This window comes from Pseudomonas sp. WS 5071 (genome assembly GCF_012985765.1).
In the GTDB taxonomy this organism is placed as follows: Bacteria; Pseudomonadota; Gammaproteobacteria; order Pseudomonadales; family Pseudomonadaceae; genus Aquipseudomonas; species Aquipseudomonas lundensis_A.
Window position 1 is genome coordinate 1 of sequence record NZ_JAAQWY010000003.1, and the last position, 57,671, is coordinate 57,671.

Sequence of the window (57,671 nt, forward strand, 5' to 3'; positions counted from 1 at the left end):
GCTCGCAGCGAGGCGCCTTGCATACGCATGATCATTAGCGTTACGCGCTCTTCGATGGTCAAGTGGGTGTAGTGAGTAGTCATGCAGCACCTTACCTCGGGTGTTGCACTTGGTCACTGAGACCGCCAACCCATCATGACAATCAAAAAACCTTGAAAGATCTTAGGCGAGGCGCGCAAAGCCATTTTGCCAATCAAACTAAAAAATATTAGCGAAATTAACACACCTATTAGTGACTGTTCAACAAGAGTAGTGATCCAGTAATTATGAGCAGAAAGCTTAAAATCATAAATTGAAGAGTAATAACCAATAGGCTCGAAGGGGTGACTCATAAAGTAATTAATTTTCTCTAATGCGGTCTCTACACGACCATTACCCGTTTGCATATTAGCCAAACTTAATCTAGTCGACAGAAAAGTCTCATAACCCTTGCTTTCGCCGTTGAAAAAATAAAGGTAGCCGCACAAAATTAGCGCCCCCACTACAACAAGACGACTAAAGTAACGAAATCCAATAATTATGTATATCATGCAAACGAGAAGGATAATGACCGAGCGGGAAAATGTTAAAATAATTGCCAACGCTATGATCGCAAGATAGCAGATATCCCACTTTGTCTGATTTTTAACTGCTAAAAAAGAAGCAACTGATAGCAGCAGAACTTGAGCTATCGTATTACTTGCCCCCCAAGGCAAGGACATAGCCCCACCGACATAGCGCTCAAGAATAACAACTTGAAATCCATGCAAATAGGATTTGTACATCAAATTTAAAATAAAATAACCAGCCAATACCACGCCTGATAAAAATAGAGTGCGTGCTGTCCACTCAACAGAAACCCGCCTTCTCATCGTCGCAGCAATTAAGCATAAAAATATAAAAAAACCTAGTAGATTGGTGATCGCACGTGACAGAGAAGCCATTGGCGCCGCAGCAATAAAGCTTGTTAAAAACATTACAACTACGAACAAAATAGGCCACAAAAAAAACCTAAAATCCATCGCAGATAAATTATTTAAAAAAACCGGAACAAATAAAAAACAAGAAAGCAGCAAAAAAGGAGCAGCATAACTGATAACCACCCCATCTCCGGGCGAGCTACTGAAACCAAGCAACAGCATACCCAGTACGAACAACACATAGTAATTCGGGACTTTATGAGAATTCACACGCCACCACATACGTTCACTTAGCATTGAGCAAGCACTTCATTGGTATTAGGTTTTAAGCCCGAACTTGTCATCACATCTAACATCCTGAAATACCCCGCCTCTACTGTCTAGCAGCAATTAAAGCAGCCTTTTAACAAGATGTTCATACTCATTTATATCGCCCTACGATCCACCGAGGCAGCCAGGCATATAAATAACTATAAGCAACCGCCGTTTCTTTAATTGATGGCAACGATCTTTTTAGCAGAGAGAGAGCAATTCGGCAAAAGGGTTCAATCAGCATGGTAGCCAAGAGCACGAGAATGGCACCTAACAAATTAAAATGTTTGAATGCATAAATAATACGACTTCTAAGTGAATAGAATAATCGAAGCGCTTTCACTTGATCGGAGGTACCGCCTCCTTTATGAAAGGCTTGAACATTAGCCACATATTTAATATCCCACCCTTCGGCTTTCACCCTGTTTGATAAATCTAAATCTTCCAGATATACAAAGAACCGCTGATCGAAGCCTCCTAGATGTTCAAATAGCGAACGACGAATTAGATAAAAAGCACCAATTACATGGTCGACGGAACGTGTTTGCTTATGGTCCCACTCGCTCATAAAATGACCCACTGAAGGAAATATCCGGTCTATGCCTAACGCATGGGCTATGAGTCCGTGTACTGTAGGAAGACGTGTACAACTCTTCGCCACATGGCCCTGCTCGTCTTTTAATTGAACACCGCAAACGCCTACCTGCTGATTACTTTTATCAGACATGAACTCCAAAGAGTCTTTTATAGTATCTTTGTACACTAGGGCATCAGGATTGAGGAGCAAGATAAATTCACTTTTACCGTTTTTAGCGCCTACGTTACAAGCGGCACCAAATCCTAGATTTACTCCTGCACGATGAACCTGAACACCAGGTAGATCATCCAAACCTGCATCAGACCCATCTGTTGATCCATTGTCCACAACCGTAATATAGCCAATCTCGTTACTGCTCAAGTCAAGTAGTGATTTCACACAATCCCGGGCTTGTTCTTTTGAATTCCAATTAACGATCACCACATCTACTTTCGGCATTACAGTGGAACTCCTTCAGCAGTACGAGTCGAATTATAGTTCAACATTGCGACAGGTATAAAAATAACCCACATGTAGTCAAACTTAGCCAAATAAGGGTTCGTGGCTGTGGCTAATAAAAAAGAAATAAACCCTGCCAGATAGTAAAATTCAAATGACCCACGGCCCTTCAAGCGGACCTGCTTCATCAAGAACATCACCAACATCGCGACCCCGATGACATACATCGAGAACCCAATGACGCCATATTGAAAAAGCATTGAAACGTAAAATAACTCATAAGCCCAAGGCATATCAGGAGTGCGTACATAGCTAGCCACTGCACCTGCACCTTGCCCTACAGCTGGGTATTGCCAAAAGCCTTCCATCAAAGAATTAAACTGCCAAACTCTTTCCAAATTACTTGAATTATCTTCAAAATTGGTAATTGATGCTATTTTATCCACCAAATAATCAGGATAAAGGGAATAAAACACAAACCCAAACATCATAAATACGCTAGCTATCACTGCAATTTTCCAATAGCTTGAACGATTTGACGCAATCGCCCCAACTGTCAACAGATAAGCAATAATTGGGCCGGCAAAAACGGTGACCAACAATGCACGCCTACCGGAAAGAAGTACCAGCATGCATAGCCCCATCAGTGCAATAAAAACACGAAACGAAAACTTTTCACTCATAAATCGGCACATCAAAAATGGAATCAAAAAAATCATGGACGTCACATTAGGTAATGTGAACTTTATATAACCCTGCACTGAATCTACGACCGCTGAACCATCATAAATCAAGGCAAATACTTGAGACAACAAATTCCCAGGTACAAGCACTTGACAAAAAACATAAGCAAGATCAAGAACCATCAAAACTAACGCCGCGAATATAAAAAAACGTTTTAAACCTTCAGTTTCACCTTGATAAATCATACCCAAAACAACAAACAATACTGGGTATACAACCATCACAGTGAGCACACGCAGAGCACCCGGATTACCTACTATATAGCCATATACCGACCAACCGAAACCCACAAGAGTAAACGCCAATGCCAAATTAAATATTTTTATATTAATGCCATTGAAAGATTTACCGAACAGCGCGAGCAACAACAACGGAATCAACAATAAAAAGAGTTTTAATACTGGAAATGCAGTCGGCAATACTAAAGACATAAACAATATAGAAAGCACTAAAATTTTTGCAAGCCTATCAACCGCTAACATCTGAATCTCGCTCGACTGACAAGTATTTGGTGGCATAATGCGAACCAACATAGAGACAAACAGCGTCAATAAATACGCGGAGGCTCCACGCAACAGCCGCACCTACAACCCCATAGGCAATAATAAAAACATACAGCAGCCCTACAAAAATTGGCAATTCAACCACATGAAATATAGCGGTTATTTTTGTCCTGCCATGGGCATGAAGATAAGAGTAATACATTGCCCCAATTGCATTGAAGAACACACCGAGACACAATATACGCCCTACCATCACCGACTCTGGTGCCACATAATCCTTGACCCAAAGATTCAAAATAAATGGCATAATAAATGCTAATACACACATTGCACAAAACATCACAATTACAACGCGCACAAGCCACTTATCAAATACAGACTTGGCTTTCTCCGGATCGGAGTTTATTAAATTCGATATCATCGGAAAGGCAACCGTTGTTATTGCCCCAACTAATATCATTGATTGCACGGTTATTTCATATGGAATAACGTAAGTGGTCACAGCAGCAGCGGTAATCAAAGCCCCTACAAAAAAACGGTCCGCTTGCACTAAAAATGGGCTTACGATGCTACTGACTGTTACCCACCCCCCAAATTCTAAGAGTTTCTTTGCTTGTTCCTTCTTGTACTGGCCAGGTTGAACCAGCAGCCGTTCAGGCAAACATTTATAAGCAAAGTGCCTGTATGCAATAAGTGCTATTGACCTTGAGAGCACGAGCGTCGCTACAACCCAATACAGCTTATCTGTATATAGCGCGACCAAAAAAGGCCCACCGAAATTGGCAGCTCCCAGGAACATACGCAGAATACTTATGCTTTTGAAATTAAGATAGGCTTCGTTTACCCCTCGGTAGGTAGCACTGATGGCTTGCATCGGAATCGCAACGGCTAAAAGAAGAATTGAGATAATAACTTCATTTTTACTGACAGTATTTCGAGGTATTAAGTCGTATCCCCCGAATACTCCACCCAAAGCGATAAGCACTAAACCAGCCAGCCCTATCGTCGCTGTAATCTTGACTGCTGTGGCAATAACGTCCGGGATGTCACTTTCTTGTGCATAGCCACGTATGGCGGAAACTCGTTGGGTAACTGCTCGACCAACCCCTAGGTCTAGAGCACCTGCATAGCCAATCAAACCCCAGGCCAGTGCAAGGAAGCCAAAACGCTCGGTTCCGATTCTGGCAATTAAATTCGGAACGGTTACAACGGCAATTAACAGTGGCAGTCCCAGTCCGAGCAGGTTCCAGAATATATTTCTAACGTGCACGACATCCTCACGACTTCATGAATCCGCTAATTCAGCTTCATCCCATACAGACAGTTCAGGCCATGGTATGCCATGGCCTGCATAGTTTCAGGCGTTCGCCTTTTTTAAAAAGTTCAAGTACCACGGTAGTGCCAACGCAATACCCGTTGAAAACTCATGTTCAGGTGCGTAGCCCAAAAGCGTTTTTGCTTTAGTTATATCGGCCTGTGAATGAAGCACATCTCCAGCTCTGAAGTCCCGGTAATTAGGCTCCATGCCGTACGTGACACCGTTTGCTCGCAAGCCAGATTTAATCGCAGCGAACAAATCGTTAAGGTCGGTTCGTCCGCCCAGCGCGATGTTATAGACTTGATTGCGCGCTGACTCATTGGAGGTAGTGGCAGCAAGAATATTGGCTTGAACAGTATTTTCGATAAAGCAAAAATCTCGACTGGTTGTACCATCCCCGTTTATATAAACAGGTTCGTTCTTGACCATGGTCGCAATCCAGCGTGGAATTACTGCCGCATATGCCCCGTCCGGGTCTTGACGCTTACCGAAAACATTAAAATATCGCAAACCTATTGTTTTAAATCCGTAGGAGCGCGCGAAAACGTCTGCATATAATTCATTTACATACTTTGTTACTGCATAGGGCGACAAGGGCTTCCCGATAACATCTTCTACTTTGGGCAAGCCCGGATGATCGCCATAGGTTGAGCTACTTGCAGCATAAGTAAAGCTCTGAACATTGGACTCTTTGGCGGCCACTAGCATGTTCAGAAATCCGTCTATGTTTGTTGCATTTGTCGTGACGGGGTCGATGAGAGAACGAGGCACGGAACCTAAGGCGGCTTGATGCAAGACGTAATGTACATCCGTGCAGGCGTCACGACAGTCTTCCAAGTTACGTATATCGCCCTTAATCATCTTGAAACGTGCCCACTGGACAGCCGACACTGAACTTCTGACCTCATCAAGGTTATGTGGATGACCGGTTGCAAAGTTATCAAGCCCAACAACGAACTGATCCAGCAACAACAGTTTTTCTAGCAGGTTAGAGCCGATGAATCCAGCCACCCCAGTGATCAACCATGTCTTGGGATCAACAGGAAGTTTCTTTAAAATATCTTCGTACGCAGTCATGGTATTTAACCTAAATCGTTTAATTAGCTAAGCATCCGTTCAGGACAGGCTTACAAACGTATATCTGACTCTTCGCGACTCAAAAGATATTTCAAGTCATACAGGATGTGATTTGGTTTTCCATAGCTGCGTATAGCCTGTGCCCCTAAAGAACGAAACTCATTGTGTGCCACGGCTACCACTATGGCATCGTAAGACTCTTTGTCGGGCTGATTGACTGGCACAATACCGTATTCATGACACGCTTCTTCACTACTGACCCAAGGGTCAAAGACATCAACAGTGATATTGTATTCCGCCAACTCCCGCACAATATCAACTACGCGCGTATTGCGCAGATCCGGGCAATTCTCTTTAAATGCCAAACCCATAACCAAAACACGTGCGCCATCCACGTGAATACGCTGTTTAAGCATTGCCTTAATTAGTTGAGAAACGACATAGGCGCCCATCCCGTCATTTAAGCGACGACCGGCCAGGATTATTTCAGGGTGATAACCAATAGATTGAGCTTTATGTGTCAAATAGTAAGGATCAACACCAATACAATGGCCACCTACTAGGCCCGGTCGAAAAGGCAGAAAATTCCATTTTGTGCCCGCTGCCTCCAATACTGATTCGGTATCGATACCTAACTTATTGAAAATAATGGACAGTTCATTGATTAAAGCGATATTGAGATCGCGCTGAGTATTCTCAATGACCTTGGCAGCTTCCGCTACTTTGATGCTGCTCGCTTTGTGCGTGCCAGCCACAATAATTTTATTATAGAGCGCGTCCACCAAGTCAGCCACATCGGGAGTCGATCCAGAAGTGACTTTCTTAATCGTTGTCACTCGGTGCTCTTTGTCCCCCGGATTGATACGCTCAGGGCTGTAACCTGCATAAAAATCGACATTGAATACCAAGCCAGAGTACTTCTCGAGTACAGGTACGCATTCTTCTTCCGTTGCGCCTGGGTACACGGTGGACTCATAAATAACAATATCACCTCTTTTAAGCACTTTCCCAATGCTCTCGGAAGCTTTGATCAAGGGTGTCAAATCAGGTTGATTGTATTGATCAATCGGCGTTGGAACCGTAACAATGTAGGTGTTGCAAGCGGCCAATGTTGACACATCAGCACTAAACTTTAAAAATGTAGCTTCTTTAAGCTCTTCGTCCGAGACTTCAAGTGTCGAGTCATGGCCAGAAGACAAGGCGTTAATCCGCTGCTGGTTTATGTCAAAACCTACAACTGATTGTTGCTTGCCAAACTCCACTGCCAACGGTAAGCCGACATAACCCAAGCCAATGACAGCAAGTTTCAAATTTTCTAGCAAATGCATAATTCAATCCAGTTAATAGCGGTCGGCAGACAAAAACTCACAGTCGCTCAATATGTTTTCAGCAAGGCGTCAATTACGCTTGGCGCTTCACGATCCTTAACGCTAATAATATACTCTTCACACTGAGGCCACTGAATATTTAACATTTCATCATTCCACGCCAAAGAGCGTTCAGAGTCTTTATTAAAATAGTCAGTCGTTTTATACAGAAAATGAGTATCGTCTACTAAAGAAACAAAGCCATGGGCAAAACCTGCAGGTATCCATAGCATTCTATGATTAGAACTACTCAGCTCAACACCGACCCATTTAAGATAGGTTGCAGAGTCCGGGCGGATGTCAACCGCGACATCAAAAGCTGCGCCTTGAACCACGCGAACCAATTTCCCTTGCTCAAAAGGCGACGCTTGATAGTGTAGGCCTCGTAGTACGCCTTTTTTTGAGCACGAGTGATTGTCCTGAACGAAGGCTTCTGGCGCCGGAAGATTCAAGCCCTTAAGCCCCTCCATGAAGCCTTTTTCATTGAAGCTTTCCATAAACCAACCACGGTCATCGCTGAAGACGGTGGGTTCAATAATCACGACTTCGGGAATATCTGTTGGAACCATTTTCATGAGGTTTTATTCTCATCGTGGATTTTCTTCAAGTACTGACCATACCCGGTTTTACTCAGTTTACTTGCCTGATCAGCCAGTTTTTCCAACGGTATCCAGCCACTGTTGAATGCAATTTCTTCCAGGCAAGCAACTTTCAAGCCTTGACGTTGCTCGATGGTGTGAACAAAGTGGCTCGCTTCAAGTAACGACTCATGTGTTCCGGTATCAAGCCATGCAAATCCACGGCCTAACATCTCGACGGTCAAGCTTTTTTGTTCAAGATACGCTTTATTGACATCAGTAATTTCGAGCTCGCCCCGCGGGGAAGGTTTGATATTTTTAGCTATCTCAACCACTTTATTGTCGTAAAAATACAACCCCGTCACTGCGTAATTTGATTTCGGCACTGACGGTTTCTCTTCGATGCTCAGCGCTCTACCCGTACTGTCAAACTCCACAACGCCAAAGCGCTCCGGGTCAGATACGTGATAACCAAACACTGTGGCCCCAGAGCCCTGGTTCATCGCTGAACACAAATTATCTGAGAAGTGCTGTCCATAAAAAATGTTGTCGCCAAGAATGAGGCAAACTGAAGCCTCGCCAATAAATTCTTCACCAATGAGAAATGCCTGAGCCAACCCGTCAGGGCTTGGCTGTTCCGCATAACTAAGTTCGATACCGTATTGACTTCCATCCCCCAGCAATTTCTTAAAGCACGGCAAGTCTTCAGGTGTGGAAATGATTAAAATTTCCCGCATGCCAGCCAGCATCAATACTGATAATGGATAGAAGATCATGGGCTTGTCGTAAATCGGCAACATCTGTTTGGACACGCCCAGAGTCAGTGGGTGCAAGCGCGTACCTGAACCTCCAGCGAGAATGATGCCTTTTCGGTTGAGGGTAGTCATCTCTAGAGCACTTCCTTATCTATTCTGTACAGCACCTGTATCGAGTTCAGGTGAATGGTTGAATTCTGTTTTTAAACAAACACGCTACCGCCCCAGGATTGATCGTCAATTTCCTGAGAACGTTTATGGGTTTCATCATTGCCCAGGCTCATCACCTGAGTGCTGCTTAACGGCTAACGACAGAGGCCAAGGGCATGCTGATCTGTTGCTGACGGTTCATTAAATTGATCAAGAGAATGACGCGCTCTTCACCATCCATTGCCATGAATATTGATTCCAGACCGGCATACCCTTCCTCTAAGAGAGACACTTTATCCCCGGGATTAAACGTGGAAATAATACAGGTCTGTGCGCGTGCCTGCAGTTGCTCCACCAACTTCTGGCTGACGGGCAATGGCTGACCACCAAATGCCACAACACGAGTAACGCCACGACTGGAGCGCAATGGTGCCCAGTTTGCACCGTCCGGCATATGAATAAAGAGGTAACCCGGGAACAATGACTCCTGAATAAATTGGCATTTACCGCGCACAAGACGTTCTCGCCGGCAGACCGGACGTGAACAGCTATAGCCTTGGCGCACGAGATTTTGTTCGGCGCGTTCGTCCTGTCTCGGCTTGCATTGCACCAGATACCAGTCACCTTGTTTTGAGCCCGGCTCGGGTACAGTGGTTATGTCCATTGACCAATCATTCAACATTTTCCGTAGTTAGCTATCGCGCTTGCCTGAACCATTACAAGCTACTGGTTTATTTTCTGTGCCCGCGAGATTAGCTCACAGGTATCTGCAGGTCGAGTGAATGGTTTCGAGTGCTGTACAGCGTCGACAGTTCCCGCGCAAGGGCCTGTTTGGCGCGTAATTCTCCATGAACCAATCTGATTTGCTCAGGCCACTGGGCCATCCCAGACACGAAGTTCAGCAGATCGACCTGATCGGCATGCGCAGAGTATCCACCAAGGGTCGTGATACCTGCTCGAATACTGCAGCGCTCACCATCAAGCTCAACATACCCCCCGCGGGGCCCGTATTTCTGTATTGCGGCGCCAGGTGTTCCCTGCGCCTGATAACCCGTGAACAGCACGTTATGCCTTGGGTCACCCAGCATGGCCTTTAGGTAATTTACAATCCGGCCATTTGAGCACATGCCATTTGCAGCAATTACAATCGCCGGACGGCCGGTGCGGCGTAAATAGTTGACGGTTTGCATATGTTGCTCATGAGTGTCGATGGTGATGAGCTGTTGGAAGTGCAAGGGTTTGCGAGCAGCACTAAGCCGCTGCTGCGCAGCGTCATTCCAGTCGGCCTGTAACTCACGGTATACAGCCGTCAAGCGCTTGGCCAAGGGCGAATCGATAATGACAGGGAGTTCGGGCCAATTCATAGGTAAAGCCGAATCTTCACCTACGTTTAGACTCTCGTGTACCGATAGAGATTTGCGATGGAGTATATCTTCTATTTCGTACAGCAATTCTTGGGTGCGGCCAATGCTGAACGCAGGGATCATAAGCGTTCCATGATCAGCTAAAGCCTTATCAATGGCCAATTCGAGTCGTGTTTGCCGCGTACTTCGGTCTTCGTGAGTCCGGTCCCCATAGGTGCTTTCAAGTACTAGAATATCGGCGCGTTCCGGGGACTTCGGCGGCGACAAAAAAGGTGTAAACGGCGCTCCAAAATCACCGGAAAATACGATGCGATGGGTGGACCCTTGATAAGTCACTTCACATTCGACATAGGCAGAACCCAAGATATGCCCTGCTCTTTGCAAACGTATTCTGGCATGCAGCGTATGCGTGCCAGACACCGTGTACCACTCTGCGAAGGGGACAGCAATTATCTGTGTATGGACGCACTGTAAGTAACGTTCGACATTGCGAGTATCGCGATTGAATGTGAGGCGGAAGGCATCTTCCAGGACCAGTGGTAAAAGCTTGGCGGAAGGCTCACTGCAGATAATCGGCCCTTTAAAGCCAGCTGCCAGCAACAAGGGAATACGCCCCACATGATCCGCGTGAACGTGGGTTACGATTAACGCTTGGATCTCGTCGACAGAAAAGCTTATATCCTGGTTTTTTTGCGCCTCCCCCGAATTGCCCAAAGACTCAGCGCCTTGAAACAACCCACAGTCAATCAGCAGACTACGCTGAGCAGTCATTTGCAATTGGTGGCATGAACCCGTGACGCCATGAATGGCGCCATGATGAATGATCTGCGGATACGACATAAGCTTGCTCTCGATACAGCTCCATGAAGAGGCAATTAGTCCACAAAAAGGTCAGGTATTTCACCCGACCTTGGTGCCTTTCAAGGGTGATCCTTTTGCAAAACTTTTCCGCTTTGATCAGCTGAGATCGTGTTGGTCAAGGTTGCAGACAAGGCCGGCGGCGTTGATGTTCGTAACTCCGTACCGCGGGCGAGCACAAAGTGCCTTACAAGCGCTATAAGCACACCTAAAAGCCCTCCCAGCACCAGGCCGAGCAGCAAGATGATTGCTTTCCTTGGCTTAATTGGCGAGATCGGCTCCAGCGCTTTGCGATCTACCGAAACCAGTTTCAACGTAGAGATGTCCAGGTTACTCAAATTACCCAGCCGGACAACTTCTGCTCGGAGTGGCTCTACGCCTTTGAGGAACACATCTTCGTTTTGACGCTGCTTAAGCACTTCAACTTGTCGGTTACTTTGCAGCAGTTGCAATTCCTTGGCTATCTGAGCAATACGACTTTCTGTGAAATCATCCGTTTTGCGCTGCTGCAACGCTGCACGCTCAGCCTCCAAAGCTTCCACGCCCATGAAATAGAGTGGGATTTGCTGATTATTGATTTCAGTTCGCATAACACTGGTGTCACCCGAACGCGCCGAGTCGGCCAATGACGAAGGTGTGGTTGGCTTTTGAATACCTAACGATTTGGCGATAGCGATGGCTTCGGTCAACTGAGCCATTCTGTCGGTGCGGCGCACTTTGAGCTGCTGGCGCAATGCTTTTAACTCATCTTGCAATTGCGCACGCTTGAGATTGTCTGACTCTTCAAGTGCAGCAATGCGGGCCTCTTTGTCATTTTCATAACTGGAGCGCGCCGCATTGATCTTGCCTTGGAGCTCCGTCAACCGATTATTGACGATAACTTTGAGGTCAGCAGCGATCTGCTCACGCTCTGCATTGATCGCATAATCAACGAAGCCGTTCAGAATTTGGACGCCATCCACACCTTTCGGGTAGTTGAGCTCAAGGCTGATAAAGGAAGTCAGCGAATCTGCTTTTTTTGGATCCGGTTGCATCAGGCGCAATGAGTCACGATTAAACTCTTCAAAACTTTGCTCAAGGGTACGCCCAGGTCGCTTGAATTGGCTGAAAAGCTCCTGATTGTCACGGAAGAACCCCAAACGCGAATCATACGACTCAAGACTCGCGCCGACTTTGACCAGGGCCTCATTAGGCGGGAGCGTGTATACGCCAGAACGATTTAAGGCATCAAGTTCGTTGATAGCTGCTGGACGCAATACGCTGGTGACTTGGTATTCAGGCGTTACCAGGTAAGCATAGCCCAGTGCAACGAGTCCACTGACGACAGTGGTCGCGATGATAATTGCCTTTTGCTTCCAGATCGCCTGGATCAAAGCAAACAGATCAATTTCATCAACCGAAGAACCACTGGAAATCCGAGAAATACTTGTCACAACAAAGGCCTGCCTTCAAAAAGAAACTGCGGGCTCGTCATGCAGAAATTTTTCTTGCGTGCTTGTAATGGATATTTATTTTCAATCAGACAGTGGCATCACTGCGCGCCTGATGAAGCACAAAAAATAGCTGGCAACCGAGAACAGAACGCATTCTGCCAGTATTACCAAACAATACAAGGGTTGACGGTGTGCAGGACTTTTCCTGAGACAGGACCTACGCAGCAAGGCCTGACCTCACGCATACTGCAAACTCACTCTCGTTGGGCGCGAACACTTAATTCTTGCATTCGCCCCTACATCCGCCGTCAGCCAATATGCATACGACGCTTCAAACCAGCCGATTTTCGCCAGTAGGCAAGCAACCCTAATAGCGGCCCAATTGCTAAACCCACCAGTAATGCCCCTACGAAAAACACAGAGGCTGGCAATGATGGTGTATGCCAGCCCAAAAACGTCAGCGATGTCGCCTCTTGGTTTTCAAGGATGAAAATAATCACGCCAAAGAAAATCAGCAGAGACACCACCACGACGGCTGTGCGCTTAATAGCACGCATGAGCAGCTCCTTTACTCTTCAGGGTTAAAGCCATCTTCCTCGTCCTCATTGACCCGATCACGCAATTCCTTGCCCGGCTTGAAGTGAGGTACGAATTTGCCGTCAAGGCTGACGGACTGCCCGGTTTTTGGGTTTCGGCCAACACGCGGTGCACGATAGTGCAGCGAAAAACTGCCAAAACCTCGGATCTCTATTCGATCTCCGGTCGCCAGGGACTGTGACATTTGTTCAAGCATGGTCTTGATGGCCAGCTCCACATCTTTGGATGAGAGTAGCCCTTGATGGGTGACAATTCGTTCGATCAACTCCGACTTCGTCATATTTTTCCCTTCTTTTTCAAGCAGCTAGATCAGCGCTTGAAAGGTTTTAGCATGATCAAGTGACTTTGAACAGCCCAGGGATTGACTTATCGAAAGAAATATTGAAGGGGAACTTTTAGGCACACGCAACTCATAAAGATAGACGCAAGTACGCTGCAAGTAACTCGATGATCAGCAGGCCCGCAGGGGTGGGATTTGCATGGGCACGCAGAACCCCACTCAGTCACGCTCGAGCGCATGAGTGACTACAAGAGCAAGGGATTGAGGCTGTAAAGCCAAGAGACTCCATCGCGCACAAAAAAGGGCGACCGAAGTCGCCCTTTTTAATGGTCAATCAGAACTTAGTTCTGCTTTTCCATTTGTGCACGCAGCAGGTCGCCCAGAGTGGTCGGACCAGCAGCAATGTCAGAGGTCGCTGGCTTGTCGCGCAGGCTCTGGATTGCTTCTTTCTCTTCAGCATCATCTTTCGACTTGATGGAGAGTTGGATTACGCGGCTCTTACGATCAACGCTGATGATCTTGGCTTCTACTTCTTCGCCTTCTTTCAGAACGTTGCGCGCGTCTTCAACGCGGTCACGGCTGATTTCAGAGGCTTTCAGAGTCGCTTCGATATCGTTGGCCAGAGTGATGATGGCGCCTTTAGCGTCAACTTCTTTCACGATGCCCTTAACGATTGCGCCTTTGTCGTTCTCTTGTACGTACTCGGAGAACGGATCGCTTTCCAGCTGCTTGATACCCAGGGAGATACGCTCACGCTCTGGATCAACAGACAGGATAACGGTGTCCAGCTCGTCGCCCTTCTTGAAACGACGTACGGCTTCTTCGCCAACTTCGTTCCAGGAGATGTCGGACAGGTGAACCAGACCGTCGATGCCGCCGTCCAGACCAATGAAGATACCGAAATCGGTGATCGACTTGATGGTGCCGGAGATTTTATCGCCCTTGTTGAACTGGCCAGAGAAATCTTCCCATGGGTTAGATTTGCACTGTTTGATGCCCAGGGAGATACGACGACGCTCTTCGTCGATGTCCAGAACCATAACTTCCACTTCGTCGCCGACTTGTACGACTTTCGAAGGGTGGATGTTTTTGTTGGTCCAGTCCATTTCGGAAACGTGTACCAGACCTTCAACGCCTTCTTCCAGCTCAGCGAAGCAGCCGTAGTCGGTCAGGTTGGTTACACGAGCGGTAACGCGAGTGCTTTCTGGGTAACGGGCTTTGATAGCAACCCATGGATCTTCGCCCAGTTGCTTGAGGCCCAGGGAAACACGATTGCGTTCGCGATCGTACTTCAGAACCTTGACATCGATCTCGTCGCCAACATTGACGATTTCGGAAGGATGCTTGATACGCTTCCACGCCATGTCGGTGATGTGCAGCAGGCCGTCAACGCCACCCAGATCCACGAATGCGCCGTAGTCGGTGAGGTTTTTAACGATACCTTTAACTTGCTGACCTTCTTGCAGGGATTCCAGCAGCGCTTCACGCTCTGCCGAGTTCTCTGCTTCCAGTACGCTGCGACGCGAAACAACAACGTTGTTGCGCTTCTGGTCAAGTTTGATGACCTTGAATTCCAGCTCTTTACCTTCCAGGTGCGTGGTGTCGCGCACTGGACGAACGTCAACCAGAGAACCTGGCAGGAACGCACGGATGCCGTTAACGTCGACAGTGAAGCCGCCTTTAACCTTACCGTTGATAACGCCCTTGACCACTTCTTCTGCTGCGAAGGCTGCTTCCAGAACGATCCAGCATTCAGCGCGCTTGGCTTTTTCACGGGACAGTTTGGTTTCGCCAAAGCCGTCTTCGACCGCGTCCAGCGCAACGTGAACTTCATCACCGATGTTGATGTTCAGTTCGCCAGCGTCGTTGTGGAACTGCTCCAGCGGGATGAGGCCTTCAGACTTCAAACCAGCGTGAACGGTAACCCAACCAGCTTGGTAATCGATATCAACGATGATCGCGGTGATGATCGAGCCAGCCTGAAGATTCAGGGTTTTTAGGCTTTCTTCAAAGAGTTCTGCAAAGCTTTCGCTCATTTTAATTCCTGTTGAATAAGGGCGAAGGAATACGCCCATCTGCCACATTCCAGACAATGTGGGTTACGTTCATATAAAAGAAGGCATGCAGGACTATTTCTGGTCTCCTGCATGCTTTCTTGGTCATCCAGCGATATCGCGCAGTGCGATTTCACTTTTGATGCGTTCAAGCACCTGCTCAACAGACAACTCCGTAGAGTCAAGCTGTATGGCATCAGCCGCCGGCTTAAGCGGGGCTATTGCACGCTGCGTATCGCGCTCATCGCGCTCACGTATCTCGTCCAGCAGACGCGGGAGACTAACATCATCGCCCTTTGCCTTCAACTGCAAGTAGCGCCGCCGGGCTCTCTCTTCTGCGCTGGCGGTGAGGAAAATCTTCAGCGGAGCGCCCGGAAAAACGACCGTTCCCATGTCACGACCGTCCGCAACCAGCCCCGGAAATTCCTGAAAATCTCGCTGGCGTTGCAGCAAAGCCTCACGAACAGCGGGCAACGCCGCAACAGCTGACGCATCTGCCGCTACGTCTTCATTGCGAATATCCACAGTGGCATCAGTGCCTTCCAGAATAATCCTGGCCTGGCTACCTTCTGTCGCTCCGACGAACTGCACATCTAAATGTGCCGCCAACTGCTGCAGCAACTTTTCGTCATCCGTCTTGACACCATGATTCCGGGCTGTAAGAGCCAACAGACGATACAAGGCACCGGAATCCAGCAATTTCCAGCCCAACTCTCTGGCCAGACGCCCTGCTACCGTGCCTTTACCCGAACCGCTCGGGCCGTCAATGGTAATAACCGGTGGCGGCAAGTTCACGATTTTGCCTCTTCTGCGACATTCATTCCGACTTGCTTGCACAGAGCAAGGAAGTTGGGGAAAGACGTCGCAACGTTTGCACAGTCATGGATGCGAATCGGCGCAGAGGCACGCAAGGAAGCCACGCTGAACGCCATCGAAATACGATGATCTCCATGACCATGGACTTCGCCACCGCCTATCGAGCCACCGTCGATAATGATGCCGTCCGGGGTTGTCTCGCATTTCACGCCCAGTGCCAGCAAGCCATCTGCCATTACCTGAATGCGGTCTGACTCCTTGACGCGCAACTCTTCCGCGCCACGCAACACCGTACGGCCTTCAGCTACCGCAGCCGCCACAAACAACACCGGGAACTCGTCAATTGCCAGCGGCACCAGCGCTTGCGGAATGTCGATACCTTTAAGCTTCGCGGCACGCACATGCAGATCTGCAACGGGCTCGCCTCCGACTTCACGCTGGTTTTCAAGGGTAATATCGGCCCCCATCAAACGCAGAATGTCGATGACACCGGTACGGGTCGGGTTGATTCCCACATGTTCCAGCACCAGGTCGGAACCTTCAGCAATCGAAGCAGCAACCAGAAAAAACGCAGAGGACGAGATATCACCCGGCACTTCAATGTGTGTCGCAGTCAGCTTATGGCCCGACTCAACAGAAGCAGTGGCACCGTTGACAGTCACCGGATAGCCGAAGCCACGCAGCATGCGCTCGGTATGGTCGCGGGTTGGCGCAGGCTCAGTCACCGAGGTCTTGCCTTCAGCGTACAAACCAGCCAGCAGCAGGCAGGATTTAACCTGTGCACTTGCCATCGGCAGGGTGTAATTCATGCCTTTTAGCGCATGGCCGCCTCGAATGGTCATCGGAGGACGTCCTTCGGCGGCGGTTTCAATGACGGCACCCATTTCACGCAATGGATTGGCCACACGATTCATTGGGCGCTTGGTCAGCGAGGCATCACCGGTCAGGGTGGTATCAAACGGTTGCGCTGCCAACAAACCCGACAACAAGCGCATGGATGTCCCGGAATTGCCCAGATAAATCGGCCCCGGAGGCGCTTTCAGGCCGTGCAGGCCAACACCGTGAATCGTCACGCGCCCCTGATGCGGCCCCTCAATGACCACACCCATGTCACGAAAAGCCTGCAACGTTGCCAGCGCATCTTCGCCTTCAAGGAATCCCTCTACCTCGGTCGTGCCTTCAGCCAACGAGCCGAGCATGATCGAGCGGTGAGAAATGGACTTGTCGCCCGGCACACGGATGCGGCCAGTTGCGTGTCCACCAGGTTTTGCCAGGAAAATCAGATCATTCGTATTCATAGGGTCCACATATGCCCGGCGGGCCAGGATTTTACCGAAATGCTCGCGAGCAACACGGGCGCGCGTGAACACGCCCAATAACTGATGCCCGTCCCCTGCATCGACCGCGTCGCGCAAGGCGTCGAGGTCTGTGCGAAATGTATCCAATGTGCGCAGAACCGCCTCGCGATTGGCGAGGAAAATGTCATGCCACATCACCGGGTCGCTGCCCGCGATCCTTGTGAAATCGCGAAAGCCACCCGCAGCGTAGCGAAAAATATCCAGATTCTCGTTGCGTTTGGCCAGTGAATCCACCAAACCAAATGCCAGCAAGTGTGGCAAATGACTCGTCGCCGCGAGGACTTCATCGTGACGCTCAACCTGCATGTGCTCGACGTCAGCCCCGAGGGCACGCCACATCGCATCCACCACCCTGAGCGCGTCGGGGTCCGTGTCGGTTAACGGCGTCAAAATGACTTTGTGCCGCTCGAACAGATGGGCATTTGATGCCTCTACCCCGCTTTGTTCGGAGCCCGCAATCGGATGCCCGGGCACAAAGCGTGGCGGCACGCCACCAAACGCTTGAGCTGCTGCGCGCACTACGTTGCCTTTGGCGCTGCCGACGTCCGTCAGGATGGCCTGCCCCAGTTCCATGCCCGCCAACTGAACGAGCATTTTCTCCATGGCCAGGATCGGCACCGCCAACTGAATCACATCAGCCCCGCGGCATGCTACTGCCAGATCCGCCTCGCAGCGGTCCACCACGCCCAGATCGACAGCCAGGGCACGGGATGCAGCATCAAGATCGACGCCCACCACTTCCGCGCACAACCCGCTTTCACGCAGCCCCTTGGCAAATGAACCACCGATGAGCCCCAACCCGACGACCACCAATCGGCCCACTAACGGCTTGACAGAATGCCTGGACATGACATCAACCACGAGCAAGAACCCTGCACAATGCTTCAAGCAAGCGGGCGTTTTCAGTGGGCAGCCCCACGGTGATGCGCAGGTGGTTCGGCATGCCGTAATTGGCGACGGGACGCACAATCACCCCCTCCTGCAGCAGGCCTTGATACACAGGGGCAGCTTCCTGCCCTACATCCAGCGCAATGAAATTGCCTTTGGACGGGATCCAGCTCAGGCCGAGCGCACTAAAACCCTCTTGCAACTGCTGCATTCCGGCCTCGTTCAGACGCCGGCTTTGTGCCAGATACTCGATATCTTTGAGCGCAGCACAAGCAGCCGCCAACGCCAGGCTGTTGACATTGAATGGCTGCCGCACGCGGTTCAGCACATCCGCCACGACTGCCGCCGACAGGCTGTAGCCCACACGCAATGCTGCCAGACCGTAAGCTTTGGAGAAGGTACGCGATACCAGCAGATTCGGATAAGCAGACAGAAACTCCAGGCCATCCGGCAAATCGCCACCATCCGCGTATTCGATGTAGGCCTCATCCAGCACAACCAGCACACGCTGCGGAACATCCTGCAAAAACTCATTCAACGCATTTGCATCGAACCAGGTTCCAGTCGGGTTGTTCGGGTTGGCGATAAACACCACTCGCGTGGATTCATCTATGGCAGCCAACATGGCAGGCAGATCATGACCCCACGCTTTTGCAGGCACCACACGGGCTTGTGCACCCACAGCCTGCGTGACAATCGGGTACACCGCAAACGCATGCTCACTGAAGACGGCATTCAGGCCCGGCGCCAGATAGGCGCGCGCTACCAGCTCCAGAATGTCATTGGAACCGTTACCCAGCGTCACCTGATCCAGCTCGACGCCACATTGCTCCGCCAGCAGGGTCTTTAGGGCAAAACCGTTGCCATCGGGATAACGCGTCAGCTCTGCCAGCGCATCGCCAATAGCCGCCAACGCTTTAGGGCTCGGACCCAACGGGTTTTCGTTACTCGCCAACTTGACGATCGTGTCCGGATTAATCCCCAGCTCACGCGCCAGCTCGTCCACAGGCTTGCCCGGGACGTAAGGCGAAAGTTGTTGCACGCCCGGCAATGCCAGGGCGAGAAAATCACCACTCATGAGAAATCGCCTTAAAGAACCGCTTTCGGGTAGGAACCCAACACTTTGAGTGCAACTGCTTCCTGACTGATCTGTTCCAGCACACTTTTGACCAGCGGATCTCGGTGGTGACCCGCAAAATCAATGAAGAAAACGTAAGTCCATTTACCACTGCGCGAAGGACGCGTCTCGATGCGCGTGAGGTCGATGCCGTTTTCATGGAACGGCACCAGCAACTCATGCAGCGCACCCGGACGGTTACTCATGGACACAATGATCGATGTTTTATCATCACCGGTCGGCGGCACTTCCTGATTACCGATCATCAAGAACCGCGTGGAGTTGTCCGGACGGTCTTCAATCTTTTCGGCCAGTCGCGTCAGACCATAGAGGCCCGCTGCCATATCGCCAGCAATGGCTGCCGAGTTCCACTCACCTTTCACACGCTTGGCCGCTTCGGCGTTGCTCGATACGGCAATACGCTCGACATTCGGGTAATGCGCGTCCAACCACTTGCGGCACTGGGCCAGCGACTGGGCGTGGGAATAAATGCGGCTGATGCTATCGGTCTTGGTGTTCTCGCCCACCAGCAAGTGATGGTGAATGCGCAACTCGACCTCGCCGCAAATCACCATATCGTGCTCAAGGAAGCTGTCGAGCGTGTGGTTAACAGCACCTTCGGTGGAGTTTTCCACCGGCACCACACCAAAATTCACTGCTCCGGCCGCCACTTCACGAAACACCTCATCGATTGCAGCCATTGGCTTGCTGATGACGGCATGACCGAAGTGCTTCATCGCGGCGGCTTGCGTAAAGGTGCCTTCCGGCCCCAGATAAGCCACCTTCAGAGGCTGCTCCAACGCCAGGCACGACGACATGATTTCGCGGAACAAGCGCGCCATCTCTTCGTTACCCAGCGGCCCCTTGTTGCGCTCCATCACCCGCTTGAGCACCTGAGCCTCGCGCTCGGGCCGATAAAACACCGGCACCTCGCCCTCCGCCAGCGAGCCCATTTTTACCCGCGCGACCTCTTGTGCGCAGCGCGCGCGCTCACTGATCAACTCCAGGACCTTTTCGTCCAGGCTATCAATGCGCAAACGCAAGGCTTTGAGTTCCTGTTCGGACATTAGCCGTGTTCCTTTTCGAACGCTGCCATGTAGTTCACCAGCGCATTGACGGCGTTGATGTCCACTGCGTTGTAGATCGAAGCCCGCATCCCCCCCACCGAACGATGCCCCTTGAGGTTCAACAGGCCACGCGCCTCGGCACCCGCCAGGAACGGCTTGTCGAGACGGTCATCGGCCAGACGGAACGGAACGTTCATCCAGGAGCGGTCGGTTTTGTTGATCGGGTTGCTGTACAGACCGCTGGCATCAATGAAGTCGTAAAGCGTACGTTTTTTCACTTCATTACGCTTGCCAATGGCTTCCACCCCGCCCTGCTCTTTAAGCCACTCGAACACCAGGCCGGACAAGTACCATGCCAGCGTCGGTGGCGTGTTGTACATCGAGCCATTGTCGGCCGCGACCTTGTAATCGAGCATGGTCGGGCAGATTGAGCGTGCACGCCCCAGCAAATCTTCCCGAATGATGTTGACCACGATACCGCTCGGCCCGATGTTTTTCTGTGCCCCTGCGTAAATCATGCCGAAACGCGACACGTCCACCGGACGCGACAGGATGTCAGAGGACATGTCAGCCACCAGCGGCACGTCACCCGTTTCCGGAATCCAGTCAAACTCCAGGCCACCAATCGTCTCGTTCGGCGCGTAATGCACATAGGCCGCGTCTTTGTTCAGATTCCATTCGTTCTGACCCGGAATCGCAAAGTAGTCGTACGGCTTGGCCGTGGCAGCCACATTGACCGCACCAAAGCGCGATGCTTCTTCAATGGCTTTTTGGGACCAGATACCCGTGTCGATGTAATCGGCCTTGCCATTTTCCGGCAGCAGGTTAAGCGGGATCTGAGCAAATTGCTGACTCGCGCCACCCTGCAGAAACAACACTTTGTAGTCCGAGGGAATAGACAGCAGGTCACGCAGGTCCTGCTCAGCCTTGGTGGCAATGGACACGAACTCATCGCTGCGATGGCTCATTTCCATAACTGACAGGCCTTTGCCATGCCAGTCGAGCAACTCGGACTGGGCACGCAACAGGACAGCTTCAGGAAGCGCAGCGGGTCCTGCGCAGAAGTTATAGGCTCGTTTGCTCACATCCACTCTCGCTCTGATTTGGTGGGTCATGCAATAAATCGGTACTCGGCACTGCGATTAAACGCGAGACCGCGCCCACTGGGGTGCCGATTTTTCATACGGGACAAACAACAAGGGGGCGAATTCTCATCCGCCCCCTGTGTGTTCGCTTATTCTTGCGGTGCTTCTTCGTCAGCGGCAGCCTCTAGCGGTTGCTCGTCGTCAGCGCCATCGCGCAGGACCTCGCCTTCGGCCTCGAGACCGCCTTCGCCCTCACCTTCGAGCTCTTCGCCTTCAACTTCAGAAGGCTCCTGAACCCGCTCAAGCCCAACCAGCGTTTCATCGCTTGCCAGCTTGATCAAGGTAACGCCCTGCGTGTTACGCCCCAAGCTCGATACTTCATCGACACGGGTGCGCACCAGCGTGCCCTGATCGGAAATCAGCATGATCTCTTCACCATCCAGCACCTGAACCGCACCGACCAGACGGCCATTACGCTCATTGCTGACCATGGCAATTACACCCTGTCCGCCACGCTTGTATTCAGGGAACTCGCTGATCGGCGTGCGCTTGCCATAACCACGCGCCGAAGCGGTGAGGATCTGGCTGCCTTCTTCAGGAATCAGCATCGAAATCAGCTTTTGACCTTCTGGCAGACGCATGCCGCGAACACCGCGTGCCGTACGGCCCATGGCGCGCACGTCAGACTCTTTGAAGCGCGTGACCTTGCCGCCATCGGAGAACAGCATGACTTCGCGCTCGCCATCCGTGATCGCAGCACTGATCAGCACATCGCCTTCATCCAGTTCCAGGGCGATCAAGCCGACGCTGCGCTGGCGGCTGAAGGCTTCCAGAGGGGTTTTCTTCACCGTGCCGTTGGCAGTGGCCATGAAGATGAAGTGACCTTCCGTGTATTGCTCGACCGGCAGCATGGTGGTGATGTATTCGCCATCATCCAGCGGCAGCAGATTAACCAGCGGACGACCACGGGCTGCGCGGGAAGCCTCAGGAATTTCATAAGTCTTGAGCCAGTACACCTTGCCTTTGCTGGAGAACAGCAACAACGTTGTGTGGCTGTTGGCTACCAGCAGGTGAGCGATGTAGTCCTCATCCTTTACGCCAGTAGCCGACTTACCCTTGCCGCCACGGCGCTGAGCCTGGTACGCAGCCAGTGGTTGGGTCTTGGCGTAACCACCGTGGGAAATGGTCACCACGCGCTCTTCTTCCGGAATCATGTCACCCAGCGTCAGGTCGAGGCGGGCATCGAGGATTTCGGTACGGCGCACATCACCGTATTCGGCGCGGATCACTTCCAGCTCTTCGCGAATCACTTCCATCAATCGCACAGCGCTGTTGAGGATACGGATCAGCTCGCCGATCTGGTTCAGGATTTCCTGATATTCGGCCAGCAGCTTCTCGTGCTCAAGGCCGGTCAGGCGGTGCAGGCGCAATTCAAGAATGGCCTGAGCCTGCTCTGGCGACAGGAAGTACTTGCCATCACGCAGACCGTATTGCGGGTCCAGGTTCTCTGGACGGCAGGAGTCGGCACCGGCGCGCTCGACCATGGCCACCACAGCGGTGGACTCCCAAGGGGTGCTGATCAGCGCTTCCTTGGCTTCCGACGGCGTTGGCGAGGCCTTGATCAGAGCAATCACAGGATCGATGTTGGACAGTGCTACCGCCTGGCCTTCAAGGATGTGACCGCGTTCGCGGGCTTTACGCAGCTCGAATACGGTGCGGCGAGTGACGACTTCGCGGCGGTGACGCACGAAGGCTTCCAGCAGATCCTTGAGGTTCAGGATGCGCGGACGACCGTCGATCAGGGCCACGATGTTGATGCCGAACACGCTTTGCAGCTGAGTCTGGGCATACAGGTTGTTGAGGATGACTTCCGGAACCTCACCGCGACGCAGCTCGATCACGACACGCATACCGTCTTTGTCGGACTCGTCGCGCAGCTCGGTGATGCCTTCGAGCTTTTTCTCTTTGACCAGTTCGGCGATCTTTTCGATCAGACGCGCCTTGTTCAACTGGTAAGGCAGCTCGGTGATCACGATCTGCTGACGACCACCGACCTTGTCGATGTCTTCGATGATCGAGCGGGCACGCATATAAATACGGCCACGACCGGTGCGATAGGCTTCGATGATGCCGGCACGACCGTTAATGATGGCCGCTGTCGGGAAGTCCGGGCCCGGAATGAACTGCATCAACTCATCGACGCTCAGCTCAGGGTTATCGATCAGCGCCAGGCAGCCGTCGATTACTTCACCCAGGTTGTGCGGCGGAATGTTGGTGGCCATGCCCACGGCAATACCGCTGGAGCCGTTGACCAGCAAGTTCGGAATACGGGTGGGCATGACCGCCGGGATCATTTCCGTGCCGTCGTAGTTCGGCACCCAGTCCACGGTCTCTTTGTGCAAGTCGGCCAGCAGCTCGTGGGCCAACTTGGTCATGCGCACTTCGGTGTATCGCATGGCCGCAGCGTTATCGCCGTCGACCGAACCGAAGTTACCCTGACCGTCTACCAGCAGGTAGCGCAGGGAGAATGGCTGAGCCATTCGAACGATGGTGTCGTAAACCGCAGTATCACCATGCGGGTGATACTTACCGATTACGTCACCGACCACACGGGCAGATTTCTTGTACGGCTTGTTCCAGTCGTTGTTCAGTTCGCTCATTGCAAACAGCACACGCCGGTGCACGGGCTTCAAGCCATCGCGTGCATCAGGCAGTGCCCGCCCGACAATTACGCTCATTGCGTAGTCGAGGTAGGACTGTTTCAGCTCGTCTTCGATATTGACCGGGAGGATTTCTTTGGCCAGTTCGCCCATGAGAAGCCTGATTCCTTTTTCGGGTGAAACTTCGCCACATCCATTCGGGACGAACGAAGCTCGCCGATGCTGGCCACGTGCCAAGCAACGACTTACGACAAATCAACGAGTTATGACACGGATTTGCGCATTAAGGGCAACCCCTGCGGGGCACCCTGGAAACCGCCGGATGTTATCACAATCGCCGCCACGCACCTATCCCCCAGATGCGCATGCCACACAGTAAGTGCACCAATTATCGGCTCAAACGCGCTCTGGGGAGCCGAGAGCGTCTTAATGCAGCCGCTTGCGGCACATTAGCTGAGCCATTTTGGCGGCATCCGGACGTTCGACAATGCCCTTTTCAGTCACGATCACATCGATCAGGTCCGCAGGGGTAACGTCAAATACCGGATTGAACGCCTGGACGTGGGCACCAACCCGCTTACCGCCCACACTCAGCAGTTCATCCCCCTCACGCTCTTCAATCGGAATGGCCTCGCCGCTGTCCATTTCCATGTCAATGGTCGAGCTGGGCGCGACCACCATAAACCGCACACCATGGTGCATGGCATTGACAGCCAACTGGTAAGTACCGATTTTGTTCGCCACATCGCCATTGGCCGTAATGCGATCTGCACCCACAATCACCCAGGTCACCCCTTTGGTTTTCATGATGTGAGCCGCAGCCGAATCCACATTCAGCGTCACTGGAATACCTTCATTGGCCAATTCCCAGGCGGTCAGGCGTGAACCTTGCAGCCACGGCCGGGTTTCATCGGCATAGACCTGTTCAATCATGCCTTCCAGGAACGCAGCACGAATCACGCCCAGCGCCGTCCCAAACCCACCGGTCGCCAGCGCACCGGTATTGCAGTGAGTCAACACTGCCTGGGCGTTGCCTTGATGACGACGAATCACATCAACACCCAGCTGCGCCATCGTCAGGTTGGCTTCGCGATCACTCTCATGAATGGCCAGGGCTTCATCTTCGAGGGCCTGCAGGGCATTCTCGCGATGCTGCACACGGGCCAGACGCTCGCGCATGCGGTTGAGCGCCCAGAATAAGTTGACCGCCGTCGGCCGCGAATCGGCCAGCAGCATAAAATCGGCCTCCAGTGCTGCCACCCAGTCACCGCCAGCGGCCTTGCGCGTGCGTGCAGCGAGCACCACGCCGTAACCTGCCGCAATACCAATCGCCGGCGCACCACGCACCACCATGTCACGAATGGCCTGTGCGACACCTTCGGCGCTGGTGTAGGCCAGCCAGCTTTCCTCAAACGGCAAAATGCGCTGATCCAGCAGATACAGGGCCTCGCCCCGCCAGTCGATGGCCTTCACCTTTTCCGCCGCCAGCAGTCGATCGCGCATGCCTTCCCCCATCACCCAGAAACAAAGCCGCCGATTATAGCGAGCCCTCTTGCAAGACGCTCGGGTATACTTCGCCTCCTTTTTATAAAGCACTGGACACCCTTTTCGATGCCGATTGCTACTGCGCCCCTCGACTTATTACTGTTGCCAACCTGGTTGGTGCCTGTCGAACCCGCCGGCGTCGTACTCAAGGACCACGGCGTGGGGATCCGTGACGGACGCATCGTGTTCATTGGCCCGCGCGCCGCGGCCTTGAAACACACCGCGCATGAAACCCGCGAGCTGCCAGACATGCTGCTCTGCCCGGGGCTGATTAACGCGCACGGGCATGCGGCGATGACGCTGTTTCGCGGCATGTCCGATGACCTGCCTCTCATGACCTGGCTGCAAGACCATATCTGGCCCGCAGAAGGCAAATGGGTCGACGAAGCCTTCGTGCGCGACGGCACCGACCTTGCGATTGCCGAGCAGCTAAAAGGCGGCATCACCTGCTTCAGTGACATGTACTTTTACCCCAAGATCGCGTGCGACCGGGTTCACGAAAGCGGTATTCGGGCGCAGGTGGCCATTCCAATCCTCGATTTCCCGATCCCCGGCGCCAGCACGGCGGATGAATCGTTGCGCCAGGCGGTCGAGCTGTTTGGCGACCTTAAATTTCATCCGCGCATCAAGATCGCTTTTGGGCCCCATGCGCCCTACACGGTCAGCGACGAGAACTTGGAAAAAATCCGCGTTGTGGCCGATGAGCTGGACGCGGCGATTCATATGCACCTGCACGAAACGGCATTTGAAGTGCATCAGGCGCTTGAGCATAACGGCGAGCGCCCACTGGCGCGCTTGTCCCGACTGGGCCTGCTGGGCCCGCGCTTCCAGGCCGTTCACATGACCCAGATCAGCGATGACGACCTGGCGATGCTGGTAGAAAGCAACTCCAGCGTGATTCACTGCCCCGAGTCAAACCTGAAACTGGCCAGCGGCTTCTGCCCGGTCGAGCGCTTATGGCAGGCCGGGGTGAATGTGGCCGTTGGCACGGATGGCGCAGCCAGCAACAATGACCTCGACGTATTGGGCGAAACCCGTACTGCCGCCTTATTGGCCAAGGCAGTTGCAGGTTCGGCCACGGCGCTGGACGCCCACCGCGCCTTGCGCATGGCCACCCTCAACGGCGCCCGCGCCTTGGGCCTGGAAAGCGATATCGGCTCCATTGAAATCGGTAAATATGCAGACATAGTGACCTTTGACCTGAGCGGGCTCGCCCAGCAGCCGGTCTACGATCCCGTGTCGCAACTGATCTACGCCACAGGCCGTGATTGCGTGCAACACCTGTGGGTAGGCGGTAAACAGCTGGTCGAAGACCGACGCTTGACCCGCCTGGACGAGCAACAGTTGGTCAGCACCGCCAAAGCCTGGGGCGAGCGCATCGCCAGCCAGGCCCATTGATTCCAACGCGTGGGCGCAAGCCCGCCGCATTACCCGGATTTTTCAGTTTTAGAGGATTTACCCATGAGCAACGTTGACCACGCCGAGATCGCCAAATTCGAAGCGCTTGCCCATCGCTGGTGGGACCGCGAAAGCGAATTCAAGCCGCTGCATGACATCAATCCGCTGCGCGTCAACTGGATTGACGAACGGGTGCAACTGGCCGGCAAAAAAGTTCTCGACGTCGGCTGCGGTGGCGGCATTCTCAGCGAATCCATGGCCCAACGCGGGGCACAGGTGACGGGCATCGACATGGGCGAAGCGCCACTGGCCGTTGCCCGCCTGCATCAACTGGAATCCGGTGTGGAAGTGGATTACCGCCAGATCACCGCTGAAGCACTGGCTGAAGAAATGCCGGGGCAATTCGACGTGGTGACCTGCCTTGAAATGCTTGAGCACGTGCCAGATCCTGCGTCGGTCATCCGCGCCTGCCATCGCTTGGTCAAACCCGGCGGCCAAGTGTTCTTCTCCACCATCAACCGCAACCCTAAAGCCTACCTGTTCGCGATCATTGGCGCCGAATACATCATGAAGCTGATCCCGCGCGGGACCCACGACTTCAAGAAGTTCATCCGCCCTTCCGAGCTGGGTGCATGGAGCCGTCAAGCCGGACTGAGCGTCAAAGACATCATCGGCCTGACCTACAACCCGCTGACCAAGCACTACAAGCTGGAGTCGGATGTCGACGTCAACTACATGATCCAGACCCTGCGCGAGGAGTAACCCATGCGTTTAAGAGCAGTCCTTTTTGACATGGACGGCACCCTGCTCGATACCGCGCCGGACTTTATTGCCATCTGTCAGGCAATGCGTGCTGAACGTGACCTGCCACCTATCGCTGACAAGCTGATCCGCGACGAAATCTCCGGGGGCGCACGCGCCATGGTGGCCGTGACGTTTAGCATGGACCCGGAGTCCCCGGGGTTCGAAGCCCTGCGCCTGGAGTTCCTCGAACGCTATCAGCAAGAGTGCGCCGTTCACACCCGGCTGTTCGATGGCATGGCCGAGCTCCTGGCCGATATCGAAAAAGCGCACTTGGTCTGGGGCGTCGTCACCAACAAGCCGGTGCGCTTCGCAGAACCGATCATGAAGCGCCTGGGGCTGGCTGAGCGCTCGGCAGTCTTGATCTGCCCCGACCACGTGACAAACAGCAAGCCCGATCCGGAGCCAGTATTACTGGCCTGCAACATGCTTGGCCTCGACCCTGCAAGCGTTCTGTACGTGGGTGATGACCTGCGCGATATCGAGTCGGGCCGTGATGCAGGCACCAAGACCGCCGCTGTGCGCTTTGGCTATATCAATCCCGACGACAACCCGGATCACTGGGGCGCCGACGTCGTGGTCGATCACCCCTGCGATTTGCGCAAAGTATTGGATAACGCGATGTGCAGTTGCTAAGCAGCAAGCGCCGCCTTAGACCCTATCTTCTCGTAGAGGCTTTTTATGTTTGATTATTCCGCCCGCCCCGACCTGCTTCAGGGCCGCGTCGTTCTGGTGACTGGCGCAGGCCGGGGCATCGGCGCTGCCGCCGCCAAAACCTACGCAGCCCATGGTGCAACGGTACTGCTGCTGGGTAAAACCGAGGCCAATCTGAGTCAGGTTTACGACGAGATTGAGGCCGCAGGTCATCCGCAACCCGTGGTCATCCCGTTCAATCTGGAAACCGCACTGCCGCACCAGTACGACGAACTGGCGGCCATGATCGAAAACGAATTCGGCCACCTCGACGGCCTGCTGCACAACGCCTCAATCATCGGCCCGCGTACGCCGCTGGAACAGCTCTCGGGCGAGAACTTCATGCGTGTCATGCAGGTCAACGTCAATGCCATGTTCATGCTCACTAGCACCCTGCTGCCGCTGCTCAAGCTGTCGCAGGACGCATCGGTGATCTTCACCTCAAGCAGTGTGGGCCGCAAAGGCCGAGCTTACTGGGGCGCCTATGGCGTGTCGAAGTTCGCGACCGAAGGCTTGATGCAGACCTTGGCCGACGAAGTGGACGGCGTAGCGCCAGTTCGCGCCAACAGCATCAACCCCGGGGCAACCCGCACCAGCATGAGGGCATTGGCGTATCCGGGCGAAAACCCGGAAAACAACCCGCTGCCGCAAGCAATCATGCCGGTTTACCTGTACTTGATGGGCCCGGACAGCACCGGGATCAACGGTCAGGCGTTCGACGCGCAGTAAGCGCCTACAAAAAAACCGCAGGCTGCACGTGATGCAGCTTGCGGTTTTTTTACGCCTTAAAAGCGGGGAAAAGGGCTTTAGGTGGCCTCGACCATCTCCAGCCGCTCGCGCACCACAGGTGCCTTCTCGTATTGCAGGCAGCTTTGCAGAAACAAGTATTTGTAGTCGTAGCTTTTGCAAATCGCTTTGCGCAACTCAGTTTGCAGTGCTTCGCTCGGGTTCAAGCCTGCCAGCGTGCAAATAATCTCCAGAGCTTCCCATGGATGCTCGTCATCGTACTGAGCATGCATTTTTAGCCACTTCATGGCGCGCTTGCGCCCTTCTTGCGGAAATGACTCTTCATACACCGTGCTCGAACACACCACGGCCGACCACTCACCCACAGCACCTTCAATGGCGTAGTTGGTCGCTGCCATCGACACCGCCAACGAGTCCGCCGTGCAGGTGTGCCAGCACCAGTCGTTCAATGCCTGAAACTCTGCCGGAATATCCTGGGCAATCATGTCGTCCAAGCTCACATCATGGGCCCGCGCCCAATGCACCCAGTAATCGGCATGGTTGAGTTCAACGCGAATGTTGCGAATCAGCCAACGACGGGCCATGTCTTCGCCGGGGTGGCGGCCATAGCGGGTTTTGCCGAGGTTGTGCCCCATGTACAACGAAAATTGCTCGACCACTGGCCAGCCACCAATCAGGTACATGCGCATGGTTTTGGGGTTGATCGTGTTGTCGCGCATGCGTTTGTAGATTTCATGCTCTACGACCCGGCGCTTGCTCGGCGCGCAGTCACGAATCAGCTGCTGAGCCCATTGCGGATAACTGGTGGCTTCCATGAGCGGGCCAGTACGAACAAATGTATCGATCACAATCGGGTTCCTTTTGAGAGGTGATTAAGACATACCTGCACAACGTCAACGCAACGAACCCGGCGCCTTCAAAGCCAATGGCCATGAGCGCTTGGGGCGGGACAACAGGCTGTCACAGGTAAACAATCGCGGTCGTTCAATGATGTAGCCTTGAGCATAATCGACACCAATCTCGATCAATGCCTGCTCAATCTGCGGCGATTCAACGAACTCTGCAATAGTGCGTTTGCCCATAACATGCCCGATATGATTAATAACCTCAACCATAGCGCGGTTAATGGGGTCGTCCAGCATATCCTTCACAAAACTGCCGTCGATCTTCAAAAAATCGACGGGCAGATGTTTCAGGTACGCGAACGATGACATGCCAGCGCAAAAGTCATCCAGCGAAAAGTGGCAACCCAACCCTTTGAGGTCGTTGATAAAGCGAATCGCACTGCCCAGATTGGAAATGGCGCTGGTTTCGGTTATTTCGAAACACACCCGCTCCGGCGCCACCCCGTAACACTCGAATTGTTCGTGCAGGAACTGCAGGAAGTCCTCATCACCAATGGTTGAGCCCGACAGATTGATCGCGCACATGGCCATCGGTTGATCCGACCCCTGCGCGGCACATTCAGAAATCACCTTGAACACGTTTTCGACCACCCATCGGTCGATGGATGTCATCAGGCCATAGCGCTCTGCTGCCGGGATAAAACTGTCGGGCAGAATGATGTGCCCCGACTCGTCGTGCAGGCGCAGCAAAATCTCGACGTGCCCGCCTTCGACGCCCTGCCCCAGCGGCGTGATCTCCTGTGAATACAGGCAAAACCGGTTCTCTTCCAATGCCACGTGCAGGCGTTGCACCCATGCCATTTCGCCAAAACGCAAGGACAGTTCGGAGTCGTCGGCGTGGTAGACCTGCACCCGATTGCGGCCTTTTTCCTTGGCCATGTAACAGGCCATGTCCGCTGCGCGCAGCGAACCTTCCAGCGTCACAGGGGCTTGATGGATGTGCACCAGACCGATGCTGATGGTGTTGAGAAAGGGGCGACCCTTCCACGCAAAATGCAAACTTTGTACGGTCTGACGCAAGCCCTCGGCAATTTTTTCCGCCATGTCCGGCGGGCAATTCTCCAGCAGAATGCCAAACTCATCGCCCCCCAGACGGGCCAGCGTATCGCCCTCGCGCAAGCCTGATTGCAGCAGCGCGCAGATATGGCGCAATAACTCATCACCCGCTGCATGGCCACAGGTGTCATTGACCAATTTGAACTGATCAAGGTCGAGAAACATCAACGCATGCCGCCCGTGTTGACGCCCCAGGTTTTGCAGCACCAGATCCAGTCGGTACTCAAATTCGCGGCGATTGGCCAATCCGGTCAATGCATCGTGGGTGGCCTGCCAGGACAGATTAGCGATGTATTGCCGCTCTTGGGTCATATCATGCAGCACCAGCACGGCGCCGCTGACTTTGCCTGCACTGAAAATAGGCGCGCCAACCAGCGTCACGGCGACGGTGGTGCCATCCATGCGCTGGATCAGCTTGGAGTGATCGCTGCTATTGCCCAACTGCCCACTCAAAATATGGTCGATCAGCTTAAAACCATCATCAGGCGCATTTTCATCCAACAACCTGAACAACGCCGCCAAGGGCACGCCCTGCGCCTGCCTGGAGTTCCAGTGGGTGAGCTGTTCGGCAGCCGGGTTCATGTAATCGATGGCACCGTTCACATCAGTGGTAATCACCCCGTCGCCAATCGACTCCAACGTCACCAGCGCGCGCTCTTTCTCCACCTGCAACGCCTCGGCAAAGGCCCGGCGCTGCGCCAGGATTTTATGGGTGCGCAACAGGGCCAGCATAATCAGCATCAGGGCCGTGGCCAGGTTAACGACAATCAGCAGCTGTTGAATAAAGCGCGAACCTTCACCCAGCGCGTCACTGAAGGCTTTGGCGGCCGGGGTCACGCCTTCGTTGATCTCGAAAATCCGCCGCTTCCAGCGCTGCACGTCCGCATCGCTGGCCTGGTTAGCACTGATTTTTTGGTGCATTTCCTGCGCCAGGTTATCGAGCTGGATCAGGTAATCGTCACCCACCGTCCACTTTTGGATAGCGGTATCCAGGTAACTGAAATGTCGAAAATTGCGATAGAACCAAATGATGCTCGTCACATCATCCGGGCTGTTGCCTCCCTGCAAGATGCCTTCGCGGGCGGCATTCAGATCGGGGGGGGACTGATCCAGCGCCAGGCGCAGATTGTGGCCTCCTTGCGGCACCCTGATGGCTTGCTGGTACTTATCAAAAATGGCCTGGTCGCGGCTGTCCGCGTACAGGTTGAGGTAGTAAATGGCATCTTTTTGACCCTTGGACCACAGGCTTTCGCCCGCTACATAGCCCCGAACTGCCGAAAGCATATAAAGGCTTACGCAGCCTAATAACGCCTGGAATAAAACCACCGCAATAAACGGCCAGACAATGCCCAGCAACCGCGGTGTACCAAGTTCACGTTTACGCTTCATGAGTTCCCTTTCATTCAGACTGCTGGATGAAAACCAGAGAAAATGCCTCACAGGTACTTGAGACTAGGCCAATTTCTGACAACCAAAACAACCAGACGTGCTGACCCTCTCTAAACGCGACGGGCAGGCAATCAGGCACATAAAAGAGATTGATGTTGGGGATTCAAGCACTCAACAGGGAAAACGCAACGTCGCCACCGGGTCAACTTTGCTGCAAGTGCCCGTATAACTTGGCGTAGAGGCCGCCTTCAGCCATGAGCTGTTGGTGATCGCCCTGCTCGGCAATGCGACCGCCATCAAACACCAATACCCGATCCGCCTGTTTTACCGCAGATAGGCGGTGGGCAATGATCAAAGTCGTGCGTCCGCTCAAGAATTTTCCCAAAGCGTGATGCAGGTTGTATTCCGTGGCAGCGTCCAGCGCACTGGTCGCCTCATCAAGGATCACCACTTTGGGATCGGCCAACACCATGCGCGCAATGGCCAAACGTTGCCGCTGACCGCCGGACAGGCGCACACCGGAGCGCCCGACAATACTGTCCAGTCCTTGGGGCAGGGTAGCAATGGTGCCGTCGAGTTGGGCGATTTCCAGCGCCCGCCAGCAAGCCTCGTCGGTGCGCTCGCGGCCCATGGTCAGATTGGCGCGCACCGTATCGTTGAACAGCGCCGGGTGTTGCAAGACCACGGCCACATGCTCACGAATGGTATCGAGACCGATGGCCGGCTGGCTGTCGCCGGCAAAGAAGATGCTGCCGGACTGAGGCGTGTAAAGCCCCAGCAGCAACTGAACAAGGGTACTTTTGCCGCCACCGCTGGCACCGACGATGGCCACCTTTTCGCCCGGTGCGATGGTCAGGTTGAGGTGATCCAGCACCCGCTCTTCGCCATAGCTGAAACACAGATCACGTACCTGCACCCCGACGGTCTGTCGCCCCGTGAAGGGGTCGGCACCGCCGGGATACTGCGGCTCGTCAGCGCGGGCCAGCAGTTGGTTGATACGTGTCACTGCCCCGCCCGCCGCATAAAACGCATATTGCAAGTTCAGCAGTTGCTCAACGGGGCCGATCATGAACCACAGGTAGCTGAAGACCGCCAGCATCTGGCCGATCGACAAATCCGAAAACAACACCGTTAACATCGCAGCGGCACGGAAAATATCGATCCCGAACTGGAACAACAACCCACTGGCACGGTTGGACGCGTCGCTTTTCCATTGCGAGGCCACGGCGAAATCGCGTACTTCCTTGGCACGGTGCCCAAGGCGCCCGAGGAAATAGCCCTGACGATTGCCGGCACGCACTTCCTGGATCGAATCCAGCGTTTCAGTCAGCGCCTGGGTAAACCGCGCCGTGCTGTCGTTTTCAAGCTTTTTAAGGTGTTTGACCCGTTTACCCAACTGCACCGTGGCGTAGATCACTAACGGATTGAACAGCAAGATCAACAGCGCCAACTGCCAGTGCATCCACAACAAAATCGCCGACGTGCCCACCAGCGTGAGCATCGCCACCAGAAACCGGCTCAAGGTCTCGCCCACGAACTTGTCCAGGGTGTCCAGGTCGGTCACCAGGTGCGTGGTCACGGTCCCGCTGCCCAGACTCTCGTATTCCGCCAGCGAGATGCGCTTGAGGCGCTCGATCAATCGCAGGCGGATGCGAAACACGATGTCCTTGGCCAACCGCGAAAACAGCCGCGCCTGGAGCACGTTGAACAACAATGCGCCACAACGCAGCATCAATGTCACCAGCAGCATCAGTCCGATATACCCCACTGAAGACTGCAATATGGTCGGCAAAAACTGATTCATCACTTTGAGCGCGGCATCGCCATTGCCCAGCAACACCTCGTCCACCAGCAAGGGCAGCAACAAGGGAATCGGCACACTGCACAGGGTGGCCAGTACTGCGACGCCATTGGCGATCCACAGCGCTTTTTTATGACGCAGGGCCAGTCGACGGATTTCGGCCCAGGTCAGGCGATCCGGTGGGGAAGTTGTCAGAGGGGATTCCTTGGCGTCAGGCACGCGCGGCACGATCCAGCCAGCGTCCGAGCAGATCGGACAAAGGCTCGAGTGCTTGATAGCCATTGGTTAGCAAGGCCAACTGGCCATTGCGTTCAGCCAACAGCGTCGGGAACCCGGCGATGCCCAAATCCTGCACCCAGGTAAAATCAGCCGCCGTTGCGGCATGTTGTTGCACACTGTCGAAAGCCGCCGCAAATTCGATGCGTGGCACACCCGCTGTTTCGGCCAGCTCCACCAGCACGCTGGCCTGGGTCACATCTCGGCCCTGCACGTAGAACGCCTGCTGGATCAAACCCAGCAGGGTCCACGCACAATCGGGGGCCAGGCTGCGCGCCGCGACGATAGCCCGGCAGGCAGGCTCGGTGTCGTACACAAAACCCTCGGGCAAGGCCCCGTCAAAGGTGAACGGCTGCCCGGTGGCCTCAGTGACCGCCTGCCAATGCTCCAGAATGTAGCGACGGGTGCCGGGTTCGAGCGCAGAGCCGCTGCCTGTACGCAACCCGCCAACCACCAGATGCAGCTCAACACCGGCCGCCTGCGCCTGCTCGACCAAGGCCCGGGCGGTGGGCGCAAACCCCCAGCACCACGAACACATGGGGTCCATCACATAAAGCAGGCGCGCTGACATGGCTCAGGCCTCGGCAGGTTTACGGTAGTTGTGGCCAATCGGGTGTGGCAGGTTACGGGCCTTGGCCAGTTCGATCTGCTTTTGGCGGTCGATGGCGCTGCGACGGGTTTTCTCGCTCAGCTTGTCCCAGCAATGCGGGCAACTGATACCCGGCTGATAATGCTCGGACTCACGGTCTGCCGCGCTGATCGGCGTGCGGCAGGCGTGGCACTGATCGTATTCGCCTTCGGTCAGGTCGTGGCGCACGGTGACACGGTTGTCGAACACGAAGCAGTCGCCCTGCCATTTGGTTTCTTCCTGAGGGACCTCTTCGAGGTACTTCAGGATCCCGCCCTTGAGGTGATAGACCTCGTCAAAGCCCTGACTGAGCATGTAGCTCGAGGCTTTTTCGCAACGAATGCCGCCCGTACAGAACATGGCGATTTTCTTGTGCCTGGCCGGGTCGAAGTTGGCTTTGATGTAGTCCGGGAACTCACGGAAGCTGGTGGTTTTAGGGTCGATAGCGCCTTCAAATGTACCGATAGACACTTCGTAGTCATTGCGCGTGTCGATCAGCAACACCTCTGGATCGCTAATCAGCGCGTTCCAGTTCTCGGGGTCGACGTAGGTACCGACTTTCTTGTTCGGGTCTACGCCTTCAACGCCGAGGGTGACGATTTCTTTCTTCAGCTTGACCTTGGTCCGGTAGAACGGCTGGTCGTCGCAGTAGGATTCTTTGTGGTCGATATCGACCATCCGCGGGTCATTCTTGAGCCAGGCCATCAGCCCGTCGATGCCTTCACGGCTGCCGGAAACCGTGCCGTTGATGCCTTCTTCAGCGATCAACAGGGTGCCTTTGATACCGTTTTCGACCATGGCGTTGAGCAAGGGCTCACGCAGTTCAACGTAGTCTTCAAGGGTGACGAATTTATACAGTGCAGCGACAACGATTGGCGCAGTCATGGGACGCTCTCCAGGTGGCTACCCTCGTAAGGGGTGAACCGGATCCAAAAAAAACGCGCCGGCTAAGCGGCGCGCTGCGGATTCTAGCAAAAAGCCAGCAGATTAAGCCAACGGGCGATCACCGCCGGCACAGGTCGGCGATGCCGGGGCTGTGCCGATTTTCGCCCATTCTTCAGGCGTGTACGTGTGCAAGGCCAACGCATGGAACTCGCCCATCAAGTCACCCAGGGTGGCGTATACCTTTTGGTGACGCTTGACGCTGTTGAGCCCGGCAAACTCCTCGCTGACCACCACGGCCTTGAAGTGCGTCTGCAACCCGCGGCTGTGCATGTGGCTTTCATCCAGCACGCTCAGGTGCACGGGCTGCAACGCACTCAGCGCCGATTCAATACGTTGTTGCATGTTCATTCAGGCTCCGCTTACTTCTTTTTGGCCGGGGCCGCTTTTGGCTCCAGCTCAGCGGTCATGTCCGCCAGCAGCTTGTTGACCACCGGTACGGCGCTCTCCAGTTTGGCCTGGGTCATTTGCGCCGATTGCTGCGTCAGCTGAGGCATTTTTTCCAGCACTTTTTTACCCAGTGGCGACTGGTAGAACGCAACCAGTTCCTTGAGCTCGGGTTCGCTGAAGTTGGTGGTGTACAGCTTGACCATGTCCGGCTTCAGCTTGTCCCAGCCAATGGCCTGGTCCAGCGCGGTGTTGGCCTTGGCCTGGTAGGTTTCCAGCAGGGCTTTCTTGGAGGCAGGTGCTTTGGTCTGCTCAAAACGCTGAGCGAACATTTGCTGCACTTGCATGTATACCGGGGTACCCAGCTTGTCGGCATGGGCCAGCTTCAGGAAGGTTTCAGCACTGGCAGCGTGGCTGGCAGCATCGGCAAAAACCTGGCCGCTGGCGCATACCAGAGCAACTGCTGTACAGATGGCGCGAAGACGGGTCATCGAGTTTCCTTTATCTAGCAAGCGAGGTCGAACCCCAAGGACGCCCATTCTGCGCCTAACAAAGTGTGTCACTCAACCCCGGCGCTGAGAGGGGGAGGTTCATCCTGTCGACAAAAGTCGATAGAACCAAAGATTGAACCCCTTTCCCCGATACACGCCTAAGCTCAGTGATCACATTCTGAGAGGAAGCAGCCTGATGAGCCGTATCGAAACCGACAGCCTGGGTGAAGTGAATGTGCCGGAAGAGGCCTATTGGGGCGCGCAGACCCAACGTTCGCTGATCAACTTTGCCATCGGCAACGAGAAAATGCCGCTGCCGGTGTTGCATGCACTGGTACTGATCAAAAAAGCTGCGGCCCGGGTCAATGACCGCAATGGCGACTTGCCTGCTGACATTGCACGCCTGATCGAACAGGCCGCCGATGAAGTGCTGGCCGGAGAACACGATGACCAGTTCCCGCTGGCCGTTTGGCAGACCGGCAGCGGCACCCAAAGCAACATGAACGCCAACGAAGTGCTGGCCGGGCGCGCCAACGAGCTGGCCGGCAAGGGCCGGGGCGGCAAGTCGCCCGTGCACCCTAATGACCACGTCAACCGCTCCCAAAGCTCCAACGACTGCTTTCCCACGGCCATGCATATCGCCGTGGCCAAAGCCGTGCATGAACACTTACTGCCCGCGATCAGCGAACTGACCGGCGGCCTGGCAGAACTGTCGGCGCGCCACATGAAACAGGTGAAAACCGGACGCACCCACATGATGGATGCCACGCCGATCACCTTTGGTCAGGAAGTGTCTGCGTTTATAGCGCAATTGGATTACGCCGAACGCGGCATCTACGCGGCAATGCCCGCTGTCTATGAATTGGCCCAGGGAGGCACCGCTGTCGGGACGGGTTTGAACGCGCCCCACGGTTTTGCCGAGGCCATTGCTGCGGAATTGGCGGCGCTGTCCGGCTTGCCGTTCATCACGGCCCCCAACAAATTCGCTGCACTGTCGGGTCATGAGCCATTAACCAACCTGTCGGGGGCTCTCAAAACCCTCGCCGTCATGTTGATGAAATTGGCCAACGACTTCCGCCTGCTGGGTTCGGGGCCACGCGCGGGCTTGGCCGAAATAAAACTTCCGGCCAATGAGCCGGGCAGCTCAATCATGCCGGGCAAGGTCAACCCGACCCAGTGCGAGGCGCTGTCAATGCTGGCCTGCCAAGTCATGGGCAATGATGTGACGATCGGCTTTGCTGCCAGCCAGGGTCATTTGCAACTCAACGTGTACAAACCGGTCATCATCCACAACCTGCTGCAGTCGATCCAATTGCTGGCAGACGGCTGCAGCAACTTCCAGAAGCATTGCGTCGCAGGGCTGGAAGTCGATGCGGCAAAAATGGCCGAACACTTGGAACGCGGCCTGATGCTGGTGACCGCGCTCAACCCGCATATCGGTTATGACAAATCGGCAGAAATTGCCAAAAAAGCCTATGCCGAGGGCCTGACCCTGCGCGAGGCCGCACTGGCGCTGGGTTATTTGACGGACGAAGAGTTCGACCAGTGGGTACGGCCCGAGAACATGCTGGGAACAGGCAAACACTGACATCCGCCCCGCCTGCCCTCACAGCTGCGCAGCGCGTGGCTGCGAGGTCAGGCGCCGCCTCTGCCGCCCTTACTTCTTGCGCTTTTTATCGTGCTTGTCACGCTTCTCGAACGCGGCTTCCAGCGCGTCATTGATTGTGCGTAGCACCTTGACCCGCGCCCAGCGCTTGTCGTTGGCTTCCACCAGGGTCCAGGGCGAAATCTCGGTGCTGGTGCGGTCCACCATGTCGCACACGGCGGTGCGGTACTCGTCCCACTTTTCGCGGTTGCGCCAGTCTTCTTCGGTAATTTTGAAACGTTTGAACGGGATCGTTTCGCGCTCCTGAAAACGTTCCAGCTGGGTGTCTTTGTCAATCGCCAGCCAAAACTTGACCACGATGACGCCCGCATTGCTGAGCTGCTCTTCGAAGTCGTTGATCTCGCCATATGCACGCAACCAGTCCTGCAGCGGGCAAAAGCCTTCAATGCGTTCCACCAATACGCGTCCGTACCAGGAGCGGTCAAAGATGGTGAACTTGCCCCGTGCCGGGATCTGCCGCCAAAAGCGCCACAGGTAAGGCTGAGCACGCTCATCTTCCGAAGGGGCCGCAATTGGCACGATGCTGTATTGACGAGGGTCAAGCGCCGCCGCCACGCGACGAATCGAGCCGCCCTTGCCCGCCGCATCGTTGCCTTCAAATACCGCGACCAGCGCGTGACGACGCATACGCTTGTCACGCATCAGACCGGACAGGCGCGCTTGCTCGGTAATCAACTGTTCTTGATAGTCGTCCTTGTCCAGACGGTGGGTCATGTCCAGACAATCGAGCAGGCTCTTGCCATCAATATGCGCCGGCAATGGCGGTACGCTGATCGAGCGCACCCGGGCTTTGGGCGTGTTGATGGCCGCCTGCAAACCTTCCAGCAGGATCTTGCCCACAGTCAGGCTGCGGTAGTACGGATCCACCCCTTCCACGATGTTCCACGGCGCATAGTCGCGACTGGTGCGACGGATCATGCGCTCACCAAAATGCACCACTTTGTCGTAGGTTTCAGACTGTTGCCAGTCCAGCGGGCTGATGCGCCAACTGTGCAGCGGGTCGTCTTTCAAGGCTTTGAGCCTGGCTTTCATTTGCTTTTTAGACAGGTGAAACCAGAACTTCAAAATCACTGCGCCTTCATTGCACAGCAGTTTTTCCAGGCGCTCGGCACCGTTGATCGCCTGATCGAGCACCGCATCCTTGAAATGGCCATGCACCCGCCCTTGCAGCATCTGGCTGTACCAGTTGCCAAAGAACACCCCCATCCGCCCTTTGGCCGGCAGTTGACGCCAGTAACGCCACGCCGGAGGGTGCGCCAGCTCTTCATCGGTCTGGGTATCGAAGGTGCGCACTTCGATCAGGCGCGGGTCCATCCATTCATTAAGTAACTTGACCGTTTCGCCCTTGCCAGCGCCTTCGATGCCATTGATCAACACAATCACCGCAGAGCGTTTCTGCTGGTGCAGTTCGTACTGGGCCTCAAGCAAGGCTTCGCGCAGCGCAGGCACTTCGTTGTCGTACGTTTCTTTGTCGATGAAGTGGCCGATTTCAGCGGATTCGAACATGGAAAGCTCCCTGGCAAGATGCCCACAAGACTAGCGGAATGATCTGTCATGCGTAGGAAAGAATGCTCACACACCTGTCAGGGATCATTCCCGCTTCTGCCAATCCGCTAGAATGACCGCCTTGCCGATGCCGAGCCCCCTATGACAATTGAAATGCCCAATGCCCAGCTCGACTGGGATGACCAGGGTCGCCCCCATTCGCGACTGTTTGACGACGTGTACTTTTCGGACAAATCGGGTCTGGAGGAAACCCGTTATGTCTTTATCGAACAGAATGCCCTCAGAGAGCGTTTTGCCGCCCTGCCCGCCAACGCGCCATTTGTGATTGGTGAAACCGGCTTCGGCACCGGGCTTAATTTTCTGTGCGCATGGCAGCTGTTTGACGAAACCGCGCCGCCCGACGCTCGCCTGCATTTCATCAGTGTCGAAAAATACCCGCTGACCCGCGAGGACTTGCAACGCGCCCTTGGGCTATGGCCTGAACTGGCGACTTACAGCGAACAGTTGCTGGCCAGCTATTTCGCCATTCATCCGGGGTTTCAAACCCTAAGCCTGGCCAATGGCCGGGTCACCCTGACCTTGTTGATCGGTGACGTGCTGGAACAGCTACCGCAGCTGGATGCACAGGTCGACGCCTGGTTTCTGGACGGCTTTGCCCCGGCGAAAAACCCGGACATGTGGACGCCCGAACTGTTTGTGCAGTTGGCACGCCTGGCCGCACCCGACGCCACCATCAGCACGTTCACCAGCACCGGCTGGGTGCGCCGCGCCTTGAACGAGGCCGGCTTCAAGATGCGCCGCACGCCCGGCATCGGACACAAGTGGGAGATTCTGCGGGGCGTGTTCCTGGGCGCGCCACAAACAGCCGTGCCAGTCGCGGGCGAAAAACCCTGGTTCGCACGCCCGCCTAAGCCCCAGGGCCCCCGCACTGCACTGGTGATCGGTGGTGGACTGTCAGGCTGCGCCAGTGCCAATAGCCTGGCCAGGCGCGGTTGGAAGGTGACTGTACTGGAGCGTCACGAACGGCTCGCCAAAGAAGCATCGGGCAACCCACAGGGCGTGTTGTACCTCAAGCTTTCCGCCCACGGCACCGCACTGTCGCAGATGATCGTGTGTGGTTTCGGTTACACCCGTCGCGTGCTTGAGCAGTTGCAGCGCGGCCGCGACTGGGATGACTGTGGCGTACTGCAACTGGGCTTTAATGCCAAGGAAGCAGACCGTCAGGCGCAACTGGCCGACGCCTTTTCTCCTGCTTTAGTCCATTGGCTGGATCAGGCGCAGGCGCAAGCAAAGGCCGGTGTTGCGTTAGCCCATGGCGGTCTGTTCTACCCCGAAGGTGGCTGGGTGCACCCGCCTGCGTTATGCCAGTTTCAGACCTTGCACCCCAACGTGAAGGTCTTGACCCACCATGACGTGTTGCAACTCAACAACGTGGATAGCCAGTGGCAAGCGCTGCAGGACGACCGCGTTCTGGCCAGTGCGTCGGTGGTGGTATTGGCAGGTGCCGCCGAGGTCAAACGCTTCCCGGCCAGCAGCGGCTTGCCGCTCAAACGCATTCGCGGGCAGATCACTCAGTTGGTCGAAACGGCTGACAGTGCGGCACTGAAAACAGTCGTCTGTGCCGAGGGGTATGTGGCCCCCGGCCGACTTGGCGAGCACACGGTGGGTGCCAGCTTCGATTTTCACAACGACGATTTAACCACCACGCCTGAAGGCCATCAGGGCAATCTGGATTTGCTGGAAGAAATTTCGCCGGACTTGGTACAACGCCTCGGCAAGGGCAACCTGGACCCTGCGACGTTACAGGGTTGGGCGGCCTTCCGTTGCACCAGCCCCGATTACCTGCCCATCGTCGGCCCGCTGGCCGAACCTGAAGCGTTCGCCCAAGCCTATGCCGTGCTGGGCAAGGACGCCCGGCAGGTGCCCGACATCCCGTGCCCTTGGCTGGATGGCCTGTATGTGAACAGCGGCCATGGTTCGCGCGGCCTGATTACCGCCCCGCTGTCGGGCGAGTTGTTGGCTGCATGGATCAATAATGAACCGTTGCCCATGCCAAGGGCTGTGGCCCACGCCTGTCACCCCAATCGCTTTGCGGTACGCGCATTGGTGCGCAGGCTATAAGCGCTCACCCTCAACTTGGCAGTGCTGCAGGCAGCACTGCCAGGGTTTTACTCAAACTCCAGGCATCCACTGCCGCTTCCATGGCAGCGCGTACCTCGCTGACAAGCCGTAAATAACGCTCACTGTTCATCTCAGGGGATTTGCGCAGCAATTCGCTCAACTGTTCAAAATAAGGCGCGGTCAGGTGCGAAAACTCCGCCTGATGGTTGCGGATCAGCTGCGCCCGCCAGAACTCTGTTCGGCTGATAAAGTTGGCCAGCGCAGCGGTTTTTTCGGCTACCTCAACCCGCGCACGGGCATCCTCCAGATCGGCTTGGGTCACCCCGGCAATCTCCTTGAACGTCATGCTGCGCGGTTGATCCGGCAAACCCAGCACCTGAGCCAGACCGGTTCTGTAAGCCAAATGCACTTCGACGTCATCAGGCGCCGGTCCACCTGCGGCCACACGGGCTTCGCACACTTCACTGGCCACTTTACCCACCTGATCCAACCTGAACAGACCCGTGGCAAAGCTCAGCAGCTCGGACTCCTGTGCCGGGCCCTGCGCTTCAAGCCGGGCCAGGTGCAAGGTTATCTCTAATGCACTGAAGGTCATGGCGACACTGTCTGTGCAACTGCGCGGGGCTGCGGCGATGCTCAGCAAATCTCGGCGCAGCGTGGAGCTTTCGCTCGCCGCTTCAATCATTTCCCACACTCGACGGCTTAAATCCTGACGCACAGTCTGGGCGTCAGCGGTGGTGGTCAAGCGGCTGATCACCGTGAAGAAGTCTTCAGACGCCGGTTCGGCCTTCAGCTCGGCCCACAACCGTTCACGCCGCACACGTTCATGATTGGTAATCCCCGAGGTCCAGAACTCAAAGGCGGCCGCTTCGCTCATCAAATCCTCGGTGTTGATCCCCAGGCTGCTACCGCCCTGAGACACAAAGCGCGCCAGACGCAGACGGGCGGCGGGTGATAGAGGATTACCCGACAGGGAGATATTGCGCGTGAGGGTGGGCGACGTCTGGTACACCAGCTCGGGAATGTCGACCAACTGGTTTTCCCGCAGATCGGCCGCTTCTAGCAGCGGTCGCGAAATCAGCCCCGCAGGCCATTGTTGAATCCAGGTGCGACGCAAGTACACACGGCGCAGGTAGGGAAGTCCGCTCAAATCCAGCAACGGCCCGAGCAAGTTGTCATTCAAATCCAACGTTTCAAGCCGGTGCATTGACCTCATAACCGCCGCATCCGCTGACGAGAGGTACAGCAGGTTGTGCGCCAATGACAAATGACGCAGTCGGGGCATCCTGGCCAATTGCGGCGGCAGGTAAACCATTCGGTTGTGGTCCATCTGCAACGACGTCAGGCCGGTGAAATGCTCCAGAAACGAAGCCGCGGTGTCACGGCAATTCATGTGGTTCAGGTTCAAGTCGGTGACATGACTGAAGTCGATCTGCGCCGCGAGCCGAGGCAGATTGCCTACACGCAAGCCATTGAGGTTCAACTCGTAGGTCTGACTTTGACTGACCCAGGGCATGTGTGTCGGATCTTTACGCCAACTGCGCTCTATCAGTCCCGCCGCCTGGTATCGGCTTTCCGGGTAGTCATGCAGCGCGGGTGCGCCGGACATTTCTGAAGGGGCAACGTTAATCCATTCCTGAAGGGGCAACGTTAATCCATTCCTGAAGGGTTTCACGCAACAGGTTTCGTTGACGTTTGCGGGCGCGCACATACAGCAGCGGGTCTTGTTGACTCTCCGTGATTGAGTCCAGATACGCCTGCACGTAATCATCGTGGAACTCGGGATACAGGTCGCGCACTCGACGGCGTAAAGAACGGGAGTAGCGTCCTTGATCCAGCCCGCACAACGGATACCCCAATTGGCCATTGGCCATGCGCGCAGGCGCTTTAAAGCGCGGCTTGATCGATTGCATGCCCAAGGCCTGTGCGCACGCTTCACGCTGACTGGCCGCCATGAAACCCAAGGCAGCGTTAAAGCGAGCCTCTTCATTAGCCGTCGAAAACCCCAACGTTTCACGCTCGGCCTTACTCAACAGTTTAAAAACGGCGCTCGACAACAGGGCATCTTCACCGGGTTGCAGCGCATAACGTCCGCGTTCAAGCACGTAGCGCTGATAACCCTGCCCGGTTTTAACAATTAATCGCGCCGGGTGGGGGTCGCGGCCCCAGCGTTGCAAGGATGCGCCGAAGGTCGAGCCGTCCCGCAGCTCACATGAAACGCTGGCCGGCCAATGGGGCAATTGATCGAGAAAGTGCCTGATCAGTCGCTCGGTATCCGCTGCCGCAGGCGTGTGCGAGGTCAGGTAAAAGCCTTCAAAGGCGCGGTTCAAGCGTCCATCGTATAAGTACGCACGCGCATGTTCCGCCAAGGGTAATGGCACCTTACCCGCGCTCAAGCTGGCGCGTTGCACATCGGTGGCCGACGCCACCAACGACTGCGCAACGGGTTGCGGCAGACCGGGGAACACCGCCTCAATGGTCTTGACCCGGGGGGAGTCCGACACATTGAAGCGCCCGTACAGACGCTCGAACAGCGCCCCGCGATGATCACGGGCATACCCGCTCAACGCGTTGGCCAGGGATGCAACGGGCAACGGTGACACGGGGATTTCGCGACCCAGTAGTCCCTGCATTTGCTCTACGGACAACGCCGTCAGAACCGCTTCAAGCACCTTGCCTTGCTCAAGGGTTGGGTGGGTAATACTGATCCGGTTCGCGCCCTGCGCAACGCCATACTCAAGGTCGCGGCCCCCGGCCCCGTTGATCAGCGTCAGCCCCTTACCTGCAGGCCACCCCGGTAAATCCGGCAGCAGGCTCAATTGCAGGTCAGCCCATTTAGCATGGGTGTAGTCACCCGTCTGCATGTGTTCAATGAAATCGCTGATTTGACGGTCTATCTCAAAGCGTTTCAGGCTCACACTCAATAGCGGGGGTGGCACCAGATTCTCCAGATGAACCCTGCGCATGACGTCTGGCTCGGTGCCCGTCAATACCATCACTCGCGCCAGCGACGGTTCGTCCAAACTGGAAAAGTGATGGCCCAACCGCCCCAGTAACAGGCCGCTGCCCTCCCATTCCAGCGGGCGTTCATGTGCGTGCTGCCAGGCACCGTGCTGATTGTGCAGCAACCCCGGCTTGTACGCGTGTGGCCGACGCGGGTGGACAATACGCCACTGCCGGGCCGCGCTGTCGTGCTCCACGGCAAAGTGCTTGCCATTGACCGTGACAAGTTGCTTGCCTTCAACGTTGAAAAAACCTTGAGCGTCCCGCGTGTACTGATGCAGCTCGGCCGCACCGCTGTGTGCGTAATGCTTCACCTGTTTATTCCATAACCGGGCCGTGCCGTCCTGACGAATGACGGGCTGAAAGTCTTCAAAATAACTGTGGGTGGCTGCACTCAAGCGGTTGGTGAGTTTTTTAACCACTACGCCCCCAACCACCGTGGCGGCCGTGGCGGCCATGTCCAGCGCCACGTTCAACAAGTGCTCACGCGCATGATCAACATCCCCATGGGCCCAGTCATCAACGCCTTCGTACACCTCTACAAGCATTTGCCCCACCGCAAGGGCCAACATCGCGCCGCCCAGCACTGGCACAAACAAGGACGCCACATTGACGATAAACAAGCCGACACCCTGGTAGAGCTGCCATTTCTTCTCGCGCTCCTGCGCATCCAGCACGCCCGTAGGAACGGCCAGCACTTGGGCTTCGGCAAACATGTTTTTTAATTGCACCGCACACAGGTAATGCGCAGCGCTCAAGCTCAAGGGCGTCGTGACCAGCCCCATTCGTTCGGGGAGGGCCCGCACCTTCTGCAAAAACACAGGCCGGTCGCCCAGGGCAACAAAACGTGAGAAAAAATCCACGTACTCTGATCGTCGCAGCCGGACCTTCAACTCTTCAATGAAGACCTGCAGCGAACTGAACTCAAAGAACGGTGCCACGGGATCATTGGGGATGTAGACGATCACCCGCTGATCGGGATGCAGCAAGGGCGCATTTGCCGTAAAGATCACAACCCCGTCAATCACGCTATCGAGCAGTGACAACGAACTGAGCTGAAGGGGTTTGCCGTCCAGTGTTGCGCCACGCCCCCTCGTTCCCGAGGAAGCGTGCTCGCCCAGCAGGGCAATCAGGGCTGTATGGGCAGAGTCGCTGATGTGTTTTTTCAGGAACGCTACGCGGGCATCGACCTCCATGTCATAACGTTTGAGCAAACGCAGGTTGGACTCAGTCTCCTGCTCCCTGACGCTTTGCGCTGTCACCCCGCTGGGCGCCACTCCCAAGAAGTCTTGCAGGTACTGCTGATATTTGAGCCCCAAGTTAAGCTCGCGGCACAACGCCGCAAAGTGGCGCGGATGCACAGGGCTGATTGCCCCCTGTTGCCGCGTCAGGCGAATCCGGCTTTGCGGATTGAAGCCGCCAGGAAGAGCCTCGTCTTCGGAAAAGTTCTGAAGCGCCGCCCACAGCAGCGTTTTGGGCTCATCCAGCAAGGTGTAATGGCGAATCGTGGCAAGGAGCGTGTCGTCCGTGATCAGGTGCACATGCACGATGTGCAGGTGATCATGAAAAATGTCGAGCGCGTGGCCAAAGCGACGTTTGACCTCCGCTGCCAGAAGCGGGGCGCAATACGCTTCAATGCCTTCCAGTTCGGAAAAACGCTGGCCGGACAAGGCATGGTAAGCGCGGCTTTGAGCCATGGCCGTGTTCAACGCCTTGATGGCATCCGGTGTTGCATTCACCAGCCACTTGGGCATATGCCCGCGAACGAGTTCCAGGGGTTCCAACTCACTCAGGGTGGAATCACGGGCATCAAGGGGTAACGTTAGGGGGCTATCAGTCATATCAACCGCTCGGGGCAAGGACGAAGAAGCACTCCACGCTATCCCCGCACGGCTTGTGCAATGACCTAGATAAATATGACCGGTGCAAATCCTGCGCCCAGTTCACAGCCTTGACCGGGAATTGACGAACGGTCCCCTCGGCATTCAGGCCTTTTAATCCCGATTTTTTCACAGCGCGAATGGGTGCAGGCCAGCCTGGGAGCCGCGCCAAGGCCTATGGAGGCTCCAAGGCTGCGCACGGCATTTCCGGCTGTGGCTGCAAAAAAAGAGCAAGCCCCCTGACCACTCGCGAACTTTTTTGAACGATCGCGCTTTCCAGGGACTCACAAAAACCAAGTCACTAAAAGCGGCGCGCTCTGACTGTGTATTCGCGCCGGAAGGATCGGGAGACAGGTCAGAGCAACATGTCCGATCCGAAACAGGGCCTGAACGCTACGGGTTGTTAGCACTGCGTACGCTGGGTTCGAGACACGGCAAAACGACCGACACCCGTCACACGTATGCCACGGTGTTTGAGAGACGGGATGAACTCGGCGTTTATTGCCCCACCCAACGTGGTCTCGGCGTGCAGAACGTGCTTTCGATCTCTGCAACGCAGTACGCAGTGCGTACTGCACTCACAGCAGTAGCGAGAGAGGCCCGGATTTAAAAGGGTTCAAGCAGTATGTGCGGATTAGCTGGAGAGTTACGTTTTGATCAACAACCTGCCGACCTGGCAGCCATCGAACGCATCACCCACCACCTTGCACCCCGTGGCCCCGATGCCTGGGGATTTCACAGCCAAGGGCCGATAGCCCTCGGGCATCGCCGGCTGAAAATCATGGACCTGTCCGATGGTTCAGCCCAGCCAATGATCGATAGCCAATTGGGCCTTTCACTGGCGTTCAACGGTGCGATCTACAACTTCCCCGAACTGCGCGCTGAACTCGAAGCCCTCGGTTATGCCTTTTACTCCGGGGGCGACACCGAAGTGTTGCTAAAGGGTTATCACGCGTGGGGCGAGGCGATGCTGCCCAAGCTCAATGGCATGTTTGCCTTTGCCATTTGGGAGCGTGATGCCAAGCGCCTGTTCATTGCCCGCGACCGTTTGGGCGTGAAGCCACTGTACCTGTCGCGCACCGGCGAACGCTTGCGCTTCGCCTCTACCCTGCCGGCCCTGCTCAAAGGCGGCGACATCAGCCCGATGCTCGATCCGGTTGCATTGAACCACTACCTGAATTTCCACGCCGTGGTGCCAGCACCGCGCACCCTGATTGCCGGTATCGAAAAACTGCCGCCTGCCACGTGGCTTCGCATCGACGCCCAAGGCAATACCGAACAGCACACTTGGTGGACGTTACCGTATGGCCCTCACGCCGACGAAACTCACCTGACACTGGAAGACTGGCGCGACCGTGTACTCGACAGCACCCGTGAAGCTGTGGCTATTCGCCAGCGCGCAGCGGTGGATGTCGGCGTACTGCTCTCGGGCGGCGTGGACTCCAGTTTGTTGGTGGGGCTGTTGCGGGAAGTCGGCGTACAAGACTTGTCGACCTTTTCCATCGGTTTTCAGGACGCAGGTGGCGAACGCGGGGACGAATTCCAGTATTCGGACCTGATTGCCAAGCACTACGGCACGCGTCATCACCAACTGCGCATTGGCGAACACGAAATCATTGAGCAACTGCCCGCAGCGTTCCGCGCCATGAGCGAGCCAATGGTCAGCCATGACTGCATCGCGTTTTACTTGCTGTCGCGGGAAGTCGCCAAGCATTGCAAAGTGGTACAGAGCGGCCAGGGCGCCGATGAACTGTTTGCCGGCTACCACTGGTACCCGCAGGTCGATGGCGCCAGCGATCCCTATGCCGCCTATCGCGAGGCTTTTTTTGATCGCAGCTATGACGATTACAAAGCCACTGTGCAGCCACAGTGGCTAACGGCCAATGACGCCGCCGGGGACTTTGTACGCGAGCACTTCGCCCAGCCCGGTGCCGACGCTGGCGTGGACAAGGCGCTGCGCCTGGACAGCACGGTGATGCTAGTGGATGACCCGGTCAAACGCGTCGATAACATGACCATGGCCTGGGGCCTTGAAGCCCGTACGCCGTTTCTCGACTACCGGCTGGCCGAACTGTCAGCGCGTATCCCGGCACGTTTCAAACTGCCGGATGGCGGCAAGCATGTGCTAAAAGAAGCTGCGCGGCTGGTGATCCCCAGTGAAGTCATTGACCGTAAGAAAGGTTATTTCCCGGTCCCCGGCCTGAAACACTTGCAAGGCGACACCCTGAACTGGGTGCGTGATTTGCTGCTCGACCCCAGCCAGGACCGCGGCCTGTTCCAGCCTGCCATGCTGGACCGCCTGCTGACCCACCCGCAAAGCCAGTTAACGCCGCTCAACGGCTCCAAGTTGTGGCAACTGGCCGCCCTGAACCTGTGGCTGAGCGAACAAGGAATCTAACCCATGAAACCCCTCGCCACCGCCTACAGCCAACGCTTGTTGCGCGGACAAGCCCCGACTTACGAACGACTGCAAGCGCGTTTTGCCGAAGACGGCAGCGCGCTCGATGCCCAGCCGGTAGCCGTGCACTGCGGCTGGGGACGCCTGCTGATCGGGCACACCTTTCCCGACCCGGCCAGCTTGGCCAACGAACTCTTGAATGAGCAAACCGGCGAGCGTGATATCGCCCTGTATGTGGCAGCGCCGCAACAGGTCCTGGCACAGTCGCCCCAGCAGTTGTTTCTCGATCCCTCGGACACCTTGCGCCTGTGGTTTACCGACTACCGTCAGGCCACCCGCGTGTTTCGCGGCTTTCGTATTCGCCGGGCGCAAACCGATGCTGATTGGGATGCCATCAATTCGCTGTACATCGCCCGCAACATGTTGCCGATTGACCCAACGCTGCTGACTGCCCGCCATCAGGGCGGCCCGGTGTACTGGATCGCGGAAGATGAAGACAGCGGCGCGGTGATCGGCAGCGTCATGGGGTTGAATCACCATACCGCCTTTCACGACCCGGAAAACGGCAGCAGCCTGTGGTGCCTGGCGGTCGATCCGCTGTGCCCGCGCCCCGGGGTCGGTGAGGTGCTGGTCCGCCATCTGGTGGAGCATTTCATGAGCCGTGGCCTGAGTTACCTCGACCTGTCGGTGCTGCACGACAACCAGCAAGCGAAGAATCTCTACAGCAAGCTCGGGTTTCGCACCCTCTCGACCTTTGCCATCAAGCGCAAGAATGGCATTAACCAGCCGCTATTTCTCGGCCCAGGCCCTGAAGCCGGGCTCAATCCTTATGCACGGATCCTGGTGGAAGAAGCCTACAAGCGCGGGATCGACGTGCAGATTGATGACGCCTCGGCCGGGCTGTTCACCCTCAGCCACGGCGGACGGCGCATTCGGTGCCGCGAGTCGCTGTCGGACCTGACCAGCGCCATCAGCATGAGTTTGTGTCAGGACAAAAGCCTGACCCACAAGGTGTTGAGTGACGCGGGCCTGAGCTTGCCGACGCAACAACGGGCGGGTGGAGCCGACGATAACCTGGCGTTTCTGGAGCAACACAGACGCATCGTGGTCAAACCGCTGGACGGCGAGCAAGGCAATGGCGTGGCCGTTGACTTGAGCGATATTGAGCAGGTGCAGCAGGCCATCGAAGCTGCACGAACGTTTGACAGTCGCGTGCTGCTGGAAAGTTTCCACGAAGGCCTCGACCTGCGCATTGTGGTGATCGGCTTTGAAGTGGTGGCCGCCGCTATCAGGCGCCCCGCGCAGGTGGTGGGCGATGGTCACCACAGTATCCTGCAACTGATTGAAGCGCAGAGCCGCCGACGTCAGGCCGCCACCGATGGCGAGAGCCGCATTCCCGTCGATGCTGAAACCGAGCGCACCGTACAGGCGGCCGGCTATGAGTTCACCCATATTCTGCCAGCCGGGGAAGTGTTGGCTGTGCGCCGCGCCGCTAACCTGCACACCGGCGGGTGCCTGGAAGATGTCACGGACATCTTGCACCCGGTGCTGGCGGATGCCGCGGTGCGTGCCGCTCGGGCGCTGGACATCCCCGTGGTAGGGCTCGACCTGATGGTGCCCGCTGCCGACCAACCCGAGTACGTGTTTATCGAAGCCAATGAGCGGGTCGGGCTGGCCAACCATGAGCCACAACCTACCGCCGAACGTTTTATCGACTTGTTGTTTCCTCACCGTCAGCCTGTGCCGTAGGTCCAGTCGCTGAACATCCCATCAGGCCCCCGTACGCAGCGCGTGCGGTGGGTCTCGCGTCAGGAGTGTTTATGAATCGCACGTTCCCCGAACCCGACCTCGATTACCTGCAACGGGTATTGCTGGAAATGCTAGCCATCCCCAGCCCCACAGGTTTCACCGATACCATCGTGCGCTACGTGGCCGAACGCCTTGAGGAATTGGGTATTCCCTTTGAACTCACCCGGCGCGGCACGTTACGCGCCACCCTAAAGGGGCAGAAAAACAGCCCGGATCGCGCTGTCTCTGCGCACCTGGACACCATTGGCGCCAGCGTACGGGCAATCAAGGACAACGGGCGTCTGGTACTGGCTCCGGTGGGTTGCTGGTCCAGCCGGTTTGCCGAAGGCAGTCGCGTAAGCCTGTTTACCGACAACGGTGTCATCCGCGGCAGTGTGTTGCCCTTGATGGCGTCCGGTCATGCATTCAATACCGGAGTGGATGAACTGCCGATCAGTTGGGACCATATCGAGTTGCGTCTGGACGCCTATTGCGCGACCCGGGCCGATTGCGATTCGCTGGGGGTCAACGTGGGAGACTTTGTCGCCTTCGACCCGTTGCCAGAGTTCACCGAAAGCGGTCATATCAGCGCCCGCCACCTGGATGACAAAGCCGGGGTGGCTGCACTGCTGGCAGCCTTGAAAGCCATTGTGGAAAGTGGCGAGCAGCCGCAAATCGACTGTCACCCGCTGTTCACCATCACCGAAGAGACGGGTAGCGGGGCTGCCGCGGCACTGCCTTGGGACGTGAGTGAGTTTGTCGGCATCGACATTGCCCCGGTCGCCCCAGGCCAGCATTCCAGCGAACACGCCGTGAGCGTCGCAATGCAGGACTCAGGCGGCCCTTATGACTATCACTTGTCGCGGCACTTGTTGCGTCTGGGGGCGGAGAACGAACTGCCTGTGCTTCGGGATATGTTTCGCTACTACTTCAGCGATGCGCACTCGGCGGTCACGGCGGGGCATGACATACGCTGTGCGCTGCTGGCATTTGGCTGTGATGCCACCCACGGCTATGAGCGCACGCACATCGATAGCCTGGCGGCGTTAAGTCGATTACTGGGGGCGTACATGATGAGCCCGCCGGTGTTTGCCAGCGATGCACAACCTGCGCAAGGCTCACTGGACAGGTTCAGTCACCAGCTGGAGCACGACACACAAATGGAGAGCGACACCCGGGTGCCATCGGTTGACAGCCTGGTTGGGGATAACCGGAGCTGAAAAACACCGCTCACCCCAACCGCCTCCCGCAAGGACAGGGTTGGGGTGGGCGCTATCAGACGTCGGCCTGCGCCCCTTCAAACCACGCCAGTTTTTCACGCAGCAACACCACTTCGCCGACGATGACCAAGGTGGGCGCATGCACTTCGTGCTCTGCCACCAAGGTGGCCAAATTGGCCAGCGTGCCGGTGAACACCCGCTGATTGGTCGTGGTGCCCTGCTGGATCAACGCTGCCGGGGTATCAGCGGCGCGACCATGTTTGATCAACTGTTCGCAGATGATCGGCAACCCCACCAGCCCCATGTAAAACACCAGGGTTTGCGCCGGGGCGACCAGATCGCTCCAAGGCAAATTGCTGGTGCCATCCTTCAAGTGGCCGGTGACGAATCGAACCGACTGCGCGTAGTCACGGTGGGTCAACGGAATCCCGGCGTAGGCGGCACAACCGCTGGCCGCCGTGATCCCCGGCACCACCTGGAACGGAATTCCATGGGCGGCCAGCTCTTCGATTTCCTCACCGCCGCGCCCAAAGATGAACGGATCGCCACCTTTAAGGCGCACCACACGCTTGCCCTGCTTGGCCAGGTCCACCAGTTGCTGGTTGATCTGATCTTGCGGAACCGCATGTTCGGCACGGCGCTTGCCGACATAAATGCGCTCGGCATCACGGCGGCACAGTTCAAGGATTGCAGGTGCCACCAAGCGGTCGTACAGCACCACATCGGCTTGTTGCATCAAACGCAGTGCGCGGAATGTGAGCAAGTCCGGATCGCCCGGCCCGGCTCCTACCAGGTAAACCTCGCCGGTAGCCAGGGTCGCCTCGCCATTGATTTTGGCCAGCAACAAGCGCTCCGCTTCGCCACCCTGCCCGGCCAACTGGCGATCGGCAATCGGGCCTTGGAACACGTCTTCCCAAAATGCACGTCGCTGTTGCACGTCCGGAAACAGGCCTTTGACCTGCGCCCGAAAACGCGCCGCAAGGCCCGCCAATTGACCGTAGGTCGATGGAATCCAGGTTTCGAGCTTGGCGCGGATCAAGCGGGCCAAGACGGGCGCATCGCCCCCGCTGGACACCGCAATCACTAACGGCGAGCGATCAACGATGGCGGGGAAAATCACGCTGCACAGTGCAGGTGCGTCCACCACATTGACCGGCACGCAACGCCGATGAGCGTCGGCGCTGACTTGGGCATTGAGCGGTTCGTCGTCGGTGGCGGCAATGATCAGCACGCACCCTTCCAGGTCCGCTTCCACATAGCCGCGCAAGACTTGCTCACCACCGCTGCTGTCGATCAACGCGCACAACTGCGGCTCAATGGCGGGTGCAACTACCCGCAACACCGCACCGGCGTCTGCCAGCAGCCGGGACTTGCGCAAGGCAATCTCCCCGCCGCCGACCACCAGGACACGGCTGCCACGCAGGTTATGAAACAGCGGCAGAAACTCCATTTAGCCGATGACCTCGATGCCGCCCATGTAAGGCTTGAGCACGTCCGGTACACGGATCGAGCCGTCTGCCTGCTGGTAGTTTTCCAGCACGGCCACCAGCGTACGGCCTACCGCCAGCCCCGAACCGTTGAGGGTGTGAACCAGCTCCGGCTTGCCGGTTTCCGGGTTACGGAAGCGCGCTTGCATACGACGCGCCTGGAAATCACCACAGTTGGAGCACGACGAGATTTCGCGGTACTTGTCCTGGCTCGGAATCCACACTTCCAGGTCGTAGGTCTTGACCGCACTGAAACCCATGTCGCCTGTGCACAGGGCCAGGGTGCGGTACGGCAGTTCAAGCAGCTGCAACACTTTTTCGGCGTTGCCGACCAGGCCTTCCAGTGCATCCATCGACGTGGACGGCTCGACGATCTGCACCATTTCAACCTTGTCGAACTGGTGCTGGCGAATCATGCCGCGGGTATCGCGACCCGACGCCCCGGCTTCGCTGCGGAAGCACGGTGTGTGTGCCACGAACTTGATCGGCAGGTTTTTGTGGTCAACGATTTCGCCAGAGACGATGTTGGTCAACGACACTTCAGCGGTCGGGATCAGGTACAGGTCGGCTTCGCCTTCGCGGCTGATCTTGAACAGGTCTTCTTCGAACTTAGGCAACTGGCCAGTACCCTGCAACGCCGGGGCCTGAACCAGATAAGGCGTGTAGGCCTCTTCATAGCCGTGTTCATTGATGTGCAGGTTCAGCATGAACTGCGCCAGTGCGCGGTGCAGACGGGCAATCGGGCCACGCAGCAAGGCAAAACGGGCGCCAGACAATTTGGCGGCCGTTTCGAAATCCAGCCAGCCGTGTTGCTCGCCGAGCGCGACATGGTCCTTGATCTCGAAATCGAAAGCAGCAGGCGTGCCCCAGCGACGAATCTCGACGTTATCATCTTCGTCCGCGCCTACAGGCACGGAAGCGTCCGGCAGGTTAGGCAAGCTCAGCAGGATCGAGTCCAGTTCAGTCTGAATGGCTTCCAGCTCAACCTTGCCGTTGGCCAGATCGCTGCCCATGGTTTCTACGCTGGCCATCAGCGGCGCGATGTCTTCGCCACGTGCCTTGGCTTGACCGATACTTTTGGAGATCGCATTACGCTCTGCCTGCAGCTTCTCGGTCAGGGTCTGGACTTCTTTGCGCTTGGCTTCGAGCGCATCAATGCGCGCCACGTCCAGCGTGAAGCCTCGGGATGCCAGGCGATCCGCTACGTCCTGAAGGTTGCTACGTAACAGTTTGGAATCGAGCATGTCGGTTTCTCGTTTATCAAAGTTTGGTCAGGGACAGGCCAGCCCAGGTTGCGAGCAGCCCGCCGAATACGCTGAGGGCCGCATAGCCCAGTGCCAGTGGCACCTGCCCGCTTTCCAGCAGGCGCACCGTATCCAGTGAAAAGGATGAAAAAGTGGTCAAGCCACCCAGGAAACCCACCAGCAGTCCGGCGCGGACCTCAATCGGTACTTCCGGGCGGATCAGGAAAAGTCCGTAAAGAATGCCAATCAGCAGGCAGCCCACGATATTAACGGCCAATGTCGCGGTATAGAAGTGCCGCGGCCAATTGGCGTTGATCCAGTTTCCGGTCGCAAAGCGCAATAATGTGCCGGCGACACCGCCGATAGAAACAGCTGCGACCAATGGAATCAAGGTTTTCTCCGCTGCAAGGGGCTGGCACGGTCCAGTGCAGCAAGGTGTTTGAGCTTCTCGCCGATTTTAAGCTCCAGGCCGCGCGGCACCGGTTGATAGAGCGGCAAAGGCGCCAGCTCATCGGGGAAATAATCTTCCCCCGCCGCGTAGGCATCCGGTTCATCGTGGGCGTAGCGGTACTCGCCGCCATACCCGAGCTGTTTCATCAGCTTGGTCGGCGCATTGCGTAAATGCAGGGGCACTTCCAGCGAGCCATATTCCGACGCACTGCGCAGCGCAGCCTTGAAACCCATATACACCGCGTTGCTTTTAGGCGCGCAGGCCAGGTAGGTAATCGCCTGCGCCACGGCCAGTTCACCCTCGGGGCTGCCGAGACGCTCCTGCACGTCCCAGGCGGCCAGACACAGGCTCAGGGCCCGCGGATCGGCGTTACCGATGTCTTCACTGGCCATGCGCACCACCCTGCGCGCGATGTACAGCGGGTCGCAGCCGCCATCGATCATCCGCGCAAACCAGTAAAGGGCGCCATCAGGGTTGGAACCACGTACGGATTTGTGCAGGGCCGAGATCTGGTCGTAGAAGGCTTCGCCGCCTTTGTCGAAGCGTCGTTGGGTATCGCCGAGCAGGCTTTGCAGCAAGTCGATACCGATCTCACTGTTGTCCTCGGCCAGGTCTGCGGCGTTTTCCAACAGGTTGAGCAGGCGTCGACCATCTCCATCGGCGGCCCTGAGCAGCACGTGAAAGCCCTCATCACTGAGGGTCAGCCCCCGCTTGCCCAAGCCTTTTTCCTCGGTCAGTGCGCGCTGCACCAGTTTGAGCAATGCCGCTTCATCAAGGCTTTTGAGCACATACACCCGCGCCCGCGAGAGCAGTGCGTTGTTGAGCTCGAAAGACGGGTTTTCCGTGGTGGCGCCAATAAAAATCAGGGTGCCATCTTCAACATAGGGTAGGAACGCGTCCTGCTGCGACTTGTTGAAGCGATGCACTTCATCGACAAACAGAATGGTGCGACGGCCATATTGACCGGCCTGCTGCTTGGCCACTTCCACGGCCTGACGAATCTCTTTGACCCCGGCCAGCACGGCGGAGACCGTTTCAAAGTGTGCATCGGAGACTTGCGCCAGCAACCGCGCCAGCGTGGTTTTGCCCACGCCCGGCGGGCCCCAGAAGATCATTGAATGCAGCGCCCCCTGTTCGAGCGCTTCACGCAAGGGCTTGCCGCGCGCCAGCAAATGTTGCTGGCCCACGTACTCATCCAGGTTGGCGGCGCGCAAACGGGCTGCCAGGGGCTGAGCGATTGGTGCACTTCGAAACAGGTCCATCACTGCTTAAACAACCTCACGTGTGTGCTGCGGGCCAATGCCATGGCGGTGCTCACGCCTTCGCGCAAAGGCGGTGACCAAGCGATAACATCGCCTTGAAAACGGCCAGAAAAGTGCGAGCCCCGTGTCACCGACCCATAGGCACAGTGAGTTATTCCTGAATGACATCAGCGCCTTTAGGCACCACGAACTTGAATTTGCTCTCAGGAATCTCTTTATTCACCTTCACCTCGTTGAACAGGATATTGGTGCGTTGACCGACACTGTCGA

46 protein-coding genes (1 of these 46 running past the window's edge) are annotated in these 57,671 nt (G+C 55.7%); 9 read left to right on the forward strand and 37 right to left on the reverse strand.

The features are described from left to right. From HBN61_RS22440 to mtnA, 22 genes are all read right to left on the reverse strand, one after another. On the reverse strand, positions 1 to 83 hold an 83-nt coding region (locus tag HBN61_RS22440), incomplete at its 3' end, for a helix-turn-helix domain-containing protein (RefSeq protein WP_143510986.1). A gap of 30 nt (positions 84 to 113) precedes the next feature. Then, complete coding sequence (locus tag HBN61_RS02235; RefSeq protein ID WP_170046081.1) at positions 114 to 1,196, reverse strand: hypothetical protein; 1,083 nt, start codon at positions 1,194 to 1,196, stop codon at positions 114 to 116. Between the two features lie 124 nt (positions 1,197 to 1,320). Further along, positions 1,321 to 2,247, reverse strand: a complete 927-nt coding sequence (locus HBN61_RS02240) for a glycosyltransferase family 2 protein (protein WP_170046082.1) — start codon at positions 2,245 to 2,247, stop codon at positions 1,321 to 1,323. Further along, complete coding sequence (locus HBN61_RS02245) at positions 2,247 to 3,473, reverse strand: O-antigen ligase family protein (protein WP_170046083.1); 1,227 nt, start codon at positions 3,471 to 3,473, stop codon at positions 2,247 to 2,249. Before HBN61_RS02245 ends, HBN61_RS02240 begins: the two co-directional genes overlap by 1 nt. Continuing rightward, on the reverse strand, positions 3,460 to 4,764 hold the full coding sequence (locus HBN61_RS02250; protein WP_170046084.1) for an oligosaccharide flippase family protein: 1,305 nt from the start codon (positions 4,762 to 4,764) through the stop codon (positions 3,460 to 3,462). The genes HBN61_RS02245 and HBN61_RS02250 overlap by 14 nt, the downstream gene beginning before the upstream one ends. Before the next feature lie 87 nt (positions 4,765 to 4,851). Then, positions 4,852 to 5,889, reverse strand: a complete 1,038-nt coding sequence (locus tag HBN61_RS02255; protein WP_094992533.1) for an NAD-dependent epimerase/dehydratase family protein — start codon at positions 5,887 to 5,889, stop codon at positions 4,852 to 4,854. A gap of 50 nt (positions 5,890 to 5,939) precedes the next feature. After that, positions 5,940 to 7,217, reverse strand: a complete 1,278-nt coding sequence (gene tviB, locus HBN61_RS02260) for a Vi polysaccharide biosynthesis UDP-N-acetylglucosamine C-6 dehydrogenase TviB (RefSeq protein ID WP_094992534.1) — start codon at positions 7,215 to 7,217, stop codon at positions 5,940 to 5,942. Positions 7,218 to 7,264: 47 nt separating this feature from the next. After that, complete coding sequence (gene rfbC, locus HBN61_RS02265; RefSeq protein WP_170046085.1) at positions 7,265 to 7,831, reverse strand: dTDP-4-dehydrorhamnose 3,5-epimerase; 567 nt, start codon at positions 7,829 to 7,831, stop codon at positions 7,265 to 7,267. Further along, positions 7,828 to 8,721, reverse strand: a complete 894-nt coding sequence (gene rfbA, locus HBN61_RS02270) for a glucose-1-phosphate thymidylyltransferase RfbA (RefSeq protein ID WP_170046086.1) — start codon at positions 8,719 to 8,721, stop codon at positions 7,828 to 7,830. Before rfbA ends, rfbC begins: the two co-directional genes overlap by 4 nt. A gap of 166 nt (positions 8,722 to 8,887) precedes the next feature. Further along, positions 8,888 to 9,403 carry a transcription/translation regulatory transformer protein RfaH gene (gene rfaH / locus HBN61_RS02275; RefSeq protein WP_170046087.1) on the reverse strand — a complete coding sequence of 172 codons (516 nt, stop codon included), beginning with the start codon at positions 9,401 to 9,403 and terminating at the stop codon, positions 8,888 to 8,890. Between the two features lie 88 nt (positions 9,404 to 9,491). Beyond that, the gene (locus tag HBN61_RS02280) at positions 9,492 to 10,943 is read right to left on the reverse strand and encodes an MBL fold metallo-hydrolase RNA specificity domain-containing protein (protein ID WP_170046088.1); all 1,452 of its coding nucleotides are present in this window, start codon (positions 10,941 to 10,943) and stop codon (positions 9,492 to 9,494) included. An 80-nt stretch (positions 10,944 to 11,023) separates the two neighbouring features. Then, entirely contained in the window at positions 11,024 to 12,394 is a 1,371-nt protein-coding gene (locus HBN61_RS02285) for a Wzz/FepE/Etk N-terminal domain-containing protein (protein ID WP_346266451.1), read from the reverse strand. 308 nt (positions 12,395 to 12,702) lie between these two features. Next, positions 12,703 to 12,951 carry a lipopolysaccharide assembly protein LapA domain-containing protein gene (locus HBN61_RS02290; RefSeq protein ID WP_094992539.1) on the reverse strand — a complete coding sequence of 83 codons (249 nt, stop codon included), beginning with the start codon at positions 12,949 to 12,951 and terminating at the stop codon, positions 12,703 to 12,705. A gap of 11 nt (positions 12,952 to 12,962) precedes the next feature. Next, entirely contained in the window at positions 12,963 to 13,271 is a 309-nt protein-coding gene (gene ihfB, locus HBN61_RS02295) for an integration host factor subunit beta (protein WP_094992540.1), read from the reverse strand. Positions 13,272 to 13,612: 341 nt separating this feature from the next. After that, a complete protein-coding gene (rpsA, locus tag HBN61_RS02300) occupies positions 13,613 to 15,307 on the reverse strand; it encodes a 30S ribosomal protein S1 (protein ID WP_016780248.1) in 1,695 nt (564 codons plus the stop codon). Between the two features lie 123 nt (positions 15,308 to 15,430). Then, the gene (gene cmk / locus HBN61_RS02305; RefSeq protein ID WP_170046089.1) at positions 15,431 to 16,120 is read right to left on the reverse strand and encodes a (d)CMP kinase; all 690 of its coding nucleotides are present in this window, start codon (positions 16,118 to 16,120) and stop codon (positions 15,431 to 15,433) included. Next, positions 16,117 to 18,348, reverse strand: a complete 2,232-nt coding sequence (locus tag HBN61_RS02310) for a bifunctional prephenate dehydrogenase/3-phosphoshikimate 1-carboxyvinyltransferase (RefSeq protein ID WP_170046090.1) — start codon at positions 18,346 to 18,348, stop codon at positions 16,117 to 16,119. Before HBN61_RS02310 ends, cmk begins: the two co-directional genes overlap by 4 nt. 4 nt (positions 18,349 to 18,352) lie before the next feature. Then, complete coding sequence (gene hisC / locus HBN61_RS02315) at positions 18,353 to 19,465, reverse strand: histidinol-phosphate transaminase (protein ID WP_094992542.1); 1,113 nt, start codon at positions 19,463 to 19,465, stop codon at positions 18,353 to 18,355. Positions 19,466 to 19,476: 11 nt separating this feature from the next. Further along, positions 19,477 to 20,571, reverse strand: a complete 1,095-nt coding sequence (gene pheA, locus HBN61_RS02320; protein WP_047275333.1) for a prephenate dehydratase — start codon at positions 20,569 to 20,571, stop codon at positions 19,477 to 19,479. Further along, positions 20,571 to 21,656 carry a 3-phosphoserine/phosphohydroxythreonine transaminase gene (gene serC, locus HBN61_RS02325; RefSeq protein WP_170046091.1) on the reverse strand — a complete coding sequence of 362 codons (1,086 nt, stop codon included), beginning with the start codon at positions 21,654 to 21,656 and terminating at the stop codon, positions 20,571 to 20,573. Before serC ends, pheA begins: the two co-directional genes overlap by 1 nt. Positions 21,657 to 21,805: 149 nt before the next feature. Further along, positions 21,806 to 24,469, reverse strand: coding sequence for a DNA gyrase subunit A (gene gyrA, locus HBN61_RS02330; protein WP_094992543.1), 2,664 nt, complete (start codon positions 24,467 to 24,469; stop codon positions 21,806 to 21,808). Between the two features lie 273 nt (positions 24,470 to 24,742). Then, positions 24,743 to 25,819, reverse strand: a complete 1,077-nt coding sequence (gene mtnA / locus HBN61_RS02335) for an S-methyl-5-thioribose-1-phosphate isomerase (RefSeq protein ID WP_170046092.1) — start codon at positions 25,817 to 25,819, stop codon at positions 24,743 to 24,745. Positions 25,820 to 25,927: 108 nt separating this feature from the next. Here mtnA and HBN61_RS02340 point away from each other — a divergent pair, with 108 nt between their 5' ends. The 4 genes from HBN61_RS02340 to HBN61_RS02355 all read left to right on the forward strand — a co-directional run bounded on the left by HBN61_RS02340 (position 25,928) and on the right by HBN61_RS02355 (position 29,482). Further along, positions 25,928 to 27,259: a TRZ/ATZ family hydrolase gene (locus HBN61_RS02340; protein WP_170046093.1), complete on the forward strand. Its 1,332-nt coding sequence runs from the start codon at positions 25,928 to 25,930 to the stop codon at positions 27,257 to 27,259. Between the two features lie 63 nt (positions 27,260 to 27,322). Next, positions 27,323 to 28,021 carry a bifunctional 2-polyprenyl-6-hydroxyphenol methylase/3-demethylubiquinol 3-O-methyltransferase UbiG gene (gene ubiG / locus HBN61_RS02345; RefSeq protein ID WP_094992545.1) on the forward strand — a complete coding sequence of 233 codons (699 nt, stop codon included), beginning with the start codon at positions 27,323 to 27,325 and terminating at the stop codon, positions 28,019 to 28,021. Between the two features lie 3 nt (positions 28,022 to 28,024). Further along, entirely contained in the window at positions 28,025 to 28,696 is a 672-nt protein-coding gene (gene mupP, locus HBN61_RS02350; RefSeq protein WP_094992546.1) for an N-acetylmuramic acid 6-phosphate phosphatase MupP, read from the forward strand. 45 nt (positions 28,697 to 28,741) lie between these two features. Further along, positions 28,742 to 29,482, forward strand: coding sequence for a YciK family oxidoreductase (locus tag HBN61_RS02355; protein ID WP_170046094.1), 741 nt, complete (start codon positions 28,742 to 28,744; stop codon positions 29,480 to 29,482). A 77-nt stretch (positions 29,483 to 29,559) separates the two neighbouring features. Here the strand turns inward: HBN61_RS02355 and HBN61_RS02360 are convergent, their stop codons facing one another. The 7 genes from HBN61_RS02360 to HBN61_RS02390 form a co-directional block, all read right to left on the reverse strand. After that, complete coding sequence (locus HBN61_RS02360) at positions 29,560 to 30,348, reverse strand: iron-containing redox enzyme family protein (RefSeq protein WP_094992548.1); 789 nt, start codon at positions 30,346 to 30,348, stop codon at positions 29,560 to 29,562. Positions 30,349 to 30,393: 45 nt separating this feature from the next. Beyond that, positions 30,394 to 32,850, reverse strand: coding sequence for an EAL domain-containing protein (locus HBN61_RS02365; protein ID WP_094992549.1), 2,457 nt, complete (start codon positions 32,848 to 32,850; stop codon positions 30,394 to 30,396). Between the two features lie 202 nt (positions 32,851 to 33,052). After that, positions 33,053 to 34,846, reverse strand: a complete 1,794-nt coding sequence (locus HBN61_RS02370) for an ABC transporter ATP-binding protein (RefSeq protein WP_170046156.1) — start codon at positions 34,844 to 34,846, stop codon at positions 33,053 to 33,055. Between the two features lie 16 nt (positions 34,847 to 34,862). Next, positions 34,863 to 35,498 carry a DsbA family protein gene (locus HBN61_RS02375; protein ID WP_094992550.1) on the reverse strand — a complete coding sequence of 212 codons (636 nt, stop codon included), beginning with the start codon at positions 35,496 to 35,498 and terminating at the stop codon, positions 34,863 to 34,865. Between the two features lie 3 nt (positions 35,499 to 35,501). Continuing rightward, on the reverse strand, positions 35,502 to 36,440 hold the full coding sequence (gene trhO / locus HBN61_RS02380; protein WP_094992551.1) for an oxygen-dependent tRNA uridine(34) hydroxylase TrhO: 939 nt from the start codon (positions 36,438 to 36,440) through the stop codon (positions 35,502 to 35,504). Between the two features lie 102 nt (positions 36,441 to 36,542). Continuing rightward, positions 36,543 to 36,848, reverse strand: coding sequence for a BolA family protein (locus tag HBN61_RS02385; protein WP_170046095.1), 306 nt, complete (start codon positions 36,846 to 36,848; stop codon positions 36,543 to 36,545). A gap of 11 nt (positions 36,849 to 36,859) precedes the next feature. Continuing rightward, complete coding sequence (locus HBN61_RS02390; protein ID WP_047277713.1) at positions 36,860 to 37,375, reverse strand: DUF2059 domain-containing protein; 516 nt, start codon at positions 37,373 to 37,375, stop codon at positions 36,860 to 36,862. Between the two features lie 196 nt (positions 37,376 to 37,571). Here HBN61_RS02390 and HBN61_RS02395 point away from each other — a divergent pair, with 196 nt between their 5' ends. Beyond that, positions 37,572 to 38,963, forward strand: a complete 1,392-nt coding sequence (locus HBN61_RS02395; protein WP_170046096.1) for a class II fumarate hydratase — start codon at positions 37,572 to 37,574, stop codon at positions 38,961 to 38,963. A gap of 69 nt (positions 38,964 to 39,032) precedes the next feature. Here the strand turns inward: HBN61_RS02395 and pap are convergent, their stop codons facing one another. After that, positions 39,033 to 40,547: a polyphosphate:AMP phosphotransferase gene (pap, locus tag HBN61_RS02400; RefSeq protein WP_170046097.1), complete on the reverse strand. Its 1,515-nt coding sequence runs from the start codon at positions 40,545 to 40,547 to the stop codon at positions 39,033 to 39,035. A 141-nt stretch (positions 40,548 to 40,688) separates the two neighbouring features. Between pap and mnmC the strand changes: the two genes are divergently transcribed. Then, positions 40,689 to 42,668 carry a bifunctional tRNA (5-methylaminomethyl-2-thiouridine)(34)-methyltransferase MnmC2/FAD-dependent 5-carboxymethylaminomethyl-2-thiouridine(34) oxidoreductase MnmC1 gene (mnmC, locus tag HBN61_RS02405; RefSeq protein WP_170046098.1) on the forward strand — a complete coding sequence of 660 codons (1,980 nt, stop codon included), beginning with the start codon at positions 40,689 to 40,691 and terminating at the stop codon, positions 42,666 to 42,668. A 10-nt stretch (positions 42,669 to 42,678) separates the two neighbouring features. On the opposite strand, the gene HBN61_RS22565 is transcribed toward mnmC, so the two are convergent. Both HBN61_RS22565 and HBN61_RS02410 read right to left on the reverse strand, forming a co-directional pair. Beyond that, complete coding sequence (locus tag HBN61_RS22565) at positions 42,679 to 44,316, reverse strand: NEL-type E3 ubiquitin ligase domain-containing protein (RefSeq protein ID WP_262498665.1); 1,638 nt, start codon at positions 44,314 to 44,316, stop codon at positions 42,679 to 42,681. Beyond that, positions 44,294 to 47,512, reverse strand: coding sequence for a dermonecrotic toxin domain-containing protein (locus HBN61_RS02410; RefSeq protein ID WP_262498666.1), 3,219 nt, complete (start codon positions 47,510 to 47,512; stop codon positions 44,294 to 44,296). Before HBN61_RS02410 ends, HBN61_RS22565 begins: the two co-directional genes overlap by 23 nt. Before the next feature lie 664 nt (positions 47,513 to 48,176). On the opposite strand from HBN61_RS02410, the gene HBN61_RS02415 reads away from it, so the two are divergent. From HBN61_RS02415 to HBN61_RS02425, 3 genes are all read left to right on the forward strand, one after another. Next, positions 48,177 to 49,949, forward strand: coding sequence for an N-acetylglutaminylglutamine amidotransferase (locus HBN61_RS02415; protein ID WP_170046099.1), 1,773 nt, complete (start codon positions 48,177 to 48,179; stop codon positions 49,947 to 49,949). Positions 49,950 to 49,952: 3 nt separating this feature from the next. Then, a complete protein-coding gene (ngg, locus tag HBN61_RS02420) occupies positions 49,953 to 51,698 on the forward strand; it encodes an N-acetylglutaminylglutamine synthetase (RefSeq protein ID WP_094992600.1) in 1,746 nt (581 codons plus the stop codon). Positions 51,699 to 51,769: 71 nt separating this feature from the next. Further along, positions 51,770 to 52,957 carry an osmoprotectant NAGGN system M42 family peptidase gene (locus HBN61_RS02425; RefSeq protein WP_170046100.1) on the forward strand — a complete coding sequence of 396 codons (1,188 nt, stop codon included), beginning with the start codon at positions 51,770 to 51,772 and terminating at the stop codon, positions 52,955 to 52,957. 55 nt (positions 52,958 to 53,012) lie between these two features. Here HBN61_RS02425 and cysG read toward each other — a convergent pair whose 3' ends face one another. The 5 genes from cysG to lolA form a co-directional block, all read right to left on the reverse strand. Continuing rightward, complete coding sequence (gene cysG, locus HBN61_RS02430; protein ID WP_170046101.1) at positions 53,013 to 54,407, reverse strand: siroheme synthase CysG; 1,395 nt, start codon at positions 54,405 to 54,407, stop codon at positions 53,013 to 53,015. Next, entirely contained in the window at positions 54,408 to 55,688 is a 1,281-nt protein-coding gene (gene serS / locus HBN61_RS02435) for a serine--tRNA ligase (protein ID WP_094992603.1), read from the reverse strand. A 16-nt stretch (positions 55,689 to 55,704) separates the two neighbouring features. Then, positions 55,705 to 56,079, reverse strand: a complete 375-nt coding sequence (gene crcB, locus HBN61_RS02440) for a fluoride efflux transporter CrcB (RefSeq protein ID WP_047274335.1) — start codon at positions 56,077 to 56,079, stop codon at positions 55,705 to 55,707. After that, a complete protein-coding gene (locus HBN61_RS02445; protein ID WP_094992604.1) occupies positions 56,076 to 57,401 on the reverse strand; it encodes a replication-associated recombination protein A in 1,326 nt (441 codons plus the stop codon). Before HBN61_RS02445 ends, crcB begins: the two co-directional genes overlap by 4 nt. Positions 57,402 to 57,552: 151 nt before the next feature. Further along, positions 57,553 to 57,671, reverse strand: the 3' end of a protein-coding gene (gene lolA / locus HBN61_RS02450) for an outer membrane lipoprotein periplasmic chaperone LolA (RefSeq protein WP_170046102.1). The gene runs 505 nt beyond the window's last position; 119 of the gene's 624 nt are visible here — the last part of the coding sequence; its start codon lies off the right edge, out of view — the gene reads right to left on this strand; its stop codon occupies positions 57,553 to 57,555.

What these genes read in the sequence shown, in the direction of transcription:
- HBN61_RS02310 (WP_170046090.1), bottom strand. Translation starts at nt 18,348, where the DNA reads ATGTCCAGGCATTCTGTCAAGCCGTTAGTGGGCCGATTGGTGGTCGTC.
- HBN61_RS02375 (WP_094992550.1), bottom strand. Translation starts at nt 35,498, where the DNA reads ATGTCAGCGCGCCTGCTTTATGTGATGGACCCCATGTGTTCGTGGTGC.
- hisC (WP_094992542.1), bottom strand. Translation starts at nt 19,465, where the DNA reads ATGAGTGGTGATTTTCTCGCCCTGGCATTGCCGGGCGTGCAACAACTT.
- ubiG (WP_094992545.1), top strand. Translation starts at nt 27,323, where the DNA reads ATGAGCAACGTTGACCACGCCGAGATCGCCAAATTCGAAGCGCTTGCC.
- gyrA (WP_094992543.1), bottom strand. Translation starts at nt 24,469, where the DNA reads ATGGGCGAACTGGCCAAAGAAATCCTCCCGGTCAATATCGAAGACGAG.
- pheA (WP_047275333.1), bottom strand. Translation starts at nt 20,571, where the DNA reads ATGTCCGAACAGGAACTCAAAGCCTTGCGTTTGCGCATTGATAGCCTG.
- tviB (WP_094992534.1), bottom strand. Translation starts at nt 7,217, where the DNA reads ATGCATTTGCTAGAAAATTTGAAACTTGCTGTCATTGGCTTGGGTTAT.
- ngg (WP_094992600.1), top strand. Translation starts at nt 49,953, where the DNA reads ATGAAACCCCTCGCCACCGCCTACAGCCAACGCTTGTTGCGCGGACAA.
- HBN61_RS02255 (WP_094992533.1), bottom strand. Translation starts at nt 5,889, where the DNA reads ATGACTGCGTACGAAGATATTTTAAAGAAACTTCCTGTTGATCCCAAG.
- HBN61_RS02240 (WP_170046082.1), bottom strand. Translation starts at nt 2,247, where the DNA reads ATGCCGAAAGTAGATGTGGTGATCGTTAATTGGAATTCAAAAGAACAA.
- mupP (WP_094992546.1), top strand. Translation starts at nt 28,025, where the DNA reads ATGCGTTTAAGAGCAGTCCTTTTTGACATGGACGGCACCCTGCTCGAT.
- HBN61_RS02445 (WP_094992604.1), bottom strand. Translation starts at nt 57,401, where the DNA reads ATGGACCTGTTTCGAAGTGCACCAATCGCTCAGCCCCTGGCAGCCCGT.
- HBN61_RS02415 (WP_170046099.1), top strand. Translation starts at nt 48,177, where the DNA reads ATGTGCGGATTAGCTGGAGAGTTACGTTTTGATCAACAACCTGCCGAC.
- mtnA (WP_170046092.1), bottom strand. Translation starts at nt 25,819, where the DNA reads ATGCGCGATCGACTGCTGGCGGCGGAAAAGGTGAAGGCCATCGACTGG.
- pap (WP_170046097.1), bottom strand. Translation starts at nt 40,547, where the DNA reads ATGTTCGAATCCGCTGAAATCGGCCACTTCATCGACAAAGAAACGTAC.
- HBN61_RS02340 (WP_170046093.1), top strand. Translation starts at nt 25,928, where the DNA reads ATGCCGATTGCTACTGCGCCCCTCGACTTATTACTGTTGCCAACCTGG.
- HBN61_RS02355 (WP_170046094.1), top strand. Translation starts at nt 28,742, where the DNA reads ATGTTTGATTATTCCGCCCGCCCCGACCTGCTTCAGGGCCGCGTCGTT.
- ihfB (WP_094992540.1), bottom strand. Translation starts at nt 13,271, where the DNA reads ATGACGAAGTCGGAGTTGATCGAACGAATTGTCACCCATCAAGGGCTA.
- HBN61_RS02290 (WP_094992539.1), bottom strand. Translation starts at nt 12,951, where the DNA reads ATGCGTGCTATTAAGCGCACAGCCGTCGTGGTGGTGTCTCTGCTGATT.
- HBN61_RS02280 (WP_170046088.1), bottom strand. Translation starts at nt 10,943, where the DNA reads ATGTCGTATCCGCAGATCATTCATCATGGCGCCATTCATGGCGTCACG.
- HBN61_RS02235 (WP_170046081.1), bottom strand. Translation starts at nt 1,196, where the DNA reads ATGCTAAGTGAACGTATGTGGTGGCGTGTGAATTCTCATAAAGTCCCG.
- HBN61_RS02385 (WP_170046095.1), bottom strand. Translation starts at nt 36,848, where the DNA reads ATGAACATGCAACAACGTATTGAATCGGCGCTGAGTGCGTTGCAGCCC.
- HBN61_RS02390 (WP_047277713.1), bottom strand. Translation starts at nt 37,375, where the DNA reads ATGACCCGTCTTCGCGCCATCTGTACAGCAGTTGCTCTGGTATGCGCC.
- rfbA (WP_170046086.1), bottom strand. Translation starts at nt 8,721, where the DNA reads ATGACTACCCTCAACCGAAAAGGCATCATTCTCGCTGGAGGTTCAGGT.
- HBN61_RS02365 (WP_094992549.1), bottom strand. Translation starts at nt 32,850, where the DNA reads ATGAAGCGTAAACGTGAACTTGGTACACCGCGGTTGCTGGGCATTGTC.
- HBN61_RS02425 (WP_170046100.1), top strand. Translation starts at nt 51,770, where the DNA reads ATGAATCGCACGTTCCCCGAACCCGACCTCGATTACCTGCAACGGGTA.
- HBN61_RS02245 (WP_170046083.1), bottom strand. Translation starts at nt 3,473, where the DNA reads ATGTTAGCGGTTGATAGGCTTGCAAAAATTTTAGTGCTTTCTATATTG.
- trhO (WP_094992551.1), bottom strand. Translation starts at nt 36,440, where the DNA reads ATGACTGCGCCAATCGTTGTCGCTGCACTGTATAAATTCGTCACCCTT.
- cysG (WP_170046101.1), bottom strand. Translation starts at nt 54,407, where the DNA reads ATGGAGTTTCTGCCGCTGTTTCATAACCTGCGTGGCAGCCGTGTCCTG.
- mnmC (WP_170046098.1), top strand. Translation starts at nt 40,689, where the DNA reads ATGACAATTGAAATGCCCAATGCCCAGCTCGACTGGGATGACCAGGGT.
- rfbC (WP_170046085.1), bottom strand. Translation starts at nt 7,831, where the DNA reads ATGAAAATGGTTCCAACAGATATTCCCGAAGTCGTGATTATTGAACCC.
- rpsA (WP_016780248.1), bottom strand. Translation starts at nt 15,307, where the DNA reads ATGAGCGAAAGCTTTGCAGAACTCTTTGAAGAAAGCCTAAAAACCCTG.
- HBN61_RS02395 (WP_170046096.1), top strand. Translation starts at nt 37,572, where the DNA reads ATGAGCCGTATCGAAACCGACAGCCTGGGTGAAGTGAATGTGCCGGAA.
- HBN61_RS02410 (WP_262498666.1), bottom strand. Translation starts at nt 47,512, where the DNA reads ATGACTGATAGCCCCCTAACGTTACCCCTTGATGCCCGTGATTCCACC.
- rfaH (WP_170046087.1), bottom strand. Translation starts at nt 9,403, where the DNA reads ATGGACATAACCACTGTACCCGAGCCGGGCTCAAAACAAGGTGACTGG.
- serS (WP_094992603.1), bottom strand. Translation starts at nt 55,688, where the DNA reads ATGCTCGATTCCAAACTGTTACGTAGCAACCTTCAGGACGTAGCGGAT.